43 protein-coding genes and 1 tRNA gene (2 of these 44 only partly in view) are annotated in these 57,671 nt (G+C 69.2%); 29 read left to right on the top strand and 15 right to left on the bottom strand.

Annotation, left to right across the window (positions count from 1 at the left end; all coding sequences use genetic code 11):
* The 3 genes in view from ASE10_RS17790 to ASE10_RS17780 are tightly spaced (each overlapping or abutting the next) and all read left to right on the top strand, a layout consistent with a single transcriptional unit that may run on beyond the window.
* Positions 1 to 459: the 3' portion of an SDR family oxidoreductase gene (locus tag ASE10_RS17790; protein WP_056306294.1), read on the top strand. It extends 246 nt beyond the left edge of the window; the window shows 459 of its 705 coding nt (coding positions 247–705); its start codon lies beyond the left edge, outside the window; its stop codon occupies positions 457 to 459.
* Positions 456 to 1,328: an oxidoreductase gene (locus tag ASE10_RS17785; RefSeq protein WP_055910397.1), complete on the top strand. Its 873-nt coding sequence runs from the start codon at positions 456 to 458 to the stop codon at positions 1,326 to 1,328. Before ASE10_RS17790 ends, ASE10_RS17785 begins: the two co-directional genes overlap by 4 nt.
* Entirely contained in the window at positions 1,325 to 2,326 is a 1,002-nt protein-coding gene (locus tag ASE10_RS17780) for an NADP-dependent oxidoreductase (RefSeq protein ID WP_055910393.1), read from the top strand. The genes ASE10_RS17785 and ASE10_RS17780 overlap by 4 nt, the downstream gene beginning before the upstream one ends.
* Positions 2,327 to 2,624: 298 nt before the next feature.
* Here ASE10_RS17780 and pgaD read toward each other — a convergent pair whose 3' ends face one another.
* From pgaD to pgaA, 4 genes are read right to left on the bottom strand one after another with little or no spacing between them, the layout of a single operon-like run.
* A complete protein-coding gene (gene pgaD, locus ASE10_RS17775) occupies positions 2,625 to 3,143 on the bottom strand; it encodes a poly-beta-1,6-N-acetyl-D-glucosamine biosynthesis protein PgaD (protein ID WP_055910390.1) in 519 nt (172 codons plus the stop codon).
* Positions 3,140 to 4,387: a poly-beta-1,6-N-acetyl-D-glucosamine synthase gene (pgaC, locus tag ASE10_RS17770; protein ID WP_156087896.1), complete on the bottom strand. Its 1,248-nt coding sequence runs from the start codon at positions 4,385 to 4,387 to the stop codon at positions 3,140 to 3,142. The genes pgaD and pgaC overlap by 4 nt, the downstream gene beginning before the upstream one ends.
* A gap of 10 nt (positions 4,388 to 4,397) precedes the next feature.
* A complete protein-coding gene (pgaB, locus tag ASE10_RS17765; protein ID WP_082559953.1) occupies positions 4,398 to 6,287 on the bottom strand; it encodes a poly-beta-1,6-N-acetyl-D-glucosamine N-deacetylase PgaB in 1,890 nt (629 codons plus the stop codon).
* Between the two features lies 1 nt (position 6,288).
* Entirely contained in the window at positions 6,289 to 8,220 is a 1,932-nt protein-coding gene (gene pgaA / locus ASE10_RS17760; RefSeq protein ID WP_055910383.1) for a poly-beta-1,6 N-acetyl-D-glucosamine export porin PgaA, read from the bottom strand.
* Positions 8,221 to 9,411: 1,191 nt separating this feature from the next.
* Between pgaA and ASE10_RS17755 the strand changes: the two genes are divergently transcribed.
* Both ASE10_RS17755 and ASE10_RS17750 read left to right on the top strand, forming a co-directional pair.
* Positions 9,412 to 10,110, top strand: a complete 699-nt coding sequence (locus tag ASE10_RS17755; protein WP_055910379.1) for a response regulator transcription factor — start codon at positions 9,412 to 9,414, stop codon at positions 10,108 to 10,110.
* Between the two features lie 41 nt (positions 10,111 to 10,151).
* The gene (locus tag ASE10_RS17750) at positions 10,152 to 12,524 is read left to right on the top strand and encodes a two-component regulator propeller domain-containing protein (RefSeq protein ID WP_162250484.1); all 2,373 of its coding nucleotides are present in this window, start codon (positions 10,152 to 10,154) and stop codon (positions 12,522 to 12,524) included.
* Between the two features lie 50 nt (positions 12,525 to 12,574).
* Here the strand turns inward: ASE10_RS17750 and ASE10_RS17745 are convergent, their stop codons facing one another.
* On the bottom strand, positions 12,575 to 13,966 hold the full coding sequence (locus ASE10_RS17745; protein ID WP_055910373.1) for an ATP-binding protein: 1,392 nt from the start codon (positions 13,964 to 13,966) through the stop codon (positions 12,575 to 12,577).
* A 774-nt stretch (positions 13,967 to 14,740) separates the two neighbouring features.
* Here ASE10_RS17745 and ASE10_RS20425 point away from each other — a divergent pair.
* From ASE10_RS20425 to ASE10_RS17700, 4 genes are all read left to right on the top strand, one after another.
* The gene (locus ASE10_RS20425; protein WP_157481161.1) at positions 14,741 to 15,247 is read left to right on the top strand and encodes a hypothetical protein; all 507 of its coding nucleotides are present in this window, start codon (positions 14,741 to 14,743) and stop codon (positions 15,245 to 15,247) included.
* A 3,507-nt stretch (positions 15,248 to 18,754) separates the two neighbouring features.
* Positions 18,755 to 23,926 (top strand): YadA-like family protein (locus ASE10_RS21210; protein ID WP_235567578.1); only part of this gene is annotated, 5,172 nt, incomplete at its 5' end.
* Positions 23,927 to 24,096: 170 nt separating this feature from the next.
* Positions 24,097 to 24,930: an OmpA family protein gene (locus ASE10_RS17705; protein ID WP_055910357.1), complete on the top strand. Its 834-nt coding sequence runs from the start codon at positions 24,097 to 24,099 to the stop codon at positions 24,928 to 24,930.
* Between the two features lie 55 nt (positions 24,931 to 24,985).
* Entirely contained in the window at positions 24,986 to 25,465 is a 480-nt protein-coding gene (locus tag ASE10_RS17700) for a DUF4019 domain-containing protein (RefSeq protein ID WP_055910355.1), read from the top strand.
* A 474-nt stretch (positions 25,466 to 25,939) separates the two neighbouring features.
* Here ASE10_RS17700 and ASE10_RS17695 read toward each other — a convergent pair.
* Positions 25,940 to 26,016: transfer RNA gene (locus tag ASE10_RS17695), tRNA-Pro, on the bottom strand.
* Between the two features lie 191 nt (positions 26,017 to 26,207).
* Between ASE10_RS17695 and hisS the strand changes: the two genes are divergently transcribed.
* The 3 genes from hisS to ASE10_RS17680 all read left to right on the top strand — a co-directional run bounded on the left by hisS (position 26,208) and on the right by ASE10_RS17680 (position 30,381).
* On the top strand, positions 26,208 to 27,608 hold the full coding sequence (gene hisS / locus ASE10_RS17690) for a histidine--tRNA ligase (RefSeq protein WP_082559947.1): 1,401 nt from the start codon (positions 26,208 to 26,210) through the stop codon (positions 27,606 to 27,608).
* Between the two features lie 300 nt (positions 27,609 to 27,908).
* Entirely contained in the window at positions 27,909 to 29,807 is a 1,899-nt protein-coding gene (locus ASE10_RS17685) for an aromatic amino acid ammonia-lyase (protein ID WP_055910348.1), read from the top strand.
* 28 nt (positions 29,808 to 29,835) lie between these two features.
* A complete protein-coding gene (locus ASE10_RS17680) occupies positions 29,836 to 30,381 on the top strand; it encodes a 2OG-Fe(II) oxygenase (protein WP_055910345.1) in 546 nt (181 codons plus the stop codon).
* A 48-nt stretch (positions 30,382 to 30,429) separates the two neighbouring features.
* Here the strand turns inward: ASE10_RS17680 and ASE10_RS17675 are convergent, their stop codons facing one another.
* Positions 30,430 to 32,199 carry a diguanylate cyclase gene (locus tag ASE10_RS17675; RefSeq protein ID WP_055910342.1) on the bottom strand — a complete coding sequence of 590 codons (1,770 nt, stop codon included), beginning with the start codon at positions 32,197 to 32,199 and terminating at the stop codon, positions 30,430 to 30,432.
* Between the two features lie 396 nt (positions 32,200 to 32,595).
* On the opposite strand from ASE10_RS17675, the gene ASE10_RS17670 reads away from it, so the two are divergent.
* From ASE10_RS17670 to ASE10_RS17610, 13 genes are all read left to right on the top strand, one after another.
* On the top strand, positions 32,596 to 32,907 hold the full coding sequence (locus ASE10_RS17670; RefSeq protein ID WP_055910338.1) for a YerC/YecD family TrpR-related protein: 312 nt from the start codon (positions 32,596 to 32,598) through the stop codon (positions 32,905 to 32,907).
* Between the two features lie 56 nt (positions 32,908 to 32,963).
* On the top strand, positions 32,964 to 33,878 hold the full coding sequence (hisG, locus tag ASE10_RS17665; protein ID WP_055910334.1) for an ATP phosphoribosyltransferase: 915 nt from the start codon (positions 32,964 to 32,966) through the stop codon (positions 33,876 to 33,878).
* 14 nt (positions 33,879 to 33,892) lie between these two features.
* The gene (gene hisD, locus ASE10_RS17660; protein ID WP_055910669.1) at positions 33,893 to 35,194 is read left to right on the top strand and encodes a histidinol dehydrogenase; all 1,302 of its coding nucleotides are present in this window, start codon (positions 33,893 to 33,895) and stop codon (positions 35,192 to 35,194) included.
* Positions 35,191 to 36,297, top strand: a complete 1,107-nt coding sequence (hisC, locus tag ASE10_RS17655; RefSeq protein ID WP_055910330.1) for a histidinol-phosphate transaminase — start codon at positions 35,191 to 35,193, stop codon at positions 36,295 to 36,297. The genes hisD and hisC overlap by 4 nt, the downstream gene beginning before the upstream one ends.
* Positions 36,298 to 36,319: 22 nt before the next feature.
* A complete protein-coding gene (gene hisB, locus ASE10_RS17650) occupies positions 36,320 to 37,399 on the top strand; it encodes a bifunctional histidinol-phosphatase/imidazoleglycerol-phosphate dehydratase HisB (RefSeq protein WP_055910327.1) in 1,080 nt (359 codons plus the stop codon).
* Between the two features lie 149 nt (positions 37,400 to 37,548).
* Positions 37,549 to 38,151, top strand: a complete 603-nt coding sequence (hisH, locus tag ASE10_RS17645; protein ID WP_055910325.1) for an imidazole glycerol phosphate synthase subunit HisH — start codon at positions 37,549 to 37,551, stop codon at positions 38,149 to 38,151.
* The gene (gene hisA / locus ASE10_RS17640; RefSeq protein ID WP_055910322.1) at positions 38,148 to 38,897 is read left to right on the top strand and encodes a 1-(5-phosphoribosyl)-5-[(5-phosphoribosylamino)methylideneamino]imidazole-4-carboxamide isomerase; all 750 of its coding nucleotides are present in this window, start codon (positions 38,148 to 38,150) and stop codon (positions 38,895 to 38,897) included. Before hisH ends, hisA begins: the two co-directional genes overlap by 4 nt.
* Positions 38,891 to 39,667 (top strand): imidazole glycerol phosphate synthase subunit HisF, encoded by a 777-nt coding sequence (gene hisF, locus ASE10_RS17635; RefSeq protein ID WP_055910319.1) that lies wholly within the window; start codon positions 38,891 to 38,893, stop codon positions 39,665 to 39,667. Before hisA ends, hisF begins: the two co-directional genes overlap by 7 nt.
* Positions 39,657 to 40,316, top strand: a complete 660-nt coding sequence (hisIE, locus tag ASE10_RS17630; protein WP_055910317.1) for a bifunctional phosphoribosyl-AMP cyclohydrolase/phosphoribosyl-ATP diphosphatase HisIE — start codon at positions 39,657 to 39,659, stop codon at positions 40,314 to 40,316. Before hisF ends, hisIE begins: the two co-directional genes overlap by 11 nt.
* Positions 40,317 to 40,854: 538 nt before the next feature.
* Positions 40,855 to 42,477: a calcineurin-like phosphoesterase C-terminal domain-containing protein gene (locus ASE10_RS17625; RefSeq protein ID WP_056306358.1), complete on the top strand. Its 1,623-nt coding sequence runs from the start codon at positions 40,855 to 40,857 to the stop codon at positions 42,475 to 42,477.
* Positions 42,478 to 42,481: 4 nt separating this feature from the next.
* The gene (locus ASE10_RS17620) at positions 42,482 to 43,066 is read left to right on the top strand and encodes a YdeI/OmpD-associated family protein (protein WP_055910314.1); all 585 of its coding nucleotides are present in this window, start codon (positions 42,482 to 42,484) and stop codon (positions 43,064 to 43,066) included.
* Positions 43,067 to 43,196: 130 nt separating this feature from the next.
* Entirely contained in the window at positions 43,197 to 43,640 is a 444-nt protein-coding gene (locus ASE10_RS17615) for a type II 3-dehydroquinate dehydratase (protein WP_055910663.1), read from the top strand.
* A gap of 29 nt (positions 43,641 to 43,669) precedes the next feature.
* On the top strand, positions 43,670 to 43,873 hold the full coding sequence (locus tag ASE10_RS17610) for a hypothetical protein (protein ID WP_055910311.1): 204 nt from the start codon (positions 43,670 to 43,672) through the stop codon (positions 43,871 to 43,873).
* A gap of 270 nt (positions 43,874 to 44,143) precedes the next feature.
* Here the strand turns inward: ASE10_RS17610 and mtnC are convergent, their stop codons facing one another.
* The 3 genes from mtnC to ASE10_RS19795 all read right to left on the bottom strand — a co-directional run bounded on the left by mtnC (position 44,144) and on the right by ASE10_RS19795 (position 48,238).
* Positions 44,144 to 44,839, bottom strand: a complete 696-nt coding sequence (mtnC, locus tag ASE10_RS17605; RefSeq protein ID WP_055910307.1) for an acireductone synthase — start codon at positions 44,837 to 44,839, stop codon at positions 44,144 to 44,146.
* A 289-nt stretch (positions 44,840 to 45,128) separates the two neighbouring features.
* The gene (locus tag ASE10_RS17600) at positions 45,129 to 46,952 is read right to left on the bottom strand and encodes a M14 family zinc carboxypeptidase (protein ID WP_082559945.1); all 1,824 of its coding nucleotides are present in this window, start codon (positions 46,950 to 46,952) and stop codon (positions 45,129 to 45,131) included.
* Entirely contained in the window at positions 46,949 to 48,238 is a 1,290-nt protein-coding gene (locus ASE10_RS19795) for an FAD-binding oxidoreductase (protein WP_157481155.1), read from the bottom strand. Before ASE10_RS19795 ends, ASE10_RS17600 begins: the two co-directional genes overlap by 4 nt.
* Positions 48,239 to 48,517: 279 nt before the next feature.
* Here ASE10_RS19795 and ASE10_RS17595 point away from each other — a divergent pair, with 279 nt between their 5' ends.
* Positions 48,518 to 49,420 (top strand): sulfite exporter TauE/SafE family protein, encoded by a 903-nt coding sequence (locus ASE10_RS17595; RefSeq protein ID WP_055910304.1) that lies wholly within the window; start codon positions 48,518 to 48,520, stop codon positions 49,418 to 49,420.
* Here the strand turns inward: ASE10_RS17595 and ASE10_RS17590 are convergent.
* Positions 49,365 to 50,099 (bottom strand): AraC family transcriptional regulator, encoded by a 735-nt coding sequence (locus ASE10_RS17590; RefSeq protein ID WP_055910302.1) that lies wholly within the window; start codon positions 50,097 to 50,099, stop codon positions 49,365 to 49,367. The genes ASE10_RS17595 and ASE10_RS17590 overlap by 56 nt on opposite strands.
* Before the next feature lie 82 nt (positions 50,100 to 50,181).
* On the opposite strand from ASE10_RS17590, the gene ASE10_RS17585 reads away from it, so the two are divergent.
* The 3 genes from ASE10_RS17585 to ASE10_RS17575 all read left to right on the top strand — a co-directional run bounded on the left by ASE10_RS17585 (position 50,182) and on the right by ASE10_RS17575 (position 53,782).
* Positions 50,182 to 51,174 (top strand): proline racemase family protein, encoded by a 993-nt coding sequence (locus ASE10_RS17585; RefSeq protein WP_055910660.1) that lies wholly within the window; start codon positions 50,182 to 50,184, stop codon positions 51,172 to 51,174.
* A 50-nt stretch (positions 51,175 to 51,224) separates the two neighbouring features.
* Complete coding sequence (locus ASE10_RS17580; protein WP_055910299.1) at positions 51,225 to 52,130, top strand: dihydrodipicolinate synthase family protein; 906 nt, start codon at positions 51,225 to 51,227, stop codon at positions 52,128 to 52,130.
* An 83-nt stretch (positions 52,131 to 52,213) separates the two neighbouring features.
* Positions 52,214 to 53,782 (top strand): aldehyde dehydrogenase family protein, encoded by a 1,569-nt coding sequence (locus ASE10_RS17575; protein ID WP_055910295.1) that lies wholly within the window; start codon positions 52,214 to 52,216, stop codon positions 53,780 to 53,782.
* 55 nt (positions 53,783 to 53,837) lie between these two features.
* Here ASE10_RS17575 and ASE10_RS17570 read toward each other — a convergent pair whose 3' ends face one another.
* The 4 genes from ASE10_RS17570 to ASE10_RS17555 form a co-directional block, all read right to left on the bottom strand.
* Positions 53,838 to 54,395 (bottom strand): acireductone dioxygenase, encoded by a 558-nt coding sequence (locus tag ASE10_RS17570; protein WP_055910292.1) that lies wholly within the window; start codon positions 54,393 to 54,395, stop codon positions 53,838 to 53,840.
* Positions 54,392 to 55,030 carry a methylthioribulose 1-phosphate dehydratase gene (locus ASE10_RS17565; RefSeq protein ID WP_055910288.1) on the bottom strand — a complete coding sequence of 213 codons (639 nt, stop codon included), beginning with the start codon at positions 55,028 to 55,030 and terminating at the stop codon, positions 54,392 to 54,394. Before ASE10_RS17565 ends, ASE10_RS17570 begins: the two co-directional genes overlap by 4 nt.
* 130 nt (positions 55,031 to 55,160) lie before the next feature.
* On the bottom strand, positions 55,161 to 56,594 hold the full coding sequence (locus ASE10_RS17560; RefSeq protein ID WP_055910285.1) for an amino acid permease: 1,434 nt from the start codon (positions 56,592 to 56,594) through the stop codon (positions 55,161 to 55,163).
* 128 nt (positions 56,595 to 56,722) lie between these two features.
* Positions 56,723 to 57,671, bottom strand: partial view of an amino acid permease gene (locus ASE10_RS17555; protein ID WP_055910282.1) — the 3' portion only. Its footprint extends 536 nt past the window's final position; 949 of the gene's 1,485 nt are visible here — the last part of the coding sequence; the start codon falls outside the window, past its right edge — the gene reads right to left on this strand; it ends in the stop codon at positions 56,723 to 56,725.

The raw sequence follows: 57,671 nt of genomic DNA, 5'->3' as shown, positions 1-57,671 counted from the left end.
TTCGGATCGTTGCTCGATCCGAATGCGCTCGACGCGCTGCATCGGCAATTCGAGACCAATGCGGTCGGGCCGCTGCGGCTGGTGCAGGCGTTCGCGCCCATCCTGGCCGGTAACGGCGGCGGCGCCGTTATCAATGTGTTGTCGGTGCTGAGCTGGCTGACGATGCCGGGCAGCGGCGGCTACAGCGCTTCCAAGGCCGCGGGCTGGGCGTTGGGCAACGCGCTCCGGCAAGAATTGAAGGCGCAGGACACCGAGCTGCTGGCGGTGCATTCCGCGGTCATCGACACCGATATGGGCCGCGGCGCGCCGGGAGAGAAGATCGCTCCCGAGGATCTGGTGCAGCAGGCTATCGCCGCGCTGCAGGCCGGGCAGCCCGAATTGCTGGCCGATCCGACGACTCACCACGTGCATGCCGGATTGGTTGCGCAGCCGCGCGTATACATCGGAGCATCGTCATGAACACCAAAAGATCGGTCGCGCTCGTCACCGGCGCCTCGTCGGGCATCGGCCTGGCCACTGCGGAGCGGCTGGCGAAAGCCGGCTATACGGTCTACGGCACCAGCAGGCGCGGCGCGCAGGCGGGCCAGCAAGCGTTCCGCATGCTTCCGCTCGACGTGACCAGCGACGAATCCGTCGAGGCCGCCGTCAGCCAGCTGATCCGCCTGGAAGGCCGCATCGACCTGCTGGTGAACAACGCCGGCTTCAGCGTGGCGCCGGCCGGGGCGGAAGAAAGCTCGATCGACCAGGCCCGTTCCATCTTCGATACGAACTTCTTCGGCATCGTGCGCATGACCCGCGCCGTCGTACCGCACATGCGCCGCAACGGCAGCGGCCGCATAATCAACATCGGTTCGATATTCGGCTTCCTGCCGATGCCGTACATGGCGCTCTATGCCGCGACGAAGCACGCGGTAGAGGGCTATTCCGAATCGCTGGACCACGAGCTGCGCAACCATGGCATCCGGGTCTCGATCATCGAACCGGCAAACACGAACACCCAGTTCGAGGCCAACCTGCTGGAGCCCGACGCGAAGCTCGATACGTACCGCGAGGTGCGCGCTGCCGTCGGCGCCAGGCTCAGGGAGCTGATCGAGACCGCCGATCAGCCGGGCATCGTGGCGGACACGGTGCTCAAGGCCGCCGTCGCCACGAAGCCCAAACTCCGCTACCCCGCCGGTGCTCGCGCGAGCCGTCTGCAGTGGCTCAGGCGATTCGCGCCCGCTGCCATCGTGGACGACGGGATCAGGAAAAACCTGCGGCTTGCCACGGTTGCCGCATCCAGCACGGCTGACTCGCCGCACCAGCGGACATCGGAGAAAGCCTCATGAAGGCCTACATCCTCGATCGCTACAAGAAGCAAGCCGCGTTGCGCCTGGGCGACATGCCGGAGCCGGAAGTGCGCGACCGGGATGTTCTGGTCGCCGTGCACGCGGCTAGTTTGAACCAGTTGGACGCCAAGATCCGGGACGGCGAGTTCAAGTTCATCCTGTCGTATCGCTTGCCGCTGATTCTGGGCAACGACGTTGCCGGCGTCGTGGTCCGGGTCGGGTCGAAGGTTCGCGGCTTCAAGCCCGGCGACGAGGTGTATGCGCGGCCGAGCCAGGACCGGATCGGGACGCTCGCGGAATTCATCGCCATCGACGAAGCCGACCTGGCGTTGAAGCCCACCAACCTCAGCATGGAAGCGGCCGCCTCGATCCCGCTGGTGGGCCTGACCGCGTGGCAGGTGCTGGTCGATCGCGCCGAGCTGAAGCCGGGGCAGAAGGTCCTGATCCACGCCGGTTCCGGCGGGGTCGGCACGTTCGCGATCCAGTTGGCCAAGCACCTCGGCGCGACGGTGGCGACGACCACCAGCACGGAGAACGTCGACTGGGTCAAAAGCCTCGGTGCGGACGTCGTCGTCGACTACAGGAAAGAGGACTACACGAAGGTCCTGAGCGGCTACGACGTGGTCCTGAACAGTCTGGGCAAGGACACGCTGGAGCAGTCGCTCAAGGTGCTGAAGCCAGGAGGCATGCTCATTTCCATCTCCGGCCCGCCCGATGTCGCGTTCGCCAGGGAAGCCGGCCTGAACGGGTTCCTGCGCCAGGTCATGCGCCTGCTGAGCTTCGGCATCCGCAGCAAAGCCAGGCGGCACGGCGTCGGCTATTCGTTCGTCTTCATGCGGGCGAACGGCGAGCAACTGGGCAAGATCAGCTCGCTGATCGAATCCGGCATCGTCCGCCCGATCGTGGATCGGGTCTTCCCGTTCCAGGCCACCAATGAGGCGATGGATTACCTCGCGACGGGGCGGGTCAAAGGCAAGGTGGTCGTCAAGGTGAAGTGAGCGGCACGAGCGCGTACGAACCATCGGGAATCGCCCGAACTCCATCGGCCAACGGAACAAGGAGCCGACGAATTCTTTTTTTCCATCAGCGGCCAGCGATCGTAAAAAACCGACCCTTGCCCACCGCTGCCGAGGCCTGTCTTCGCATCCTTGAACAGGATCGGTCCGGAGGCGCACGGCGCCGATGCGACGGTCGCGCAGGGGCCGGGAAAAAATCCGCAGGAGCGGCGCGTATCGCGGCCGCGCGCTGACGTCACGGGCCGTCGCGCGGGCGCGACGCGCGCCGCTCCTGCAAGACTCAGACGGGTGCTGCCGAAACGTCTGGAAGGGCGACGTTGCGGACCGCACGCGGGATCGCGTGCCCGTCCATGTTCAGCACCATCACGCGGCCGGCGTTGATCGCGGCGCCGAGTTCGGCGTTCGCGCCCAGCGCCAGCGCGATCTCGTCCAGCGAGGCGCTGGCCGGGGCGCCGCGGCGGTCCTTGCCGGCGAAGCGCCAGCGGTTGTACTCGGCCCACACGATCAGCAGCGTCGCCGCGCACACCGCCATGCTGGGCAGGGCGATCAGCAGGAAGGGTTCGACCCGGTGCTCGCGCAGGTACAGCTCGAAGTAGGCGTTGCGTATGCCGAGCAGCCACAGCACCAGGGTGATCACCGGCATCCACAGGTACACGTACATGCCCCAGAACACCGCGGTCACGAAACCCCAGGCGGTGCGGCGCAGGCGCGGTTGCGCGCGCCGCTTCTGGATCAGGCGCGAATCGAATCGGGCCGCGTTCAGGCGGGCCGTCTTGAGGCTCAGGTCGGTGGTGCTCATCGGATTCCCCTGTCAGGACTGACCCAGGTCGCGCGGGTGTCGCGGCGCTTGAGCAGCGCTTTGGGCACGGCGGTGACCGTGGTCAGGAAACTCAACAACCAGTACGCCATCGGGTACCAGATCATCCAGTAGTAGTTGCGGCCGACGCCGGTCTCGTAGCGGCGGTCGATCACGATGCTGGCGGCGAACTGCAGCAGGCAGACCATCGCCAGGATCATGCCGTGCCACGAGGGCAGCAGACTGCGGATGTACAGCTCCGGCGGCAGCGGTACGGCCAGGCCGACCAGCCACAGCAGCATGATCAAGGCCATGGTGTAGGCCCAGACCACGCTGAACAGGTATTCGGCCATCACCGCCCACATGCGGCGCTTGCGCCAAAGCAGCAGATCGCGGCTATGCCGCAGCAGCACCTCGACGCCGCCCTGCGCCCAGCGCAGACGCTGGCGCCACAGGCCCTTGAGCGTTTCCGGCATCAGGATGAAGCACAGCGCGTTGGGCTCGTAGCGGATGTCCCAATGGTCCATCTGCAGGCGCCAGCTGATGTCGATGTCCTCGGTCACCATGTTGTCGGCCCAGTAGCCGATCCGGTGCAGGGCGGTGCGGCGGAACGCGCAGATCACCCCGGACACGGTGAACAAACGTCCGTAGACGCGCTGGGCGCGCTTGATCATGCCGATGATCGAGGAGAACTCGCCGACCTGCAGGCGCCCGAGCAGGGTCGAGCGGTTGCGGATGCGCGGGTTGCCGGTGACCGCGCCGACGCGCTGGCCCGAGGACAGGTGCCAGACCATCCAATGGGTGGCGTACTCGTCGAGCAGGGCGTCGCCGTCGATGCAGACCAGGTATTCCGAACGCGCGGCCAGCGCGCCCATGCGCATCGCGTTGGCCTTGCCCAGGTTGCGGTCGAGGTGGATCACGCGCAGACGCTGGTACTGCTGGGCCAGGATGTTGAGCTTCTCGGCGGTGTCGTCGCTGCTGCCGTCGTTGATGGCGATGACTTCGAAATCCGGATAGCGCTGCGCCATCGCCGCGGCGATGGTTTCCTGGACGTTGTCGCCTTCGTTGTGGCACGGGATCAGGATCGACACCGGTGGGCTGTGCGCCAGCGGCGGCGGATCGGTGCGCGGGCGCGCGTGGCGTTCGCGGCGCAGGTAGTAGTAGAGCCCGCCGGAGATCCAGAAGAACGACATCACGATCGGGTAGAAGAACGCGAACTCGAACAGCAGGGTGAGGAAACGTTGCATGACCATCTCCTCACTTTTCCAGATAGGGGAACGAGCGCGCGGAGATCGCGGCGCGCGCATCGGCGGTGGCGGGGCGGTCGGCGACGAAATCGTCCGGGTACCAGCCGACGTGGCGTACGCCCTGGGCGAGCAGGCGCCGCACCTGGGCCTGCAAGCGCTCGGCCGGGATCGGCCGGCGCGTGCGCCAGTCCACGGTCTGCAGTTCGAACAGGGTCTGGGTCAGCTGCGGGTCGTGCGTGCGCGCGGCCACGACCAGGCGGTCGAGCCAGGGTTCGGGTTCGCGGCTGCCTTCCATCCACGGCATCGCCATCAGCGCGGTGTAGTCGTAGGCGCGGTTGAAGCTGTCCAGGCGCTGGGCGAACCAGGCTTCGCTCCGCGGCTCCAGCACCGGACGCGCGTACAGGTTGCGCACGGTCTTGAGCTTGGGCCGCCAGCGTTCGGCGGCGCGCTTGAGTTCCAGGGTGAAGTCGATCAGCTCCTGGGTGCGCGCCTGCGACTCCACCGCTGCGCTGCCCTGGAGCTCGGTGTCGCGCAGGTAGGCGTCGTCGTGGAACAGCAGGCCTTCCAGGTAGGCGCCGGCGGCCAGGTCGGCGTAGATGCCGGCGACCAGGCGCCGCACTTCGGGCCGGGTGTAGTCGAGGCGGTAGACCTCGTCGGCGCGCGCGCCCGGGATCGCCAGCGCGGCGCGTTGCGCGGGGTCGGGCAGTTCGAAACCCAGCACCGGCAGCCAGGCGTATACGACCACGCCGGCACGCGACTTGAGTTGCCAGGCGACGCGGTTGAACAGGTCGGCGCGCATCGGCAGGGCGTGGTTGGGGAAGTACAGCGCGTCGGCCGAACCGTTGCCGTCCGGGTCGGCGAAGGCCTGCAGGAACACATGACTGGGCGCGATCTGCTTGACCCGTTCGACCAGGGCGTCGAGGTTGCGCTCGGTCTGGGCCGGGTCGGCGTCGTAGACCGAGTCCAGGTCGATCTGCAGCGCGCGCATGCCGGTGCGATCCTCGTCGTGGCGCAACTGGTAGGCCAGGTCGCCGACGGTGGCGTTGTTCATCACCAGCAGGCGCGCCATGCCGTGCAGGTCGGAGGGCATCGGCGTGCTGCGGCCTTCCAGATCGAAGGAGGCGCTCATGCCGAGCTGATCGGCGATGTCGTTGCTGGCGTGGTTGTAGGCCGCGTACGGCCACACCACCGCGCGCGGGGCGCGGCCGAGTTCGCGCTGCAGGCGCGACTTGCTGCGTTCCAGGTCGGCGCGGATGCGGGCCAGGTATTCGGCTTCGGTTTCGTAGCGGCCGCTGGCGGCGTCGTAGCGGCGGGTGACCGCGGCCGGGGTCGAGTTGCCCTGCGGGTTGGAGACGATGCCATGGTGCAGGTCGTCGCTGTGGCTGGCGACTTCGATCAGGCCGCTGGCCTGCATCTCGCGCAGCTGCGCCCAGGTCACGAAGTCGTCGGCGGTAAACGGACGCGGACCGTAGTCCACGCGCTCGCCGGCCGGCAGTTCGACCCAGTGCGTGACCACCGCGGCCAGGGCCGGGTAGTCGTACGCGCGCAGCAGCGGGAAGGCGTGCGTGTACAGGCTGCGCAGGCCGTCGTCGAAGGTGATCAGCACCGGCTTGGACGGCAGCGCGGCGCCGCCGCGGTTGGCGTCGATCACCTGCGACAGCGAGACCGGGTGGTAGCCGTGGCCGGACAGCCAATCGAGGTGGGCGGCGAAGTTCTGGGTGCTGACGGCATAGGCGTCGGCGTCGCCCTTGCGCGCGACGTCGTCGCGCACATCGTGATAGCTCAGCACCAGCAGCGGTTCGGCGGCCTGTGCGGCGACCGGCAGCAGCAGGCAGAACACCAGCGCGTACAGCACCAGCACGAACAGGACCAGTCGCGAGGGGCGGTGTGGACGGGTCATCTCATTCTCCCCAGCGGAATTCGGCGTCGAAGCCCAGGCGCTGTTCGCGCTGGCCGTCGTAGACCGGGCGCGACCAGTTCAGGCCGTAGCTCAGCACCCGCCCCGTGGCGAACTGCCACTCGTGTTCGTAACGCAGCGACGGCACCCAGGCCGTGCCGTAGTCCTGTTGCCAGTACGCGCCCGAAGACAGGGTCAGGCGCTGGCGGAAGTGGCGGTCGTAGCGGCGCCAGGTCAGGTGATCGAAGCGGACCCCGAACTCGACCGAGGCGTCGCGCGAAGGATTGAAGTAGGGCGCGTCGTCGCGGCTGCCGCGGCCGCTGCCGATGCTGGCCAGGCCGTCGATCAGCAGGTGCGGGCGGCTGAGCACGCGCTGGTCGAGCGCCAGGCTCAGCTGGTCGCGATCGTTGCCGTCGTCGTAGCGCCAGTGCTGCGCGGTGGCGGCCAGCGAGGTGCGTTCGCTGGGGTGGTAGTCGGCGCCGAACTCGTACAGGTCGGCGGTGATGCCGGAGGCGCGGGCCTGCAGCGAGGCCGCGGCGTCGTTGCGGCTGACGCGCGCGCGCAGCGCGAAGCGGTCGTCGATGCGCCAGCCGGCGTCGATGGCGACGGCGGTGCCGCCCAGATCGTCGCGGTCGCGGCCGACGCGGAGCTTGGCGTCGAAGCGATCGTAGGCATAGCTCAGGCCGAGCTCGTTGCGTTGCGCGACGCTGCGGCCGCCCTGGAGTTGCGCACCTTTGAAATCGGCCCAGCGCCGGCCGCTGCGCGCGAGCAGACGCCAGCGGTCGCCGATCAGCGGGGTCGCCGCTTCGACGCCGTACTCGCGGTCGCGGTTGCCCAAGGGCGAGGCGCCGCCGCCGTCGCGGTTGCGTCCGCCGGCGGCGTAGACGCGTGCCTGCCAGCCACGGCGCATGTCCCAGTTGCTGTCCATCGCGCGCACGTGCGGCTCGTTCGGGTAGCGCGCCAGCAGCTGGTCGTGGATCGGTCGCGCCTGCTCGTAGCGCTGCAGGCTGGACAGGGTTTCGACCTGGCCGATGCGCGCTTCGACGTTGCGTTCGTCCAGGGTGCTGGCAATCGAGAAACGTTCCAGCGCGCGCTCCTGCCAGCCGCGGAACCTGTAGATGGAGCCGAGCGTGGTCTGCAGGTCGGCGTTGTTGGGACCGATCGCGGCCAGCGGTTCGATCATGGCCTGGACGCCGGGCAGGTCTTCGCCGAAGGCGCGGGCCATGGCGTAGTCGGTTTCGGCGTCGTAGCGCTGCCAGTTCTCGAAGCCGCGGCGTGCGCCCGGCGCGCGCGGCCAGGGCGTGCGCGCTTCGACCAGCCCGCGCAGCAGCGGCAGGGCCAGGTCGTAGCGTTCGCGTTCCAACTGGGCGTAGCCGAGCTGGATCGGCAGGTCGGGGTCGTCGGGATCGGCCTGCATCGCACGTTCCAGTACCGGCGCGGCCTCGTCCGGACGGCGCAGCGCGAGCAGGGAATCGCCGACCGCGCCCAGGGCATAGCCCGGCACCGGACGGCCGCCGGCTTCCAGGCGCAGGTAGTCGTCGGCGACTTCCTGATGGCGGCCGAGGCGGTTGAGCACGATCAGGCGGTCGTAGGCCAGGCTGGCCGGTTCCGGCGTGCCGCTGCGCGCGAGTTGGGCGCGGTAGGCCTCGATCGCGGCCTCGGCGGCACGCGCTTCTTCCAGGCGAGTGGCTTCGTCGACCGCATAGAGCTTGCTCCAGACGATGCGCCGGGCCAGGCCGGCGGCGTCGAGGCTGGCGGCTTCTTCGGCGCCGAACACTTCGGGGCGGGCCAGGTACAGCTTGCGCGCGCGGTCGCGGGCGCCGATGTCGGCCAGGGTCAGCACGCGCAGGCGGTACAGGCGCGCGTCGGCGGGCTGCGTGGCGAGGTGCCGCTCGATCAGGGACAGCGCGCCCAGCCAGTCGCGGTCTGCGCGCAACTGTTCGATGCGGACGTAGGGAATCGCGGCCGCGGCCTGACTCGCAGCGGCAGCTACTGACGCGACGGGGAAAGTTCCACCGGCCAATGCCAAAGCCAGGGACAGCGAAAGTGGATGGAAAGCCTGCATGGATAGTCCGTATCCCGTGTGACCTAGCGGGGGCGAGCGGCCCCCGGGTAGTGGCTCAAAAAATGTGAGCTAAGTCACAGGTTGTAGATGCAAAGTCCGTGCCATTTGGCTCCTTGGACGCCGTTTTGTTCAGTTAGGACGGGCACTTACGCGCTTGAGGCGCCCTAGGCGGGCTTGAGCGGCCTGGGCCCCGGCCGGCGGGGTCGGCACGCGGGCAAAAAAAACCGGCGCGGGGCCGGTTTGGGGGACAGGAGCAGAACCTGTCGAAGCCTCGGCCGCGGCCACCGGTGCTGCCCGGCGGTGCGGCCTGTGTAGTTAGGGATGATCGGCGTGCCCGATCCGTTGCAAAGGCGTTCGGTCGCCGGCCGGGTGGTGCAGGGCGGTGGATTGCGGCCGACGGTTCCGCGGCGACAGCGGCCGGCAGGCGGAGCATTCCCAGTCCGAAGTCATCGGCGTCCCTTGCGGGCCATGACCGTGCGTATCGCGCCCAGCAACCCGACGCTCGCTTGAGCGCCCACGACGATATCCAGACTCACAACAAGGAGACGGGCAGGAGACCAACGACTAGCGCGTCGGTCGATCTTGCATCGCTACGAATGCGAAACGACAGACTCGGCAAAGTGAGCGCCGAGCGGCGCCAGCGTTCATGTCCTATCGCACGCCCGCGTGCTGCGACGATGCGCGCCTTGCAGAGCGCTTTCTTGCAATGGATGGATGAGCAACAACACGCGAACCTGCGCTCTCGATGCCCGCGTCCGACGCGTCATGCGAAGCATCCGTCGATCGCCGAACCCCAGCATCGAACTTCGGCAATAGGACGAAAGTCGTAGGGAGAATCACTCAAGCAACGGCTGCTATACGGCATCGGCGATCCGTCGCCAACATCGCGCGCTTGCGCGCACGCGGGATCGCTGTGACTTCGATCACGGAAGCAAATTCGCCGTCGTTGCGGCGAATAACGCCATGCTACTTTGATCGCGCGCGAAAACAGGGAGGGGACTCGCGTGGTTCCAGGGAGCTGGATATGGTTTGCGCAGGGGGAATGCGATGAGCGCTAGCTTGATGGAGGCCGTGCACCGGCTGCCCACGCTCGCGGTGGTGGAAGACGATCGGACATTCAGAGAAGAGATCCTGATGCCCGTGCTGAGCCACTCCGGATTCTCCGTCGTGGGTATGGGCGGGGCGCTGGAACTCTACCGTTCGATGACCCTTCGTTCCTACGATCTCGTGCTGCTCGACGTCGACCTGCCCGACGAGGACGGCTTCAGCATCGCAACGCATCTGCGCGGTCTGTCGCCGCGCGTCGGGATCGTGATGTTGACCGGATACGATTCCAACCAGGACCGGCTGCGCGGACTGCGCGCGGGCGCGGACGCCTATCTGCCCAAGCCGGTCGACATGGAAGAGGTCGTGACGACCTTGCGCAACCTGGCCCGATGGGTGGTTCCGGACGCGAACCCTGCACCGACGCATGCGAAGTGGCGCCTGGACGAACGAGGGTGGTGCATCCTGAGCCCGAGGGGCGCCCAGATCGAGATGAACCTGGCCGAGCGGCAAGTCATGGAGATTCTGGCCGAGGCGGCCGGGATGCCGGTGCAACGCGAGGCGCTGATCGCGCGTCTGGTCAAGAACGCCCACGACTTCGACCCGCATCGGTTGGAGATGCTGATCCACCGCCTGCGCAAGAAATGCCAGCAGCTGGCGGAAGAAGAACTTCCTCTGCGCGCCGTGCGCAGCGTCGGCTATGTATTGAACTGGTAGTCGATCGGGTCGGCATAAGGCTGACGGTGGGGAAGAACGGCGTGAGCAACATCGGGGTCTGGTTGCGGTTGATATGGCTGCGGTCGATGGCCTTGGCCGCAGGATTGCTCGTTATCTGCGGTCCCGCTTCGGCCTTGCCCGCAGGCGCGTTCGACTACCGGATGGGTTCGCGGGTTTTCACCAGCGACGACGGGCTTCCGCAGTCGGGCGCCAATACCGTGCTCCAGACCCGCGACGGTTATCTCTGGGTCGGCACGTTCGGCGGCCTGGCGCGTTTCGACGGCCTGGCGTTCACGATATTCCGCGGAAAGCCTGCGTTCGATACGTCCGTCTCGGAGGGCACGCCGCAAACGGGGCCGGCCAGCGATCGCGTCCTGACGCTGTATCAGGACGACAGGGATTGGCTCTGGGTCGGCACCCAGGATGCCGGGCTGAGCGTGCGCAGGCAGGGCATGTTCCATCATCTGCCGGTCTGCGGCGGCATCTGTCAGATCAACGACATCCTGCAGACCCCCGACCGCAGCTTATGGATAGCCACCAGCGTAGGGGTGCTGAATCTGGATCCCGTGCATGGGCGCGAGACCTGGATCGGTCGTGGAAGCATCGGTTACAGCCGTCTGGCGCGCGACAGCCAGGGCCGCATCTACGTGGCCGGAAACGAAGATTTCTTCGTCCTCGTCGATCGGCAGTTGCGACGCATCCCGTTGCCCGACGGCGAGCGGCGGGTACCGTTGCTGAAAGCCAGCGGCAGCGGCCTGCTGGTCGGCACGGAGCGCGCGCTCTATCGCTACGATCCCGCGCACGGGCAATGGCAGCCGCTGGGCGTGGCCGGTCCCAAGGCCGCCGCGACGGACGCGGACGGCCGATGGTGGGTCGCTACGGTATCCGGACATCTGTTTCGGGAGACCGACTCGGGACAATGGCGCGACGTGCCCGAACTGTTCGGCCTGGGCATCACCGACTTGGCCTGGGACAACGAAGGCAATCTGTGGATAGGCACCGGCAGCAAGGGCTTGTCGCGCGTGCGCAAGCCGCTGTTCGGGCTGGTGTCGACACTGGGATGGGGCATGAACATGGCCGGCCGCGCGGTGATCGGCGACGGCCGCGGCGGGCTGTGGCTGGGATCGGCTTGCGCAGGGCTGTGGCATCGGACGCCCGACGGCAACATGCGGCGCCATCCGATCCAGTCGGGCCAGGGCAACGGCTGCGTGGCCAGCTTGGCCCTGGATCGCGAGGGCACGCTCTGGGTCGGAACGGCAGAGGGGCGGTTGGTACGCGTGGTCCACGGCAAGGCCAAAGCGGTCGGGGCCTGGTCGATCGGCAACCCGATCAATGTCTGGCTGCGCGGCGACCGGCGTTTTCTCGTCAGCTCCGAGCGCTCCATGTTCGATGTCCGGACCGACGGCGAGGGGCGCATCGTCGGGCAGCAGCGCATCGCCGCGCTCGAGGGCATGAACGTCAACAACATCGTTCCTGCCGCGCGCGGGGGCGACTGGTTCGTCGGCGACCGCGGCGTGTGGCGAGTGGTCGATAACCGGGTCGTCGAGCGATGGACGCCTCGGGAGGGATTGTCCTCCCGTTTTGCGCGTGCCCTGTACGAAGACAAAGAGACCGCCACGCTCTGGGTGGGGCTCTACGGTGGCGGCCTGAACCGCATCCGCAACGGCCGGGTGTCCCGCTACGACAGCCGCAACGGCCTGTTCGACGATGCGGTGTCGTGCATCCTGAGCGACGGGCGCGGACGTTTGTGGCTGGGCGGCAATCGTGGCATCACCCTGTTGCCGGCGCCACGGCAAGCCGCAACCGAGATCGAATCCATCGGCTACGCGGCCAGCGATGGCCTGATCCCCTCCGAAATCAACGGCGGGTACTCGACTGCCTGCCATCGCGATACGCAGGGCATGCTCTGGTTTTCCCTGGTCGAGGGCTTCGCCGTACTCGATCCCGCGGATTTCCCCGACGTCCAGCCCGCGCGGCTCAGGCCACGCATCGAAGGGGTCGCGGTTTCCGGGCGCATGCAGAAGATCGTCGGATCGTCGCTGGCCCTGGAGCCGTTCGCGCGCAGCGTCGAAATCCACTACACCGCCGTCAATCTGAGCCGGCCCCGGGAAACCAATTTCCGCTTCCGTCTGCGCGGTTTCGACCCCGATTGGGTGGATGCGGGGCAGAACCGCAGCATTCTCTACCCTTCGATTCCATGGGGAGAGCATGTATTCGAAGTCCAGGCCCGCACCCAAGGCGGGCAATGGTCGCCGCTTTCGGCCCGCCTGAAGATCCTCAATCCGCAGCCCTGGTATCTGCGGACCTGGATCCTGATCCTGGCGACAGCGTTGAGCCTGTTGGCCTTGGTCGGCGGAACCCAATTCGGCGCGAGCCAGATAGGTTTGGGGCGCGGGGAAACTCCGGACAAGTAATGGCGCGTTCGAGATCGCGTTCGAAATAGCGTTCGGGGAAGCCGACGCAATTACCGATCGGCCGCTCCGCGAGCGGCAGGCGACGGACGTTGGTGACCGGCCTCGACCGCAGGCGCCCGCTGAAGCGCCAGGCCGGCATCGCCCCCGTCGCCCACTTCGTCGCCGCGTTGCGACAGCGGCAACCGGATGCGAATGCGGGTGCCTCCCCCGGGGCTGCTATCGGCGGTTATTTCGCCGCCATGCTCGAGCACGAAGCGGTGCACGGTCGCCATGCCGATGCCAGTTCCTTTGTCCTTGGGCTTGGTCGTGAAGAACGGTTCGAACATGCGCGCGAGTACCTCCGGTGTCATTCCGGTCCCGGTGTCCTCCATGCGCAGGGCGGCGTGAGTCCCTTCGGCTTCGACGGACAATAGGAAGCGGCCGCCCTGCGGCATGGCATCGCAGGCGTTGCTGGCGATGTTGAGCAGCGCGAGGACCAATTCGTCGCGGTCCGCCTCGATCCGCAGGCCGGAGACGGACGTGTCCAGGGTCGCCTGGATCCCGCGATGGAACATCGGCAGGATCAACGGCCGCACTTCGTCGATCGCTTCGGCGAGGTCGAACACCGAGACCTGCCTGATATGCGGGCGGCTGAAGCTGAGCAGGCGCCGGGTGAGCGTGGCGCCACGCCGTGCCGCCTGGCGGATCCCCGGAAGGATGGCGTCGGCGGAGTCGCCGCGCATGTTCACCGAGGTCGCATGCCCCAGGATGACGCTGAGGATGGCGTTGAAGTCGTGGGCGATGCCGGTCGAAAGCCGGCCTATGGTTTCCATCTTCTGGGTTTGCAGCAGGCGCTCGTAGGCACGCTCCTTTTCTTGCACCTGGCGCTCGAGTTCCTGGCAGGCCGCATCCAGTTCCTCGCTGCGCTTGATCGCCTGCTGCGTCGACAGGATCAGGCGGTCGAGGATGGTCGCCAGGACCAGGAAATTCATGCCGGCCAGCAGCAGGTTGGCCAAGGCCTCCGAGACCTGGTTGGAGCCCGTCGCCAGCCGCAGGTCGGTGTGCGTGCCCAAGGCCAGCACGGCCGCGTAGGCCACGGCGGTCCACCAGACGGCGGTCCGCCCCAGCAGCAGGCCCGAGAACAGCAGCGGCAGCAGGTGAGTGATCTGCAGGCCGGACTGCGCGCGCAAGCCATACGCCTGATAGCTCATGCCCATCAGGATCAGGCCGCCGATGACGGTGAGACTGGCCGACAGCCGGTACAGCCCGTTGCGCAGCAGGCAAAGGCAGGACCATGCGTAGGCGCCGATGACCAGCGTCAGCCAGTTCTCGGTGATCCCCGTCATGTCCTCCGCCGCCGCGCATGAGCCGATGGTTGCGAGCAGCGCTGTCGCGATGGCGACGACCAGCAGCGCCTGCAGGGTCAGCGCGTTGCGCTTGTCGTGGGTCGAGCGGGTGGGCACACGCCTGATCCAGGCGAGGAGGCGATGCCGAAAAGAGGGCTGCGATACGCGGAGGGTCATCGGTGGCATGGGCGCAGGGGAGGGCAGTCGATGGCCGGGGAGCGGTTGGACCACCCCATGCACCGCTCGCGCGCTCGACGGAGCGGGCGCGACTGGTTGCGGTCCCCTGTCCGAATGACCACCGGTGGCCAGGGTAGCAGCGTGGTTCGGCCATGCAATGCGAAGTTGGCAGTGCCAGCGGAAAACCGTAATGGCGGTCACTCTTTGCGCAGCCGGTATCGCCGGACGTCGCTCGAATCCTTTTCGATTTCTCACTGCTGGTGAGCGTGAGGAAGCCTCGTCCGTATGCGCCGCATGGCATTGGCGGTGCTTGGGCCGGGAGCCGTCGTCGCGATGCCGAACCTAGTTCGGCCACGATCGATGCACCGAATGAGCGCGGCGCCGGCGGCATTCGCGAGCTGCAGGTCGCGGCAGGCGATTCGATGGGCCGACCCATCGGAATGTTCGCGTGCATGGACGCTGCGAACGACGCAAGACGGCTCCCATCCGCGATCGATCTCACCGAGCGGATGTCGACCCCATGGGCAGGTGCGCTGGGTCGACGCGACGATCGCCCCATGCCGCGAACGCAACGCGCGACGACAAGAATTTTTCGTGAGCAAGCGTGCGTGTAATCGCTGTTTTCAATCGCTAACGTTCGTCACGCAAGACCAGTAGCGCAGCTCCGGACAGCGGAGACAGCGCGCTTCGGACCGCCATCAGGATGGGCAGTGCATGAAGCGGACAATCGACGAGCGTAGCGGCGGTGCGACAGCATGGATCAGGCCTGTCGGCGCATGCCAAGACCTGTTGCGATACGCGGCGTCGCTGCTGCGGTCGGCGTTTTGGACGCCGCTGGTGTTCGCGTTCAAGGCTCTCGATAGACCTGCTGCCTACTCGCCGCGGCCGGTCCGCGCGACTTTTGCCGACGCCGCAGCCGACAGAGTCGGCATGCGCTCCATCGAAGAGCGCGCCTTCCAGGACGGTGGCCCGCGCCACCGCACGCTTGCCGATCCCGCCACCGCCTCGCGTCCCGACGCGCGCAAGCGCGGGCGGACAACGGACGGCGGCGCCGCGTCGAAGCCGCAGATCGAACGAGAGAGGGAACGCGGCATGGACCGCTATGGGCGGTGGAGCCGAGACGGAACCTGGCCACCGTACTCCGGTGTGCGATCTCGACCTCCCGCCGCCGACCGCAGACCCGATCGCTTCGCTTCGCAGACCGCCGCACTGGCTCGATAACTGGGAAAACACTGATGAACAAGATCTATAGCGTGGTATGGAGCCCTTCCCTCAATCAGCTGGTGGTCGTTTCCGAGTTGGCCTCGCCGCGCGGCAAGGCATCCGGCGGAAAGACGGCTTCGCGCCCGGCGGGCACGGTGCGCGCGGGCGTACTGACCGCGCTGATGGCCATCGGGTGGATCGGATGGACGCCATCGGCGCAGGCGCAGGCGGTGAACTGCGATACCGCGCCCTGGGACGAGTACAACGGCACCGCCTCGTGCATGGGCCTGAACGCCGTAGCTTCGGGCATCGGCGCGACCGCGCTGGGCTCTCTCGCGCGCGTCGATGTCCTGGGCGGGCTTGCGGTCGGCTACAACTCCCGTAGCGCCGCGCAGAATTCCATTTCCTTGGGGTTCCAGGCTTACTCGGCCGGCGTCAACTCCATCTATTTGGGTGCCCGTACCGGCCCGACGACTGGCGCGTTGGCCAACAGCACCGTTGCCATTGGACAGGACGTGACCGCGAGCGGAACCAGTGCCGTTGCCATCGGCACTCTATCCGTCTCAAGCGCCAATCTGGCCGTCGCCATAGGGTCGGGCACGCGCGCGACCAACATCAACACTATCGCGCTCGGTGCCGACGCGCTGGCCACCGGCGCCGGCGCCAGCGCCTTGGGCACCTTCTCCAACGCCACGGGAGGGAACGCCACGGCAGTCGGTGTCAGCTCCTTGGCCAGCGGCAATACCTCGTTCGCCGGAGGCTGGGCGTCCGTTGCCAGCGGAGCCAATACCGTCGCGATAGGAAGCCAGGCAACGGCCAACATCGCCGCGGCCACCGCTGTCGGCAACAGCGCTCAGGCGCTAGGCAATAGTTCGCTTGCGCTCGGAGCGCAGGCTGTCGCCGTTGGCGGCAGTACGGTGGCCGTCGGTCAGGGCGCCGGCGCCGGATCGACCACCGGCAACGCCAGTTCCGTTGCGGTGGGCATTGCGGCTGGCACGCTCGTCAGCGGTGGCCAGAACAACGCAGTCGGCGGCGGCATCGCAAGCGTCTTGAGAGGCGCCGGCTCCGGCGTTACGGGTGCGCGCAATGTCGCCTTCGGCACAGGCGACGGCAGCGTCACCTATGACGGCACTCTGAGCGCTTCCGCGGGCAACCTGGTCACCGGTAGCGACAATATCGCCATCGGTACAAACGCAGGTATCGGCGTCGGGGCCAACGCAACGACGTCGATCGGCCTGAACGCGAATGCGAGCGTGGGCAATGCGATCGCCATCGGTTCGCGGTCGAGCGCCTCCGCACTGGATGCCATCGGGCAAGGCAGCAGCGCCAACGCAAGCGGCCGCAACGCCATCGCCATCGGCTTCCAGTCGGTCGCGAGCCATATCAATTCCATCAATCTGGGTGCGCGCACGCTTGTGGGAGGGGGCGCCACTGCGGCGGGCGCTATCGCCATCGGTACGGATGTGATGGCATCGCAGGATCGCGCGGTCGCAGTGGGCATCGCAAGCCGGGCAACCGGCCTGGATGCGCTGGCGGCCGGTACTCGGGCCAATGCGGCTGCCGACAACGCGACGGCGCTCGGCTCGGGCGGTAACAGCGCAGCAACGGCCGTGCGCGCTACCGGCATCGGTTCGGTCGCCATCGGCGGCAATGCCACCCTCGGTGCCCTTGCATCGGGCGCCAATGCCATCGCCATCGGCGGTGAATCCGTCGCCGATGCCGATGAGGCGGTCGCCATCGGTCGCGGCTCCACCGCCACCGGCGGCCGCGCGGTCGCGATCGGCGCGGGCAACTTCGCCAGCGGCAATGGCGCGGTGGCTATCGGCGATCCGAATACCGCGACCGGCAACGGCGCGGTCGCGCAAGGCCTGGACAACACCGCCACCGGTAACGGTTCGGTGGCGATGGGCAATACCAATATGGTCGGCGGCGGCGGCCAGGCGGTGGGCGTGGCCGGCACGGCGGCGCAGGGCGCGGTCGGCATCGGCTATCAGAACACCGTGGTCGGCCAGGGCAGCGTCGCGCTGGGCAGCACCAGCAGCGCGCTGGCGGCGGGCGCGGTCGCGCTGGGCGATACGGCCGTGGCCAACAACGCCCGCGATGTGGCGCTGGGCTCGGGCTCGGTCACGGCAACCGCCGTGGCGACCTCCAGCACNGCGCTGGGCAGCACCAGCAGCGCGCTGGCGGCGGGCGCGGTCGCGCTGGGCGATACGGCCGTGGCCAACAACGCCCGCGATGTGGCGCTGGGCTCGGGCTCGGTCACGACGACGGCGGTCGGTACGGCCAGCACGACCATCGGCGGTACGACTTACAACTTCGCCGGCATCGCACCGACCAGCACGGTCAGCGTGGGCAATCTGGGCACCGAGCGCACCATCACCAACGTCGCGGCCGGCCGGATTTCCGGCAGCTCGACCGATGCGATCAACGGCTCGCAGCTGTTCGCCACCAACCAGGCGATCGCGGCCATCGCGGCCAGCACGCCCGTTCACTACTTCAGCGTGAACGATGGCGGCGCGCCGCAGGCGAACTATCTCAACGACGGTGCGACGGCACCTTTCGCCATAGCGATCGGGCGCAATGCCACCGCGACAGGGTCCTATGGGACCGCGGTCGGCGAAGGCGCGAGAGCCATCGGCGATTGGGCGACCGCTTACGGCAACGGCGCCAATGCGAGCACCACTACGGCCATTGCTGTCGGCGCAGGCACCAACGCCACCGCCACGTTCGCATTGGGAACGGGCTATCAGGCCAATGCGGGTGGCGTGGCATCCACGGCCATGGGCCTGCACGCCAACGCTGCCGGTGAGAGCGGTATCGCGATAGGCACGGACGCCGGGTCCTCGGGAACCTACGCCATCGCAATCGGCCGCAATTCCAGCGCGACCGGGTCTTACGGAACCGCGGTCGGCGAAGGCGCGAGAGCCATCGGCGATTGGGCGACGGCCTACGGCAACGGTGCGAATGCGGGCACCACCACGGCCACCGCCATCGGCGGGGGCACGAACGCCACCGCCACGTTCTCATTCGGCGCGGGTTACCAGGCCACTGCAGGCGGGATAGCGTCTACGGCCGTGGGCCTGCACGCCATTGCAACGGGTCAGAACAGTATCGCGGTAGGCACGGACGCCAACGCGAACTCCGCCGACGCAGTGGCCATCGGCACGGCTTCCACCGCCACCGGCGGCCGCGCGGTCGCGATCGGCGCGGGCAACTTCGCCAGCGGCAATGGCGCCGTGGCCATCGGCGATCCCAACACTGCCACCGGCAACGGCGCGGTCGCGCAGGGCCTGGACAACACCGCCACCGGCAACGGTTCGGTGGCGATGGGCAATACCAATATGGTCGGCGGCGGAGGTCAGGCCGTGGGCGTGGCCGGCACGGCGGCGCAGGGCGCGGTCGGCATCGGCTATCAGAACACCGTGATCGGCCAGGGCAGCGTCGCGCTGGGCAGCACCAGCAGCGCGCTGGCGGCGGGCGCGGTCGCGCTGGGCGATACGGCCGTGGCCAACAACGCCCGCGATNATCGGCCAGGGCAGCGTCGCGCTGGGCAGCACCAGCAGCGCGCTGGCGGCGGGCGCGGTCGCGCTGGGCGATACGGCCGTGGCCAACAACGCCCGCGATGTGGCGCTGGGCTCGGGTTCGGTCACGGCAACCGCCGTGGCGACCTCCAGCACCACCATCGACGGCGTGACCTACAACTTCGCCGGCACCACGCCGACCAGCACGGTCAGCGTGGGCAACCTGGGCTCGGAACGCACCATCACCAACGTCGCGGCCGGCCGGATCTCCGGCAGCTCGACCGATGCGATCAACGGTTCGCAGCTGTTCGCCACGAACCAGTCGATCGAGAACCTCAGCAACGTCGTCGAAGCCGGCGCGACCCATTACTACAGCGTCAACGACAACGGCGTGCAGGGCGGCAACTACGCCAACGACGGTGCGACCGGTCTGAATGCGCTGGCGGCCGGCGTGAACGCAACGGCGGCTGGGGACGGCGGCGTGGCCATCGGTTTCGGCGCGACCGCGGCGAATGCCGGCGGCGTCGCTCTGGGTTCGGGCTCGGCGACGGCCGCTGCGGTGGCGACGTCCAGCACGACCATCGACGGGGTGACCTACAACTTCGCTGGCACTACGCCGAACAGCACGGTCAGCGTGGGCACCGTCGGCGGCGAACGCACCATCACCAACGTCGCGGCCGGCCGGATTTCGGGCAGCTCGACGGATGCGATCAACGGCTCGCAGCTGTTCGCCACGAACCAGGCCATCGAAGCGGTGGCCACCACCGCCAATGCGGGTTGGAACATCAGCGACGGCACCAACACCGGCAACATCGCTCCGGATGAAACGCTAACGGTGACGGCCGGCAGCAACGCGACAGTGAACTACAACGATGGCACCGGCACGCTGACCGTGGGCGTAGTGGCCGACCCGAGCTTCAACTCGGTCACCGTCGGCGATACCGTCATCAACGACGGCAGCATCAGCTTCATCAGCGGCGGTCCCAGCATCACCAACATCGGCATCGATGCCGGCAATACCACCATCACCAATGTGGCTCCGGCGGTCAATGGCGGCGACGCGGTCAATCTGGACCAGGTGACCAATCTGGTGGACGGGGTAGCGACGCATTACTACAGCGTCAACGACAACGGCGTGCAGGGCGGCAACTACGCCAACGACGGCGCCACCGGTCTGAATGCGCTGGCGGCGGGCGTCAACGCGACGGCGGCCGGGGACGGCGGCGTGGCCATCGGCTCCGGCGCGACCGCGGCCGATGCCGGCGGCGTCGCCCTGGGTTCGGGCTCGGCGACGGCTGCTGCGGTGGCGACGTCCAGCACCACCATCGACGGCGTGACCTACAACTTCGCCGGCACCACGCCGACCAGCACAGTCAGTGTGGGCACCGTCGGCGGCGAACGCACCATCACCAACGTCGCGGCCGGCCGGATCTCCGGAAGCTCGACAGACGCGATCAACGGCTCGCAGCTGTTCGCGACCAACCAGTCGATCGAGAACCTGAGCAATGTGGTCGAAGCCGGCGCGACGCACTACTACAGCGTCAACGACAACGGCGTGCAGGGCGGCAACTACGCCAACGACGGCGCCACCGGTCTGAATGCGCTGGCGGCCGGCGTCAACGCGACGGCGGCCGGGGACGGCGGCGTGGCCATCGGTTTCGGCGCGACCGCGGCGAATGCCGGCGGCGTCGCCCTGGGTTCGGGCTCGGCGACGGCCGCTGCGGTGGCGACGTCCAGCACGACCATCGACGGGGTGACCTACAACTTCGCCGGCACCACACCGAACAGCACGGTCAGCGTGGGCAACCTGGGCTCGGAACGCACCATCACCAACGTCGCGGCCGGCCGGATCTCCGGCAGTTCGACGGATGCGATCAACGGCTCGCAGCTGTTCGCGACCAACCAGTCGATCGAGAACCTCAGCAACGAGGTCGAAGCCGGCGCGACGCACTACTACAGCGTCAACGACAACGGCGTGCAGGGTGGCAACTACGCCAACGACGGTGCGACCGGTCTGAATGCGCTGGCGGCCGGCGTGAATGCCAGCGCCAGCGGCAACCTGTCGGTGGCGGTCGGATTCAATTCCTCCGCCGCCGATCAGGGCGCGGTGGCGGTGGGCGTTAACTCCGATGCGGCCGCGGGCTGGACGACCGCGGTCGGCGACACGGCGACCGCGAGCGGGCAGTTCGCGACGGCCGTGGGCAACAACGCCCAGGCTGGCGATCAGTTCTCGAGCGCATTCGGCACGAACGCGAACGCCTCGGGACGCGCGGCCACCGCCATCGGTCCCAACGCCGGCGCCTCCGGCGTCAGCGCCGTCGCCGTGGGCGACACTTCGCAGGCGTCGGGAGCCTCGTCGGCCGCGTTCGGCGGCGGCGCCAACGCCAGCGCCTTGGGCGCGCTGGCATTGGGGCCGGCCTCGGCGGCCAGCGGGCGCAGCGCCGTCGCGCTGGGCGACAGTTCCGCCGCCAGCGGCCAATACGCCAGTGCCCTGGGTGCGGGCTCGATCGCCAGCGCTCCTCAGGGCGTCGCCTTGGGTTCGTTCTCGGTGGCCAATACGGCGGCCGGCGCGGCGGGCTACGACCCGGTCACCGGCCTGCCTTCCACCGATACCAGCAGCACCTGGGTCAGCCGCCTGGGCGCGGTGAGCGTGGGCAGCAGCGGTCAGACCCGCCAGATCACCAACGTGGCGGCGGGCTCCACCGATACCGACGCGGTCAACGTCGCTCAGTTGCGCGCGCTGTCGCAGGAAGTGACGGCGGGGCAGACGCACTACTACAGCGTCAACGACGGCGGCGTGCAGGGCGGCAACTACGCCAACGACGGCGCCACCGGTCTGAATTCTCTGGCGGCGGGCGTGAACGCAACGGCGGGCGGTGCCGGCTCCGTGGCCATCGGTTCCGGCGCGACGGCGGCCGATGCCAACAGCGTGGCGCTGGGCGCGGGCTCGGCGACGACGGCTGCCGTCGGAACCGCCAATACCACGATCGACGGCGTGACCTACAACTTCGCCGGCACCACGCCGACCGGCACGGTGAGCGTGGGCAGCCTGGGCGCCGAACGCACCATCACCAACGTCGCGGCGGGCCGGATCTCGGGCAGCTCGACGGATGCGATCAACGGCTCGCAGCTGTTCGCGACCAATCAGTCGATCGAGAACCTCAGCAACGTGGTCGAAGCCGGCGCGACGCATTACTACAGCGTCAACGACGGCGGCGTGCAGGGCGGCAACTACGCCAACGACGGCGCCACCGGCCTCAACTCGCTGGCCGCAGGCGTGAACGCGGCGGCCGGCGGTGCCGGCTCCGTGGCCATCGGCTTCGGCGCGACGGCGGCGGACGCCAACAGCGTGGCGCTGGGTTCGAACGCCTCGACGGCGGTCGCGGTGGGTACCTCCAGCGTCGTCATCGCCGGCACCAGCTACAACTTCGCCGGCACCACGCCGATCGGTACCGTCAGCGTGGGCAGTCTCGGCGCCGAGCGCACCATCACCAACGTCGCGGCCGGCCGGATTTCCGGCAGCTCGACCGATGCGATCAACGGCTCGCAGCTGTTCGCCACGAACCAGTCGATCGAGAACCTCAGCAACGAGGTCGATGCCAGCGCGACGCATTACTACAGCGTCAACGACGGCGGCGTGCAGGGCGGCAACCATGCCAACGACGGCGCCACCGGCTTGAACGCGCTGGCAGCGGGCGTGAACGCGGCGGCGGGCGGAGACAGCGCCGTGGCCATCGGCTTCAACGCGACGGCGACCGACGCCAACAGCGTGGCGCTGGGATCGAACGCGTCGACGGCGGCGGCGGTGGGGACGGCGGGCGTGGTCATCGGCGGAACCAGCTACAGCTTCGCCGGCACCGCGCCGGTCGGCACCGTGAGCGTGGGCAGCCTGGGCGCCGAGCGCACCATCACCAACGTCGCGGCCGGTCGCATCTCGGGCACCAGCACGGATGCGATCAACGGCTCGCAGCTGTATGCGACCAACCAGGCGATCGCCAACCTGAGCAACGTGGTCAATGCGTCCACGGCGCACTACTACAGCGTCAACGACGGCGGCACGCACGGCGGCAACTACAACAACGACGGCGCCAGCGGCGTGAATTCGGTGGCGGCCGGCGTCAACGCCTCGGCCAGCGGCCAGGGCGGCGTCGCGGTGGGCGTCAACAGCAACGCGGCCGGCACCGGTTCGGTGGCGGTGGGCTCGGGTTCGCAATCCACGGTGGCGGGCGGCGTCGCCTTGGGCGCGAATTCGGTCTCCAACACGGCCGCCGGTGTCGCCGGCTACGTGCCTCCGGGGGCGACCGCCGGCCAGACCGCGGCCATTGCGGCCACCACCAGCACCGCCGGTGCGGTCAGCGTCGGCGACGCCAGCAACGGCCTGTACCGCCAGATCACCGGCGTGGCCGCCGGCACCGCGCCCAGCGATGCCGTCAACGTCGCCCAGCTGCAGGCGGTGCAGAACCACGTCAACGCCACCGCGACCCACTACTACAGCGTCAACGACGGCGGCGTGCAGGGCGGCAACTACGCCAACAACGGCGCCACCGGCAACAACGCCATGGCCGGCGGCGTCAATTCCAGCGCCAGCGGCAACAACAGCGTCGCGATCGGCGCGAACACCAGCGCCACGGCGAACAACTCCGCGGCCCTGGGTGCCGGTTCGACGGCCACCCACGTCAACAGCGTCGCCGTCGGCAACGGCTCGGCCACCACCGTCGGCGCGCAGAGCAACTACAACGCCGCCTACGTGGGCAACAGCACCTCGACCGGCGAGATGAACATCGGCGGCCGCACGATCACCGGCGTGGCGCCGGGCATCGCCGGCACCGACGCGGTCAACGTCAACCAGTTGAGCTCGGGCGTGAACTACGCGATCAACCAGGCCAACCAGTACACCGACGCCCGCCTGGCCCAGCTGGACAACGATGTGTGGACGATGGAACGCGGTTACCGCGGCGCGACATCCTCGGCGATGGCCATGGCCGGCCTGCCGCAGGCCTACCTGCCGGGCAAGAGCATGTTGGCGGTGGGCTTCGGCGGCTACCAGGGCGAGTACGGCATGGCCCTGGGCCTGTCGGGCATCACCGACAACGGCCGCTTCGTCTACAAGGCCCAGGCCAGCGGCAACACCACTCGCGATTGGGGCTTCTCGGTGGGCGCCGGAATTCAATGGTAGTTGCCGAAGCGGCAGGCCGGCGCAAGCGCCCACCCCGGCATGGCCTGCCGCTTCCTTTTACCAAGCGGATACCGGCCAGCGGCGGCGGACATCTCGGGTTGGCAGCCGTCGCCAGGGGCATCCGACCGACCACCGAAGTCATGAGACGACATACAAGAGGCGATACAGGCATGGTCATCACGAACAACTCGACGCGAATCGCACGGTTCGCACTATGCGCCCTCATCGCGACCGCCACGCTGACGGCGTGCACGCGCCATGTCAGCCGCGATATCGCGCCGGACGGCCGGGCGGGCGAGGTCGTCTTTCCGTCCGTCGACCGGATCGTGCTGAAGGAAGGCACCTTCCCGAATGTGGACAACCTGCGCCAGATCGGCGCCGGCGTCACCAAGGATCAGCTGTACTACCTGATCGGCAGGCCGCATTTCCGTGAAGGCTACGCCGCCCGCGAGTGGGACTACCTGTTTCATTTCCGCCAGGACGACACCGTCGTCACCTGTCAGTACAAGGTGCTCTTCGACCAGGACTACCACGGCCAGAGTTTCCATTGGTCGCCGGCCGGATGCGCGGACCTGTTGAAGACGCAGGCTCCGGCCGTTGCGGCGGCCGCGCCCGCGGCCGGGCCGAAGCGTTTCGAACTGTCCGCCGATGCGATGTTCGCGTTCGCGCGCTCCGGGCCGCAGGACATCCTGCCGCAAGGCCGCGCGGAACTGGCGTCCATCGCCAGCCAGCTCAAGGGCTCGAAAGCGACGATCGTCCAGGTGATCGGCCATACCGACCGGATCGGCGACGAGGCCGCCAACCAGGTCCTGTCGCAGGCGCGCGCGCAGACCGTGCGCGAACTGCTGATCGAGAACGGCGTGGCGGCGGACAGCCTGAAGGCACAAGGGGTAGGGGAGTCGGAGCCGGTGAAGGAGTGCTCCGATTCGCTGCCGAAAGACGAACTGGTGGCCTGCCTGCAACCCAACCGCCGCGTCGAGGTGGTGGTGTGGGGGCTTCAATAACACCGCGGCGCTGCTCTTGGTGCACGCGGCATAGAACTTCGATCGAGGTATTCGGATGAACAAGCTAATTTCTGCAATCGGTGTCGTCCTGCTGCTGACCACGGGCGTGGTGGCGGCGCAACAGCCGCAGGCCGCCCGCCCGGGCGCGTCTCAGGCCGCGGCCCGTGCGACCCCGGGGGCGGTCGATCCCAATGCGATACGCGATGCGGCCCTGCGCGTGGCCAGCTCGGTGGACGCGGGCCAGGCGGCGAAGCTGTGGGACGAGGCCTCGGTGGTCACCAAGAAGTCGTTGACCCGCGATGCGTTCGTCGCCGGCATCACCAAGTCGCGCCAGCCGCTGGGCAAAACCCCCAGCCGCAGCTGGCTGTCGGTGCGCCGCCAGTCCGGCGACGGCAGCGCCTTGCCGCCGGGCCTGTATGCCTCGACCGAGTTCCTGGCCGAATTCGCCGGCAAGCCGCCGGTGCGCGAACTGGTGTCGTTCCGGTTGGACGAAGACGGCATCTGGCGCTTTGCCGGATACGCCGTGCAGCCGTAACGACAGGAAGGGATTTGCCTGGTGGGGTCCGGGGTCGCCTCCGTGGGGGGACGCCCGGACCCGGCTGCGGTGCGTGCGGCTGAGCCGCCGCTCCCGCAAGGCTCGGGCTTCGTGGTCCGGGCTGCCTGCTCCAGACGGCGCGGTCCGGCCGGCGGCGTGATCCGCGAGCGCCCGATCTTCATTCCGCGCCCATCGCGCGTGCCTTCTATTTAATAGTCGACGGAGTGGGCGACGGCTCTTTGCCGAGGGCCCTGGCCGCCGCATGGGCGGCTGGGCGCTACGTCAGGGTCAACGCTTCCTGAAGCGCTCGACCCGGCTCATGGAAGGCTGATGGCTGCCAGGCCAGGGCCTGAGCGCGACGCGGATCCGGCGCCAGCGGGCGGCAGGGCAGGCTCCTCGCCGGACCCCGCCAACAAAGCTGCGCCCACAAAAAAGCCCGGAAACGTGAGTTTCCAGGCTTTTCCGGTTTCAGATTGGTCGGGGAGACAGGATTCGAACCTGCGACCTCTACGTCCCGAACGTAGCGCTCTACCAGACTGAGCTACACCCCGACAGCTGAGCCGACAATTCTAGCGACACCCCAGGGGCCGAGGCAAGGGGTTGGAGCCAATCGATTTCGCGAGCCCGCGTTCACGGCATTCCGGGTGCGGGTGCGCCGTACGGTCGGAACGTTAAACTACGGCTCTTGCGCCGACGGCGCGCGCCTCGCGCCGTCCGCCGCGTCTTACCTCCGGAGTCCCGCTTGATCAAGCCACGCACCCCGCCCGGCGTCATGGAGCTGCTGCCGCCCGACCAGATCGCCTTTCAGCGCATGCTCGACACGATCCGCCGCAACTTCGAGCGCTTCGGCTTCCTGCCGGTGGAAACGCCGGTGATGGAGCTGTCGGAGGTGCTGCTGACCAAGTCCGGCGGCGAGACCGAGCGCCAGGTGTATTTCGTCCAGTCCACCGGCAACTTGAACAAGGCCGCCGAGGGCGGCGGCGAAGGCGTGCCCGAGCTGGCGCTGCGCTTCGATCTGACCGTGCCGCTGGCGCGCTACGTGGCCGAGCACGAGCACGAGCTGGCGTTCCCGTTCCGCCGCTACCAGATGCAGCGCGTCTACCGCGGCGAGCGCCAGCAGCGCGGCCGCTTCCGCGAGTTCTACCAGTGCGACATCGACGTGATCGGCAAGGACTCGCTGAGCGTGCGCCACGACGCCGAGATGCCGGCCGCGATCCACGCCGTGTTCTCCGAGCTCGACATCGGCAAGTTCACCATCCAGCTCAACAACCGCAAGCTGCTGCGCGGCTTCTTCGAGGCCCAGGGCGTGGCCGACGGCGAGCTGCAGGCGCGGGTGCTGCGCGAGGTCGACAAGCTCGACAAGCGCGGCGAGGACTACGTGCGCGAGACCCTGACCGGTCCCGAATTCGGCCTGAGCGCGCAGGGCACCGCGACCATCCTCGACTTCGTCAAGATCCGTTCGACCTCGCACGCCGACGCGATGACGCATCTGGACGCGCTGGGCGAGGGCAACGAGTCGCTGCGCGTGGGCGTGGCCGAACTGCGCGAGGTGCTGGAACTGGTGCGCGCGCTGGGCGTGCCCGAAGCCAACTACGCGCTGAACTTCTCGATCGCGCGCGGCCTGGACTACTACACCGGCACCGTCTACGAGACCACCCTGGACGACTACCCGCAGATCGGTTCGATCTGCTCCGGCGGCCGTTACGAAGACCTGGCCAGCCACTACACCAAGTCGCGCCTGCCCGGCGTGGGCATCTCGATCGGCCTGACCCGCTTGTTCTGGCAGCTGCGCGAGGCCGGCCTGGTCGACACCGCCGCCAGCACCGTGCAGGTGCTGGTCACGCAGATGGACGGGGCGCACATGCCGCACTGCCTGGCGGTGGCCAACGAGCTGCGCCACGGCGGTCTCAACACCGAAGTGGTGATGGAGCCGTCCAAGCTCGCCAAGCAGTTCAAATACGCCGACCGCGCCGGCATCCGCTTCGTGGTGGTGCTGGGCGAGAACGAGATCGCCAAGGGCACCGCGACGGTCAAGGACCTGCGCCGCGAAGACCAGTTCGAGGTGGCGCGCGGCGATCTGGCGCGCACCCTGCGGGTCGAACTGGAGCAGGCGCGGGTCATGCCGCGGACCGTCTCCGAATGAGTTGCAGCGGCGCGGATGGCATCGGGGTTGCGGATCGCGCAGCTCCGACGGCGTTGTGCGCCGATGAATCGCGGTGCCGGGCGCGCGGGTTCGCGTCCGGATTCCGCTCCACGGTTCGCTGCGCGCCGGATCGGAATCCGGCGCCGTGGCGGGCTGAATCATCCCGCGGCGCGCATCCGCCGTCGCGGTTCACCATGTGTCATTGACGCACCGACTCCCGAGTACGCTCGGTCGGGCTGAGCCGTTCGCGGCGAAGGCCCGCCGTTCAGATGATCGCCAGGGTGCGAGGCGAGGTTGCAAATGAACAAGATCCAACTCGATGGCCGTTCGCTGACGCGGGCGCAGCTGGTTGCGGTGGCTTATGGCGCGCAGGTCGAACTGGCCGCGGCGCAACTCCCGGCGGTGCAACGCGCGGCCGACTTCCTGGCCGAACAGGTGCGCCGCGAAGAACCGATCTACGGTGTTTCCACCGGTTTCGGCAGCAACGCCGACCGCCTGCTCGGCGCGCACCACCTGCGCGACCAACTGCCGGGCGCGCAGCCCTCGGGCGAGACCCTGCACGAGGAACTGCAACGCAATCTGATCGTCACCCATGCGGTCTGCGTCGGCGAGGCGTTCGCTCCCGAGATCGTGCGCGCGATGCTGTGCATCCGCATCAACACCCTGATGCGCGGCCACTCCGGCATCCGCGTGCAGACCCTGCAGGCGCTGGCGGCGATGCTCAACGCCGGGATCGTGCCGGTGGTGCCGCAGTTGGGTTCGGTCGGCGCCAGCGGCGATCTGGCGCCGCTGTCGCATCTGGCCATCGTGCTGCTGGGCGGCGGCGAAGCCTTCTACGAGGGCGAGCGCATGCCCGGCGGCCAGGCGCTGCAGCGCGCCGGCCTGAAGCCGGTGACGCTGTCGTACAAGGAAGGCCTGGCGCTCAACAACGGCACCGCGCAGATGCTCGCCTGCGGCGTGCTCGCGCTGGAGAAGCTCGAGGACCTGGCCGACACCGCCGACCTCGCCGCGGCCATGACCATCGACGCCTTCGCCGGCCGCCTGGGCGCGTTCGCCGAGGAAGTGCACGCGCTGCGTCCGCATCCGGGCCAGGTCGAAGTCGCCGCGCACCTGCGCCGGCTGCTCGAAGGTTCGACCCTGTCGGACATTCCCTATCACCTGGTGCCGCGCTTCCGCGCCTGGCAGCCGCACAGCTGGAGCACGCCGGAATCGCAGGCGCTGCGCTTCGACATCGGCTGGGATTGGGTGCCGTTCGGCCAGCGCCACGGCCGCGAGAAGTTCTACCTGCGTTTCCGTCCGTTCCGCGGCGGCAAGAAGCACCAGCCGCAGGACAGCTATTCGCTGCGCTGCATCCCGCAGGTGCACGGCGCGGTGCGCGACGCGCTGGCCCAGGCCGCGCGCGTGCTCGAGGTCGAGCTCAACTCGCTCACCGACAATCCGATCGTGTTCCCGGACGCGCAGGCCGAGCACGTCGAGCAGCAGGTGATTTCGGCCGGCCACTTCCATGGCATGCCGCTGGCGCTGGCGATGAGCTACGTCAAGGCCGCGATCCCGGTGCTGGCGAGCATTTCCGAGCGTCGCCTCAACAAGCTGGTCGATCCGGCCACCAACGACGGCCTGCCGGCGTTCCTGATCGGCAACGAGGATTCGACCGAGTCCGGCCACATGATCGTGCAGTACACCGCCGCGGCGATCGTCAACGACCTGGCCAGCCGCGCGCATCCGGCTTCGGTGTATTCGATCCCGACCAGCGCCAACGCCGAGGACCACGTCTCGATGGGCGCCAACGAGGCCCGCCACGTGCTGGCCATGGCCGACGACCTGGGCAAGGTGCTGGCGCTGGAGCTGTACACCGCCGCGCAAGCGCTGGATCTACGTCGCGACATGATCAACGCCGCACGCGATCTGGCCGATCGCGCGGACGCGCTCGGGCTGGCCGCCAAGGTCGCCGGCGGTCCCGCCGCGGGCGAGGGCGACCACGCCGGCTTCCTGGCCGAGGTCGAAGGCCTGCGCGCCGAGCTCGCGGCCGCCGACGAGTTCCGTCCCGGCCGTGCGGTCGCGGCTGCGCACGCCGCGATCCGCGAACGCATCGCCTTCCTGCCGCGCGATCGCGCCCTGGACGGCGAAGTGGCGACCGCGCTGCGCATGGTGTCCGACGGCAGCGTGCTCGCGGCCGCGCGTGCGGTCGTGCGCGAATGAACCAGGCGGTCGGGTCTGCGGGATCGGCATGCAGCTGATCGCGCATTCGGAGCGTGCGTTCACCGTCGGCGGCCTGTTCGGCGCCGACGAGTGCGCGCAGTTGATCGCATTGGCCGAAGAGCACGGTTTCGAGGCCGCAGGCGTGCGCACCACGGCCGGTCAGCAGGCGATGCCGCACGTGCGCAACAACGAGCGCGTGGTGTTCGAGTCGCCGGACTGGGTCGGCTTGCTGTGGCGGCGCCTGTCCGGCGTCGCGTTGCCGGCGCTGGACGGTCAGGTCGCGCGGGGATTGCCGAAATCCCTGCGCTTCTACAAATACGGTCCTGGCCAGCGCTTCCGCATGCACAAGGACGGCCCCTGGACCGAGGACGGCTTGAGCAGCAAGCTGACCCTGCTGGTTTATCTCAATGAAGGCTTCGTCGGCGGCGATACCGACTTCCGCGATTTCCGCATCGCGCCGGCGACCGGCGAGGCCCTGCTGTTCGTGCACGACACCTGGCACGAAGGCGCGGCGGTCGAGCAGGGCGTCAAGTACGTGCTGCGTTCCGACGTGCTCTACGGGCGTCCGGGCTGAGCGCACGCGGCCGGTCGCCGCGCGGCTGATCGACCCGCAGCTGATCGGCTAGCCGCGGCGGTCGCCGGTCTCCGGCATCGAGGTGCGCACGCAGTCGCGGCCGTCGGCCTTGGCCTGGTACAGGGCCTGGTCGGCGTCCTGCAGGGCCGGGTCGATCGCGTTGTCGCTATCGCTGTCGTTGTCGGCTTCGCGCTGGATCGCGTGCACGCCGATGCTGGCGGTGATGGTGATCGCGTGCTCGCCGCTGCGGCAGGGCTGCTCGCGCAGGTGCTGGCGCACGTCCTCGGCGACCCGCGAGGCCGCCTGCAGGTCCAGGCCGGGCAGGGCGACGATGAACTCCTCGCCGCCGAAGCGCGCCAGCAGCGCGCGATGCGGCTGCAGCGCATGGCCGAGCGTGCGCGCGGCCCAACACAGGCATTCGTCGCCGACCAGATGGCCGTAACGGTCGTTGATCTGCTTGAAGTGGTCCAGGTCGATCATCAGCAGCGACAGCGGCCGCCCGCTCTGCTGCGATTTCTCCAGCAGGTCCTGGAACACGTTGCGGAAGTGGGTGCGGTTGTGCAGGCCGGTCAGGCCGTCGCGCTGGCTGCTCTCGCGCAGCCGCTCGTGCGCGTCTTCCAGTTGCGCCAGCGCGCTGCGCAGTTCGACCGTGCGCTGCTCGACCTTGTGCTCGAGCTGGGTCTTGGCCTCGTGCACGATGCGTTCGTTCTCGCTGCGCAGCGAGGCGTAGCGATAACCCAGGGCCACCGACAGCAGCAGCATCTCCAGGGCCGAGCCGATCTGCACCCCGTACTCGGTGATGAATACCTTGGGCAGCAGGCCGAAGGCGATCGCGGTGAACATGCCGGTGCCGAACAGGAACATCGACCAGGCCAGCAGGAACAACTGCGCCGGCTTGTAGCCGCTGCGCAGCACCACCAGGGTCGCGACCGCGATCCAGGCGATGCTGAAGAACACCGCCGCCGAGGCGATCGGGGTGGCGACGTTGTAGGGCAGGCGGGTCGCGGCCACGCCGAGCAGGACGAAGAAGCCGATCATCGCCAGACCGACCCGGTCGCCCAGTCGCCAGCGCTGCTTGAGACTGAGGAAGGTGCGGGCGAACTGCTGCATGCCGACCTGGGCCAGGCAGATCGACAGCGGCACCGATTTGTCGGCCAGCCAGGTCGAGCGCGGCCACAGGTATTCGAAGCCCAGGCCGTTGAGGGTCAGCAGCACCAGGCCGAAGGCCGAGATATGCAGCAGGTACCAGAAATAGCTGGCGTCGCGCAGGCTCAGCCACAGCACCAGGTTGTAGATGAACAAGGCCAGCAGGATGCCGTAGTACAGGCCGATGCCGAACTGCGCGTCGCGCGAGACCTCGGTGAACGCGGTCGGCGTGAATAACGTCAGCGGCACCTGCATCGAACTCTGGCTCTGCACCCGCACGTACAGATCCGCGGGCTGGCCCGCAGGCAGGTTCAACCAGAAATTCGGGTGCCGGTAGCGGATGCTGCGCGAGGAGAACGGCAGGCTGTCGCCGCCGGCGAGATGCTCGACGCGGCCGTCGGCATGGCGGGTGTAGACGTCGATGCGATCGCTGAGCGCGTACTGCTGCACCAGCAGCCAGCGCCGCTCGTCGCGGTCGCGGTTGAGCAGGCGCACATGGAACCAGTAGGCGCCGGGCTGGAAGCCGAATGCGGCGTTGCCGTTGGGCAGCGGAGCGTAGCGGCCGTCGCGCAGGGCCTGCTCGGCGCCGGCCAGGCTCTGGCGGCCGTCGACGTCGTGGTAATAGGCGATGTACGGTTCCAGCGGAACGCCGCTATGGGTGGCGTCCAGCACCAGCGTCGAGTTTCCGGTTGCGGCCCACGACGCAGCGGCGAGGCAGAGCCCGAACGCGAGCAGCCAAAGCTGTAGGCCTCTCCAACCACGCCCCATGCGCACCCTCTCTCCATTGTCCGGCCGGCGGCAGGTCTCGGCGGCGCGGGCTCGGAGGCAGTCTACGCTCCGGCACCGCCCTAGTTTGCGGCTGGCGCGGCCACAGGCGTAGCGCCAGCGACCGCCGATCGGCCTGTCTTAGTGTGATGAACGGCGGCTTTCGCCGATGCCGGCCGCCCGCGGGGCGGGGCCGTGGCCGGCTTGACGGGCGGTTGGCGGATCGTTTAATGTATTAACGCATTAGTACATTATCGATCGCGAACCCGAAGCAGACCCGAGCTGGACCCGAAGCGAACCCCCATGAAGCGCCGCGCCATAGACATCGACGACAGCGAAGACCCGATCGCCAGCCTGGCGGGCGCGCTGGTGGGGCTGCGCAATCCGGAGCAGATGCGGGCCTTCCTCGAAGACCTGTGCACGCCGGCCGAGCTCGAGGCCATGACCGACCGCTGGCGCGTGGTGCCGTTGCTGCGCGACGGCGTGCCCTACCGCGAAATCCACGACCGCACCGGCGTCAGCGTGACCACGATCGGGCGTGTCGCACGGACCCTGGAGCGCGGTGCCGGCGGCTACGCCGCGGCGCTCCATCGACGCCCCACGCGCGTCCGCTGAACCGTTCCGCCGGGCCTGTGCGCCCTTCGCTTCCCGCCTCTTCGAGATCCCCCGCCATGAGTCCTACCGCCAGTCCGGCCGCGCGCGACCGGTTGCGCATCGCCATCCAGAAGTCGGGCCGCCTGGCCGAGCCGGCGCGCGCGCTGTTGGCCTCGTGCGGGCTGAGCTGGCGCGAGAGCCGCGACCGCCTGTTCTGCTACGGCGAAACCCTGCCGGTGGACCTGCTGCTGGTGCGCGACGACGACATCCCCGGGCTGATCGCCGACGGCGTCTGCGACCTCGGCGTGGTCGGCCGCAACGTGCTGCTGGAACAGGACGGCGACCGTCGCGGCAACGGCCGCGCCGCCGCCTTCCGCGAATGGCGCGCGCTGGGTTTCGGCGCCTGCCGGCTGGACCTGGCCGTGCCCGAGGCTTGGGACTGGCAGGGCCCGGCGCAACTGGCGGGCAAGCGCATCGCCACCAGCTACCCGGCGCTGCTGTCGGCCTGGCTGGCCGAGCAGGGCGTGGACGCGCAGGTCGTGCTGCTGTCGGGTTCGGTCGAGATCGCGCCGCGCCTGGGCCAGGCCGAGGCGATCTGCGATCTGGTCTCCAGCGGCGCCACGCTCGCCGCCAATCAGCTCAAGGCGGTCACCACCCTGATCCAGAGCGAAGCCGTGCTGGCCGGGCCGATCCATCCTTTCGACGACGTGCGCGGCGAACTGGCCGACCTGCTGCTGCGCCGCCTCGACGGCGCGCTGCGCATCCGTCACAGCAAGCTGTTGCTGTTCCAGGCCCCGCGCCAGCTGCTGGCCGAGCTGCTGCCGCTGCTGCCCGATGCGGAAACGCCGACGGTGATGCAACTGGACGGCGGCGACGGCGTCGCCCTGCAGGCCTTGTGCCACGGCGCGGTGACCTGGCAACGACTGGAAGAGCTCAAGCGCGCCGGCGCGCGCGGGCTGATGGTGCTGCCGGTCGAGGGCATGCTGGCATGAACGGCGAAAGCATCATGCAGCGGCTGGACTGGAACGCCTTGGACGAGAACCAGCGCGAGGCCGCGCTGCGCCGTCCGGCCCAGCAGACCCGCCGCGATACCGCCGAGTCGGTCGCGGCCATCATCGAGCAGGTTCGTGCGGACGGCGACGCCGCGCTGCGCGCCCTGAGCGCGCGCTACGACGGCGTGGCGCTGGACGAGTTCGTGGTCGGTATCGACGAGTTCGATGCCGCCGAACGCGAGATCTCCGCGCCGTTGCGCGCCGCCATCGACCAAGCCGCGCGCCGCATCGAGGCCTTCCACGCCGCCGGCATGACCCAGCCCTACGCCCTGGACAGCGGCGACGGCGTGCGCTGCGAACGCATCCTGCGCCCGATCCAGCGCGTCGGCCTGTACGTGCCGGCCGGTTCGGCGCCGCTGCCTTCGACCGCGCTGATGCTGTGCATGCCGGCGCGCCTGGCTGCCTGCCCTGAGATCGTGCTGTGCACGCCGCCGCGTCGCGACGGCCGTGCCGATCCGGCGGTGCTGTATGCCGCACGCCGCTGCGGAGTGAGCCGGGTCTACAAGCTCGGCGGCGCCCAGGCGATCGCGGCGATGGCCTTCGGCACCGCTAGCGTCGGCAAGTGCGACAAACTGTTCGGGCCGGGCAACGCCTATGTCACCGAGGCCAAGCGCCAGGTCGCGCTGCTCGAAGGCGGCGCGGCCATCGATCTGCCGGCCGGGCCGTCGGAAGTGCTGGTGATCGCCGACGCCGGCGCCAATCCGGCCTTCGTCGCCGCCGACCTGCTGTCGCAGGCCGAACACGGCCCGGACTCGCAGGTGATCCTGCTCAGCGACGACGCGGCGCTGCTGGAGGCGGTCGACGCCAAGATCGACTCCCAGCTGGCCGCGCTGCCGCGCGCCGAGACCGCGCGCGCCGCCTTGCGCGCGTCGCGTTCGATCGCGGTGACGTCGATCGCCGACGCGCTCGCGGTCAGCAATCGCTACGCGCCCGAGCACCTGATCCTGGCCCTGCGCGACGCCCGCGCGTGGCTGCCGCAGGTGCTCGCGGCCGGTTCGGTGTTCCTGGGCGACTGGGCCCCGGAAGCCCTGGGCGACTACTGCAGCGGCACCAACCACGTGCTGCCGACCAGCGGCGCGGCGCGCTACGCCGGCGGGGTCAGTGTGGCCAGCTTCCAGGTCGCGATCACGGTCCAGGAAGTGCAGCCGCGCGGGATCGCCGCGATCGGCCCCTGCGCGGTCGAGCTGGCCGCCGCCGAAGGCCTGGACGCGCACCGGATCGCGGTCGCGCTGCGCTTGCAGCAGGTGGCGGCATGAACGCGCCGCTGTCGCTGCTGCGCGAGGACCTGCGCGATTTCGCCGGCTACAAGTCGGCGCGCAGCGAAGCCCTCAACGGTTCGATCTGGCTCAATGCCAACGAGTCGGCCTGGGCCAACGCCGCCGACATCGACGGCGCGCTGCGCCGCTACCCCGATCCGCAGCCGCCGCCGCTGCGCGCGGCGCTGGCAGCGCTGTACGGCTGCGAGCCGGCGCAATTGCTGGCCGGGCGCGGCAGCGACGAAGGCATCGACCTGCTGCTGCGCGCGTTCTGCCGCCCAGGCGGCGACGCCATCGTGACCACGCCGCCGACCTTCGGCATGTACGCGGTCTGCGCACGCCTGCACGGCACGCGCGTGGTCGAGGTCGCGCTGCGCGATACGCCCGAAGGCTTCGTCTGCGATTTCGACGCGGTCGCCACGGCGGCCGAGGACTCAGGCGCCAAGCTGGTGTTCCTGTGCTCGCCGGGCAATCCCTCGGGCACGCTGCTGCCGCTGCCGGCGATCTCGGCGCTGGCGCGGCGCTTGCGCGAACGCGCGCTGGTGGTGGTCGACGAGGCCTACCTCGAATACGCGCAGGCACCGTCGGCGATCCGCCTGATCGCCGACCAGCCCAACGTGGTCGTTCTGCGCACCTTGTCCAAGGCGCACGCGCTGGCGGCGGCGCGCATCGGCAGCACCATCGCCGACGCGGAGCTGATCGCTGCGCTACAGCGCTGCCAGGCGCCGTATCCCTTGGCCGAACCCTGCGTCGCGCTGGCCTTGCGCGCGCTCGACGCCGGCGCACGCGCGCTCAGCGGGGACCACGCCGCCGCCTGCGTGCTCGAACGTGAACGCCTGTATGCGGCGCTGCCGGCCGTGCCTGGCGTGCGCCAGGTCTACCCCTCGCGGGCGAACTTCCTGCTCGCGCGCTTCGAGCGGCCGCAGGCGGCGTTCGAGGCGCTGCTCGCCGCCGGCGTGGTGGTGCGCGACCTGCGCGCGGCGCCGCAACTGGGCGACGCGCTGCGCATCAGCCTGGGCACCGCAGAACAAAACGCACGCGTGCTCGACGCCCTGGCGCCGCACGCGGCGACACAGCGCGACTCCGCCGAACGCGCCGCATGAACCTGTCGGACCACCGGAACCTATGAGCCAGACCCCACTCCTGTTCGTCGATCGCGACGGCACCCTGATCGCCGAGCCCGACGACTACCAGATCGACAGCTACGCCAAGCTGCGCTTCGTCGAAGGCGTGATTCCGGCGATGCTGCGCCTGCGCGATGCCGGCTACCAGTTCGTGATGATCAGCAATCAGGACGGCCTGGGCACCCCGGCGTTCCCGCGCGAAGACTTCGAAGGCCCGCATGCGCTGATGCTGCAGGTGTTCGCCAGCCAGGGCATCGAGTTCCGCGACGTCCTGATCGACAGCAGCCTGCCGGCCGACAACGCGCCCACCCGCAAGCCGGCGATCGGCCTGGCGCTGCCCCTGCTCAAGGACCGCGGCATCGACTGGACGCGTTCGGCCATGGTCGGCGACCGCGACACCGACATCGCGTTCGCGCGCAATCTGGGCATCCGCGGTTTCCAGCTGCGCACCGTCGATTTCGGCGGCGAGTGGGACTGGTCGGGGATCGCGCACGCGCTGGCCGATGCGCCGCGCACCGCGCGCATCCAGCGCAACACGCGCGAGACCCGGATCGAGGTCGGCGTCGACCTGGACCGCGAGGCCGAGCCGCGCGTGAGCACCGGGCTGGGCTTCTTCGACCACATGCTCGAGCAGCTCGGCAAGCACGGCGGTTTCGCCCTGGAGCTGGAGTGCAAGGGCGACCTGCACATCGACGAGCACCACACCATCGAGGACAGCGCGCTGGCCCTGGGCCAGGCCCTGCGCGCGGCGCTCGGCGACAAGCGCGGCATCGGCCGCTACGGCTTCGTGCTGCCGATGGACGAAAGCCTGGCGACCGCGGCGCTGGACTTCTCCGGGCGCCCGTACTTCGTGTTCGAAGGCGGATTCGCGCGCGAACGCGTGGGCGATGTGCCGACCGAGCTGGTCCCGCATTTTTTCCGCTCGCTGTGCGAGTCGGCGGGCCTGAACCTGAACCTGAACGTGCGCGGCGACAACGACCATCACAAGGTCGAGGCCTGCTTCAAGGCGGTCGCGCGCGCCCTGCGCCAGGCGATCCGGCGCGAGGGCCATGGCCTGCCCAGCACCAAGGGCAGCCTCTGAGGCCGCGGGCAGGGGGCAGGCCGTGGGTGGCCCGTGCCCAGCCGTTCAGGCAGGCCACGTGCGGCCGGCCGGGGCCGGTTTGGGACCGGTCCCGCGATTAACTGAATAAGCACCATCGCGAGGGACCGCGATACGGTTGAGAGGTTTCCGTGACGAACGTCGTACTGATCGATATGGGGGGGGGGAACATCGGCTCCGTGCGTTATGCACTGGAGCGGTTGGGTGCGCACGCGGTTTTGAGCGCCGACCCCGCCACGATCGGTTCGGCAGAGCGCGTGATCCTGCCGGGGGTCGGGGCGGCGGCGCCAGCGATGGCGCGGCTGCGCGAGCTCGGTTTGGTCGACACCATCCGGGCGCTGCGTCAGCCGCTGCTCGGGATCTGCCTGGGTATGCAGCTGCTGTTCGAGTCGTCCGAGGAGGGCGACGTGGAGTGTCTCGGCCTGTTGCCGGGACGCATCGGCAAACTGCAACCGCGCCCGGGAGTTCGCGTGCCGCATATGGGATGGAATGCTTTGGAACGGCGACGCACGTCGCCCTTGCTGGACGGCATCGCCGACGGCGACCGCGCCTATTTCGTGCACAGCTACGCGGTGCCGGTAGGCCCCGACACGCTGGCCGCGAGCGAACACGGCGCGCCGTTCTCGGCCGTGGTCGGCCGCGACAACCGCTACGGCGCGCAATTCCACCCCGAGCGTTCGGCGGCGGTGGGCGCGCGTCTGCTGCGCAACTTCCTCGACGGGGTGCCGGCATGAACAACTGCACGCTGTACCCGGCCATCGACGTGCGCGCCGGCCGCGTGGTGCGCCTGCACCAGGGCGACTACGAGCGGGAAACCGCCTACGAGGAAGAGCCGCTGACCATGGCCAAGCGCTACGCCGACACCGGCGCGCGCTGGCTGCACCTGGTCGACCTGGACGCCGCGCGCTACGGCGGCTACACCCTGGCGCCGCTGCTGCGCGCGATCACCACCACCAGCTGGATGCGGGTGCAGACCGGCGGCGGCGTGCGCAGCGAAGCCGACATCGAGGCCATCCTCGACGCCGGCGCCGACCGCGTCGTGGTCGGCTCGCTGGCGGTGCGCGAACCCGACCGCGTCGGCGACTGGCTGCAGCGCTACGGCGCCGACCGCATCACCGTCGCCCTGGACGCGCGCCAGTCCAGCACCGGCCACTGGCGGCTGCCCGTGGCCGGCTGGACCGAGGACAGCGGCGCCCAGCTGGAGCCGATGCTGGAGCATTTCGCCGACGTCGGCGTGCGCCACCTGCTCTGCACCGACGTGTCCCGCGACGGCACCATGCAGGGACCGAACCTGGACCTGTACCGGCACGTGCGCGAGATCGCCCCGGAGATGCAGGTGCAGGCCTCCGGCGGCATCCGCGACATCGCCGACATCGTCGCCGCGCACGACGCCGGCTGCCGCGGCGCAGTTCTGGGCAAGGCCCTGATCGAAGGCCGTTTCGGCCTCGGCGAAGCCCTGCACAAGGCACAGCGATGCTGAGCCGGCGCATCGTCCCCTGCCTCGACGTCCGCGACGGCCGCGTGGTCAAGGGCGTGCGCTTCCGCGATCACGTCGATATGGGCGACATCGTCGAACTCGCGCTGCGTTACCGCGACGAGGGCGCCGACGAGCTGGTGTTCTACGACATCACCGCCAGCCCGCAGGGCCGCAGCGTCGACCGCGACTGGGTCGAACGGGTGGCGCGCAGCATCGACATCCCGTTCTGCGTCGCCGGCGGCATCCGCAGCGTCGACGACGCGCGCGCGGTGCTCAGCGCCGGCGCCGACAAGATCTCGATCAACACCCCGGCGCTGGAGCGGCCCGAGCTGATCGGCGAGATCGCCGATGCCTTCGGCGTGCAATGCGTGGTGGTCGGCATCGACAGCCTGCGCGACGAGGACGGGCAGTGGCGCGTGCGCCAGTACACCGGCGATCCCGAGCGTACCCGCGCGCTGGCGCGACGCACCCTGGACTGGGTGGTCGAGGCCCAGGAACGCGGCGCCGGCGAGATCGTGCTCAACTGCATGGGCAGCGACGGCGTGCGCGACGGCTACGACCTGGAGCAGCTCGGCGAGGTGCGCGCGCGCTGCGAGGTGCCGCTGGTCGCGTCCGGCGGCGCCGGCGCGATCGAGCATTTCACCCAGGTGTTCCGCGACGCCGACGCCGATGCCGCGCTCGCCGCCAGCGTGTTCCACTCCGGCGCGATCCGTATTCCCGAACTTAAGCGCGAACTGCGCGCGCAAGGCATAGAAATCCGCGATGTCCACTGAACCGGCAGCATGGCCGACCTTGGCGCCCGAAGCCATCGATGGCTTGTCCTGGGACAAGCAGGGCGGCCTGTTGCCCGCGGTCGTGCAGGACGCGGCGACCCTGCGCGTGCTGATGCTGGGCTACATGGACCGCGAAGCGCTGGCGCGTACGCTGGCCAGCGGACACGTCACCTTCTACAGCCGCAGCCGGCAACGCCTGTGGACCAAGGGCGAGACCTCCGGCAACGTGCTGCAGCTGGTCGCGATCGAAGCCGACTGCGACGGCGACACCCTGCTGGTGCAGGCGCGCCCGCAGGGACCGACCTGCCACCTCGGCCGCGCCAGCTGCTTCGAGCACGCGCCCGACGATTTCCTGGTCGAACTCGACGGCCTGGTCGCGCGCCGCGAACGCGAGCGTCCGCCCGGCAGCTACACCACCCGCCTGTTCGAACAGGGCCGCCGCAGCATCGCCCAGAAGGTGGGCGAGGAGGGCGTGGAAACCGCCCTGGCCGGCGTGGTCGAGGACGATGCCGCCTTGTGCGGCGAGGCCGCCGACCTGCTTTACCACCTGCTGGTGCTGCTGCGCGCGCGCGGCCTGTCGCTGGCCGACGCGGTCGCGGTGCTGAAGTCGCGCCACGGCCAGCCGCATCGCGGCTCCGAGCCGGCCTAGCCCCGAATCTCTCGGCTGTCCTCGCGCATGCCGTCTGTGGGAGCGGCGTGAGCCGCGATTAGAATTCCACTGTCCGACGAAATACGCAGACAGGAGCGATCCGCCTGCGACCGGCCTGGCGCCGCCCCGCGCATTGCCGCGTATCGCGGCTCACGCCGCTCCCACAGAAGGCATGTGTCTGCGCGCGTACTCGTGCTCCCGGGCACATGGATCGGTAAGCGGGCGCCGCATAGTGAGCGCCCGCCCGGAGTCGGCTTTGCGCCGCCCCGCGTATTGCCGCGTATCGCGGCTCACGCCGCTCCCACAGTAGGCACGGTGTCCGCGCGCGTACTCGTGCTCCCGGGCACATGGATCGGCAACCGGGCGCCGCATAATGAGCGTCCGCCCGGAGTCGGCTTTGCGTCGGCCAGCGTGTTGTCGCATATCGCGGCTCACGCCGCTCCCACAGTAGGCACGGTGTCCGCGCGCGTACTTGTGTTCCCGGGCACATGGATCGGTAGTCGGGCGCCGCATAATGGGCGCCCGCCCGGAGTTCGCCATGCGCCCATCCGTCACCGCCTGCTTCTTGTCGCTCGCCCTGATCGCCCCGGCCACCGCGCTCGCGCTGCCGCCGCCGTGCAACAGCGGTACCGTGTACGAGGACCGCAACGGCAACGGCCGCCGCGACGACGGCGAACCGGGTCTGCCCGGCATCCGGGTCTCCGACGGCGTCGATCTGGTGGTCAGCGACGCCCACGGCAGCTACCACCTGCCGGCGATCGACGGCCGCACCAGCTTCGTGATCAAACCGCCGGGCTACCGGGTCGGACGCCGCGACAATGGACTGCCGGATTTCAGCTTCAACGTGCAGCGCGAGCCCGGGCCCAAGCTCAAGTACGGCGGCATCCCGGCCTCCTTCCCGAGCTGCCGCGACTACGGCCTGATCCCGCAGCCAGCGCGCGCGCGCCCGCAGCTGGACGTGCTGGTGTTCGCCGATCCGCAGCCCAAGACCGCCACCGACGTCGACTACTACCGCCGCGACATCGTCGAACCCTTGCTGGCGCAGTCGCGCGGTCGCGGCACGGTCGCCGACCTGGGCCTGAGCCTGGGCGACATCGTCCACGACGACCTGTCGCTGTACCCCGCGCTGAACCGCGCCACCGCCCTGCTCGATGTGCCCTGGCTGCACGCGCCGGGCAATCACGATCTCGACTTCGATGCCGGCCGCGACGAGGATTCGTTGCTCAGCTACCGGCATGTGTTCGGCCCGGACACCTATGCCTGGGAAGAGCCCGAGGCCTCGTTCGTGATGCTCGACGACGTGATCTACCGGCCCGGCCAGCGCCCGGCCTACATCGGCGGCCTGCGCGAGGAGCAGTTCGGCTTCCTCGAGCGCTACCTGGCGACGGCGCGCAAGGACCGGCTGCTGGTGATCGGCGTGCATATCCCGTTCTTCGACGCCGCGCCCGGCCGCGAGACCTTCCGCCACGCCGACCGCGAGCGCTTGTTCGCGCTGCTGGGCGATTTCCCGCAGGTGCTGCTGCTCAGCGGCCACGGCCATGTCCAGCGCCATGTCTATCACGGCGCCAAGGACGGCTGGCACGGCGCTGCGCCGCTGCACGAGTACAACGTCGGCGCCGCCTGCGGCGCGTTCTGGTCCGGAGTCAAGGACGGGCAGGGCATCCCCGACGCGACCATGGCCGACGGCACCCCCAACGGCTACGCGCGCCTGGCGGTGGACCTAGCCGGCAGCTATCGATTGAGCTGGCATCCCGCGCGCCTGGCCGTCGCGGCCGCGTCGACGCCGGCGATGTCGCTGCACGCGCCGCGCGTGCTGCGGCGCGGCGCCTATCCGGCGTTCGCCGTATTCGCCAACGTCTACATGGGCCAGGACGACAGCCGGGTCGAGTTCCGCATCGACGACGGCGCCTGGGCGCCGATGCAGCGCAGCGAACAGGCCGATCCGAACCTGCTGGCCGAGAACGCGCGCGACGACCAGGCCGCCGCGCTGCGCGGCTACGATCGCTCGCCCGAAGCCGAACCCTCCGCGCACCTGTGGCGCGGCACCTTGCCGACCGATCTGGCCGCGGGCGAACACCGCATCGAAGTGCGCACGCTCGATCCCTGGCAGGGCGAGCAACGCGCGCAGACCGTCTACCGATTGCAGGACGCCAAGGAATAAGGCCATGAGCGCCGAACTGCCGACCGATGTGCCGATCCAGCTGTTCCGCGACGCCGCGGCCTGGGAGGCCTGGCTGATCGCGCACGCCGATGCGCCCGGGCTGTGGCTGAAGATCGCCAAGAAGGACCAGGGCGTGGTTTCGGTGACGTATGCCGAGGCGCTGGACGTGGCCCTGTGCCACGGTTGGATCGACGGCCTCAAGCGCAGCTGCGACACACAGCACTTTCTGCAGCGCTTCACTCCGCGGCGGTCGCGCAGCGTCTGGTCCAAGATCAATATCGGCAAGGTCGAGGCCCTGATCGCCGCTGGCCGCATGCGTCCGGGCGGTTTGCGCGAGGTCGAGGCGGCCCAGGCCGACGGACGCTGGCAGGCCGCCTACGATTCGGCGCGCAACATCGAAGTGCCCGACGACCTGACCGCGGCGTTCAAGAAGAACGCCAAAGCACGCAAATTCTTCGAGCAGATCGACCGCACCAATCGCTACGCGGTGCTGTGGCGGATCCAGACCGCGAAGAAGCCCGAGACCCGCGCGGCCCGGATCGAGAAGCTGGTGGCGATGCTGGAACGCGGCGAGAAGATCCACGGCTGAGCCGTCGCCGACGCCGCATCGGAATTTACGCCGCGGTTACGCCGCGCCGCGCGCGCGGCATGGAGGCTTTACGTCGGCCGCGCCTACAGTGCCGCATGCGCGCCGCCCCGAGCGCGCAGCGAGCAAGAACGTGTCCATCGTGATTCTGCGTGGTCCCGAAGCCCACTACGCCCAAGCCGCACGCGTGCCCGACGCGGTGCGCGCGCGCCTGGCCGAATGCGCGGCCGACGCCGGCAAGACAATCGCTCTGCGCAGCTGCCGCAGCGAAGCCGAGCTGGTCGACGGCCTGTGCGGCCTGCGCGCCAGCGGCGTGGAGCTGCTGTTGTTCGACCCCGGCGCCTGCGCTCCGGCCAGCGAACGCCTGCGTCGCGCCCTGAACGCGCTCGACACGCCCTACATCGAAGTCCACGACGACGACATGGACGCGCCGGAGCCCTCGCTGGCGCCGCGCGACGGCGCCTGCCTGGCGCAGGTGCACGGCTACGCCGCGCAGAGCTACACCCTGGCGCTGGCGATCGCACTGGAACATCTGGGCTGCGCCGAGTGCGGGCACGGCGTGCACGTGGGTACCTGAGCCGAGAGCTTATGACCCGAGCGCCAAACATGAGCGCGCATTACTACTACTTCGCCGACTACGAGATCCTGGTTGGCGGCCGCTACGTCGTGTGGGGCCAGAGCACGCTGGACTACGCGCCGGCCGGCGCCTTCGATCCGGCCCAGGTGCTGGAGCGCCTCCGCCGCCAGGCGGCGGAGGCGCACGGTGTGGATTGCGCGGAGGTGCGGGTGCGCAGCGTCAGTCGCCTATAGTGTTCGCCTGGCCTGGGGTAGGAGCGGCGTAAGCCGCGGCCTCTCAGCGTCTAGGCATCAGCTGTCGCACCGACGCATGTAGCCCGTTGCGGGCAACTTGCTTGGTCGGCGCGGCTGCTCGCGCCGACGGTCGCGGCTTACGCCGCTCCTACCCCAAAGCTAAGGTGCGTCAGCGTCAGCGTCTGCGTCTGTGGGAGCGGCGTGAGCCGCGATTGACGCCTCAAACTTCTGCTCGGGCCGCCTACGACGACCGCAACTCCCGGTGTCGCGTCAAACCTCGACTTGATCGAACGCAGTCGCGCGCGCATGCCCGTGCGCGGCCTCGCCTACGCGCGGCTGCGGGTAGTCGTCCAGACGATCGATCAGCACCGTGGTCAGGCCGGCCTCGCGCGCGGCGTCGGATTCTTCGACCACGTCGGACAGGAACAGGATCTCACCCGGAGGAAGGCCGATCGCCTCGGCGATACGGGCGTAGCTGGCGGCCTCGCGCTTGCCGCCGATCTCGGTGTCGAACCAGCCCGAGATCAGCCCGGTCAGGTCGCCGTCGTCGCTGTGGCCGAAGAACAGCCGCTGCGCCGGCACGCTGCCGGAGGAATACACGTACAGCGGCAGCCCGGCCGCGTGCCAGGCGCGCAGCGCGGCGGCGGCGTCGGGGTAGATGTGCGCGGTGAAGTCGGCGCCCTTGTAGCCGTCGGCCCAGACCATGCCCTGCAGCGCCTTGAGCGCGGTGTGCTTGCGGTCCTCGTCGATCCAGCCCTGCAGCACCTCGACGATCATCGCGTCCTCGCAGACGCCGCCGTTCTCGGTCGCGACCGCGTCCAGCCATTTGCGCACCGCCGGCTCGCGCCCGCGCGCGGCGACGAAACCGGGCAGGGCGCGGCGCGCGTACGGGAACAGCACGTCCTTCACGAACGAGATGCTGCTGGTGGTGCCTTCGATGTCGGTGAGGATGGCGCGGATGGGCATGGCGGGAAATCGCGTAGGGATGGCGGATTGTCGCCCGTGGGGCGCGCGCTAGGCAAAAAAAGCCGCCGTAGGCGCCGCTGGGCCCGGCAATGCGAGCGCGTACCGTGCAGGGTCGGGTGGCGGCGGAGCCGGATGCGCCGCTGCCGGCCGCCGAGGCGGGCGTGCGCCGAAGCAGGCGTGGATAGGGCGGCCGCTCTCGCAGCGAAGGCGAGAGCGCGGCAGGCGCGGCGAAACCCGCGCCGGGATCGGATTGCGAAGCCGATATGCGGCGACTGGCTGCCGGCGGGACTCAGGCCTCCGCCGGCACGCTGTCGCTGCGGTAGATCGGGTACATGTTGAAGCGCGCATCCCAGGAGGCGTGCAATCTCTGGAAGAACTCGCGCCGTGCGTCGGGGCTGGCGGCGAAGGCCGCGTCCTCCTTCAGGCGGCGCCGGAATTCGGCCGCCAGCACCGCGTCTTCGTCGAGCATCCGCAGCGCGAAGATCTCGGTCACGTAGGCCTCGACGTATTCCTTGGGCTCGAAGTGAGCGTTGAAGCCGCCCCAGGCCGCGTACGAGTCCGGCGCCTGCGGTTCCAGCAGCGCCATCAGCAGGCGCGCACGGGTTTGCGCGATCGGTACGAACAAGGTGCCGGCAGGTAGCGGTTGCGGCTCCGGCCGCCAGGCGCCCTGCAAGCTCAGCCGCATGCGTCCCTCGAACGGCGTCGGGGAGAAACGGGCGCGCGTCGCCCGGAACGCTTCGACCTCCAGCGTTCCGGCGTCCCGATCCAGGCGTCGCGAACTCAGTCCGTGCAGCGCGAGCTTGCGTTCGATGGCCTGCGCGTAGGCGGGCGGCACCAGGTAGCCGCCGCGCGGCGCCCGCACGACCAAGGAGGGAGCGACGTTGCGGCGGAACGGCACGCGCCAGATCTGCGGCGTGCGCGGATCGTAGACGGTGACGGGTTCGCCGGAAATCGGCGAGGGATCGCGGGTGTAGGCGTAGCCGCGAAACTCGATGGTCTCGACGGTTTCGATGGTCCCGATCGACGCATCGCCCTGCATGGCCTCCGGCGCCGCGTCGTCGGCGTCCGCCGTCGGCTCGCGCCAGCCGGCTGCGTAGTCGAGCACCACGTTCTCGCCGCCGAGCGGGGTCGCGTCGGCGCGCAGCGCTGCCTCGCGCCATTGCGCACCGTGCTCGGCGGTCAGTTCGGCTAGGCCGACGATGGTGTTGCGCGTGACCCGGACGCGGGTCGCGTAGTCCTTCCACGAATGGGTTTCCACCAGCACCGTGTAGCGGTTGCGCGCCGGGAAGTAGCCGGTCGAGAAGCGCGGCGAGTAGACGGTGAGCTGGAAGCCGGACGCCGGATCGTCCGCCACCGCCAGATCGGGATAGAACGGCAGCGCCAGCGAACCCTGCGCGACCAGCCTTTCGATCAGCGCATCGCGCAGTTGCATGCCGCTGGCGTACAGCTGCGGGTCGCCCTGATGGATCGGTTCGATCTGGATCGACACGTCTGGCTCGAAATCGGCGCCGTTGGTCACGTGCATGTCGGCGCAGACCAGCGGATCCCAGTCGCACAGCAGTTGCAGCATGGCCTGCATTTCCGGTGCATCGGCCTTGGTGTAGTCGCGGTTGAGATTGAGGTTGTGCGCGGTGGCGCGCCAGCCGGTCTCCTCCGGTCCGCTCTGATTCGGCCGGTTCCAACGTCCGACGCGTTCGTGGCCGTCGGCGTTGAACGCGGGCACGAACAGCAGCGCGATGCGCTCCAGCACGTCCGCCGCCGGCGCATGCATGGCGATCTTGCCCGGATGGCTGGGTTCGGTCATCGGTTCGCCGCCCAGCAACTCGCGCAGGGCGGCGAAGCCGGCGTCCTTGCCGTCGCTCTCGCCGGGATGGATGCCGGCCTGGATCATCAGCAAGGGGATGCCGCGTTCGCGCAGCGCCGTGGCGGTCAGCGCGCCGCTGCGCGAGACCAGCAACGCGCGCAAGGGACGGCCCTCGCCCGAATAGCCGTAGACGAAGCTGCGCACCGCCTCGGGCCAGCGTTCGGCGTAGCCTGCGCACAGGGCTTCGACTTCCTCCAGGCGACCGGTTCGGTGGAAGTCCGATTGTTCGGCGATGGTATGCAGAGTCATGGCGTTGCTCGGATCGAAGGTCGTTGGCGGCTCGGCGACCCGAACCGCGACAGATCGAAGGGTTTCAGGTCCTGGCGCGGCGTGCGTGCGGCGACCAGGTCGGCGATCAGGTCGGCCGTCGCCGGCGCCAGGGTCAGGCCCAGGTGCTGGTGGCCGACGGCGTAGTACAGCGGGGCGGCCCCCGGTGCGCGGCCGATGCCGGGCAGGTAGTCGGGCAGCACCGGTCGCGGCCCGCGCCAACTCGGGCCATCGGCCGCGCAGCGATAACCCAGCGCGGCGAGTTGGCTGCGCAAGCGCGCGGGCTTGCGCGGATCCGCAGCGCCGTCCAATCCGCCGAACTCCATGTAGCCGGAGGCGCGCAGGCGTCCGCGCATCGGCGTCACCAGGATTTTCTGATCCGCGTACAGCGCCGGCGCGTCGACATAGGCCGCTTCGTCGGGCAGTTCGACGTGGTAGCCGTAGGCGGCTTCCAGCGGCGCGTGCAGGCCGAACGGCGCCAGCAGCGGCGCCGACCAGGCGCCTGCGCAGACGACGGCCGCGGGCACGCTGAAGCGTTCGTCTGCGGTGGTGATCGCGATGCGATCGCCTTCGGGTTCGAGCGAGCGCACCGTGAGCTGCCGCAGCTGCGCGCCGCGCGCCGCGGCCGCATGCGCGAGCGCCTGGCATACGGCTTGCGGATCGAGCATATGCCCGCTCTCGGGAAACCAGAGGCCGGCGGCATGCTGCGCGCCGGCCGCCGTACGCACATTCGCCAGCACGTCCGGCGCCACCGGCGCGGTCGGAATGCCCAGCGCCTGCATGTGCCGCGCCTCGGCCGTGGCCTGGGCCGCGCCCTTCGCGCTCAGCCAGAATTGGTAGTGGCCGTTGCGTCGCAGCAGATCCTCGCGACCGATTTCCGCAAGCAGCTGCGCATAGGCCGCGCCGGCCGGTCGCACCAGCGGCGCCAGATGCTGGGTGTGGGCGCGGCGCCGGAACGCGGCCATCGCGAAACGCCGCGCCCAGGGCGCGAACGCGCCCAGCCGCCGCACCGGCACGTCCAACGGCCCGCCCAGCGCGTACAGCTCGCGCCAGAAGCCGAACAACAGCCCGGGCGAGGGCAGGGGTTCGACCAGTTCCGTGGCCAGGTGCCCGACATTGCCGTAGGACGCGCCGGCCTCGCCGGGCGCGGCCCGGTCGATCAGCAGCACTGGTCGGCCCTCGCGCGCCAGCGCATACGCGACGGCGCAACCGATGACGCCGGCGCCGATCACTGCGATGGGGCCGTCGTGACTGTCCGGGGTGCTCATGCGCAGCGCCACGGGCAGCGAAGAGGCGATGGTGCGCGGTGCATCGACGTCGCGCCCGCCGTGGGCGATGGGTGGATCAAGGGCGGTCCTGGGCAGCGGATTCGAGCCACCATCCTAGGCACCGCGGCCGCTCGCCGACTACGCAAAAATCCGCATCCCTGGCGCGGAAGCGGGCCAATCCAGGCCTGCGCCCTGCACCGAAGATGCGTGAATGGGGGTTTGGGAGGATGCGATGGCAACAGCTGCACAGGCGATATCCGGATTCGCGGACTGCGCGCCATGAGCGTCGGGCCCCTGGTCCTGCTGTCGGCGCTCGCGGCCCTGGCCTTGGCCTACGCTGCGCGCTGGTGGACGATCGAGCGCCGCCGAAGCGTCGCGGCCGGCGCATCGCCACGCCCCAGCCTAGGCGACTGGCTGACGGGGTCTGCGGCCAACTTCTTCGACACCCTCGGCATCGGCTCGTTCGCCACCACCACCGCGATCTTCAAGCTGCGCGGCCGGGTCGCCGACGAGGACATTCCCGGCACCTTGAACGCAGGCCACGCGCTGCCCACGGTCGCGCAGGCGCTGATCTTCATCGCGGTGGTGACGGTGGATTTCGTCACCTTGGCCAGCATGATCGCGGCCGCGGTCGCGGGCGCCTGGATCGGCGTGGGCGTGGTGACGCGGTTGCCGCGGCGCGCGATCCAGATCGGCATGGGCGTGGCCTTGCTGGCCGCGGCGGCATTGTTCCTGGCGACCAACCTGGAGTGGCTGCCCGGCGGCGGCGATGCGCAGGGCCTGCAGGGTGCGACGCTGGCGTTCGCGGTCGCGGCGAGTTTCGTGCTGGGCGCGTTGATGATGCTCGGGATCGGGCTGTACGCGCCCTGCCTGATCCTGGTGAGCCTGCTCGGCATGAGTCCGCTGGCGGCGTTCCCGATCATGATGGGCGCCTGCGCTTTCCTGATGCCGGTAGGCGGCGGCGCCTTCGTTCGCGCCGGACGCTACGACCTGCGTGCGGCGCTGGGCCTGGCCCTGGGCGGCATTCCGGGCGTGTTGATCGCTGCGTTCGTGGTCAAGTCGCTGCCGGTGATCTGGCTGCGCTGGCTGGTGCTGGTGGTGGTGCTGATCGCGGCGGCGCAGATGCTCATGTCGGCTCGACGGAGCCGAGCGGGTGCAGCTTCCGATAGTTCCGCGGAGTGATGCCCACGGTCGCCTTGAACTGACGTGCGAACGCGCTCTGGTCGGTGAAGCCGCAGGCATGGCCGATGGCGGCGATGGTGTCGGGCCCGCGCAGGCGCTGCATCGCGGCCTCGATGCGCAAGCGGGTGAGCCACTGCTGCGGACTGAGCTGGAACACGCGGCGGAACTGCCGCTCCAACTGCGACAAAGACAATCCGGCCAGATCGGCCAGCGCCTGCATCCGCACCGGTTCGTCGAAATGGCTTTCCAGATGGTCGAGCACGTTGCGCAGGCGGTCGTAGCCCGGATGGCGGCCGTCGGGCTTGGCGAGGTCGCGCGAAATTCCGATGAGGCCCACGATCCGCTCGTCGCTGATCAGCGGACGCTTGCTGGTCAGGCACCAACCGGCCACGCGGTTCGGGAAGATGTGCATCTCGAGCTGGTCGTGAATGCGCTGCCCGGCCAGCACGCGACGGTCCTGCGCGGCGTAACGGCTGCCGAGCTTGGGCGGAAACACTTCGTCCACGCTGCGGCCGACGACGTCCGCGCGCTTGGCCAATCCCAGCCGCCGCACCAAGGTGAGATTGGCATGGGTGTAGCGTCCGGAATGGTCCTTGACGAAGAAAACGATGTCCGGCACTGCGTCGAGCAGGGCCTGCAATTCGTCGGCGTCGATCAAGGTGGGCGGGCTGTCGTGCATGGACCGATTATGCTGATTTCCGCATCGGTCGGCTGGGATGCCGGCTAGACCCGGCGGTCCCGCGCGACGGACGATGAGCGCCATGCAGACCATAGCCTTCATCGACTCCCATACCGGCGGCGAACCGACCCGGGTGGTGCTTTCCGGCGCGCCCGACCTGGGCGACGGCACCCTGGCCGAACGTCGCGCGCTGTTCGGCAGCGCCCACGACCATTGGCGTCGCGCGGTGGCCTGCGAGCCGCGCGGATCCGACACCATGGTCGGCGCATTGCTGCTGCCGCCGGTGGAAACCGGCTCGGTGGCTTCGGTGATCTTCTTCAACAATGTCGGCTGCCTGGGCATGTGCGGTCACGGCACCATCGGCCTGGTGCGGACGCTGGCGCACCTGGGCCGGATCGCGCCCGGACGGCATGCGATCGACACACCCGTAGGCACCGTGGTCGCGGAACTGCACGAAGACGGTCGCGTGTCGATCGACAACGTCGAGAGCTACCGCCTCGCCCAGGACGTCGTGGTCGAGGTGCCGGAATTCGGCCGCGTACGCGGCGATGTGGCCTGGGGCGGCAACTGGTTCTTCATCAGCAAGGACAGCCCGCTCCCGCTGGATCTGCCGCATTGGCGCGAGCTGACCCGCTACACCGAAGCGATCCGCAAGGCGCTGATCGCGGCCGACGTGCGCGGCGCGGACGGCGCCGAAATCGACCATATCGAGCTCAACGGCCCGGCGCTGAGCGCCGATGTCGCGCTGCGCAATTTCGTGCTGTGTCCGGGCCTGGCCTACGACCGCTCTCCCTGCGGCACCGGCTTCTCCGCCAAGCTCGCCTGCATGGCCGCCGACGGTGCGTTGGCACCGGACGCGGTAATCCGCATCGAGAGCGTGCTCGGCAGCGTGTTCGAAGGCAGCTATACGCTGGCCGAAAACGGGCGCGCCAACGGCGGCGCCGATCAGATGGGCGCAGGCCAGCGCCTGATCGAGCGCATCCGCCCACGCATCAGCGGCCGCGCGCACCTGATGGGCGAAGGCCGGCTGCTGATCGAGGACGACGATCCCTTCGCCTGGGGCATCCAGGCCTGACGTTTCTGCTTCACCGGTTTTCCATTCCCATCGCAACGGACCTAGATCGCATGAGCAACGCTACTTTCTGGCGCGGCGTCGTACCCGCCATCACCACGCCCTTCACCGCCAGCGGCGAAGTCGATCACGCCTTCCTGGCCTCGCACGCCCGCCGCCTGATCGACGCCGGCTGCACCGGCGTCGTGCCGCTGGGTTCGCTGGGCGAAGGCGCCACGCTCGCGTACGACGAGAAGCTCGCGATCATCCAGACCCTGGTGGAAGCGCTCGGCGATCGCGCGCCGGTGATTCCCGGCATCGCCGCGCTGTCCACCGCCGAGGCCGTGCGCCTGGCCCAGGATGCGCAGCGGCTCGGCTGCGGCGGCCTGATGGCGCTGCCGCCTTACGTGTACTCCACCGACTGGCGCGAGATGGGCGCGCACATGCGCGCGATCATCGAGGCCACCCAGCTGCCTGTGCTGCTGTACAACAATCCGGTCGCCTACAAGACCGACTTCACGCCGGAACACATCGCCGAGCTGGCCGCGGCCTATCCGCAGCTGCAGGCGGTGAAGGAATCGTCCTGCGACATCCGCCGCTTCGCCGCGATCCAGGCCCTGGTCGGCGATCGCCTGGAGCTGATGGTGGGCATGGACGACGCGATCGTCGAAGGCGTGTCGATGGGCGCGGTGGGCTGGATCGCCGGTGTGGTCAACGCCTTCCCCGAGGAATCGGTGCGCGTGTTCGAACTCGCGCGCGACAGCGGCTCCAAGGCGGCGCTGGAACTGTATGCCTGGCTGTTGCCGCTGCTGCGCATGGATACCGTCCCCAAGTTCGTGCAGCTGATCAAGCTGATGCAGCAGCGCGTGGACATGGGCAACGAACGCGTGCGCGCACCGCGGCTGGTGGTCGAGGGCACCGAGCGCGACGCCGCGTTGAAGGTGATCGATGCGGCCATCGCCTCGCGGCCGAAGCTTTGATTCCGGTCGCGTCGGGATTCAGCATGCGCGCAACAGGCCCGTCGTCGCGCGAGCGGCGCTGCGCGATCCAGGTGAGGTGAGGAATGGAACAGATCCTGATAGCGGGCAAGTGGCAGGCCAGTCTGGAGAGCACCGGCAGTTTCCGCGCGCACGATCCCACCACGGGCGATGCGATCGGGCCGGAGTTTCCGCGCTCGGGCCGCCAGGACCTCGATCTTGCGGTCTCGGCCGCCGCTGCCGTCGCCGCTGCGCTGGCGGCGGCACCGGTCGAACGCATCGCCGATTTCCTCGAGCGCTACGCGGCCGGCATCGAGGCGGCTGCGGAGCAGCTGGTGGCCACCGCGCATGCGGAAACCGCGCTGCCGGCCACGCCGCGCCTGGCCGGAGTGGAACTGCCGCGTACCACCGGACAACTGCGCCAGGCCGCGCAGGCGGTGCGCAGCCATGCCTGGACTCATCCAGTCATCGACACCCAGGCCGGCTTGCGCGCGCACTACGCGCCGCTGCGCAAGCCGGTGCTGGTGTTCGGGCCGAACAATTTCCCGTTCGCGTTCAACGCCGTCGCGGGCAGCGATTTCGCCTCCGCCATCGCCGCACGCAACCCGGTGATCGCCAAGGCGCATCCCGCGCATCCGACCACCAGCCAGTGTCTGGCGCGTATCGCGCACAAAGCCTTGCTCGAAGCCGGCCTGCCCGGCGCCGCGGTGCAGTTGCTCTACGACTTCGACAGCTCGCTCGGCTTGGCCCTGGCCGGTGACAGCCGCATCGGCGCGATCGGCTTCACCGGCAGCCGGGGCGGCGGCATGGCCTTGAAGGCCGCCGCTGACGCTGCCGGCATCCCGATCTATGCGGAGATGTCGAGCGTGAACCCGGTGTTCGTGCTACCCGGCGCCGTCGCGGAGCGCGGGGTGGCGTTGGCGCAGGAGTTCTTCGCGTCCTGCACCCTGGGCAGCGGCCAGTTCTGCACCAATCCCGGCGTGGTGGTGGTGCCGACGGGTGATGCGGGCGACGCGTTCGTCGCGGCGGCCAGCGCGCACTTCGCCGCGGCCTCGCCGATGGTGCTGTTTTCCAGCAGCGGGCAGCGGCATCTGGCGGATTCGGTCGAGGCCTTGCGCGGCGCCGGCGCGCAGGTGCTGGCGGGCGCGGCCGCTGCCTCCGGTCCGGGTTACCGCTACGCGCCGAGCCTGCTCGGCGTGGATGCGTCGACCTTCATGCGCAACGCCCAGGCGCTGCAGAGCGAGGCCTTCGGGCCGGTGGCCTTGCTGGTGCGTGCCGACGGCGACGACGCGATGGTCGCGGTGGCGGCCGTGTTCGAGGGCAACCTCACCGGCACCCTGCATGCCGCGCAGGACGGTAGCGACGATGCCCTGTGGTCGCGGATCGCGCAGGTGCTGCGTCCGCGCGTGGGGCGCTTGATCGCCGACAAGTGGCCCACCGGTGTGGCGGTCAGCGCGGCGATGCAGCACGGCGGTCCCTATCCGAGCACCGGCCACGCCGGTTTCACCTCGGTGGGCATGCCTGCTTCGATCCGGCGTTTCGCCGCGCTGCAGTGCTACGACCAGGTCCGCGACGACCGTCTGCCGCCGGAATTGCGCGACGCCAATCCGGGCGGCGTGTGGCGGCAGGTCGACGGGACGTGGACGCAGGCCTGAGCAGGCCTGCGTCGGTAAGCGGCGGGGCGCGATCGGATCGCGCCCGCGGGTCGGCTCAGGCCGCCTGGCCCTTCTCGTAGCGCGGAAAGCGCTGGGCGATGTCGGTGCCGGTGAAATGGCCGACCCAGCCGTCCGGCTCGGTGAAGAAGCGGATCGCGACGAAGCTGGGCTCCGGGCCCATGTCGAACCAGTGCAGGGTGCTGTCCGGCACCGAGATCAGGTCGCCTTGCTCGCACTTGATCTCGTACACGCCGGCGTCGACGTGCAGGGTGAACAGGCCGGAGCCGGCGACGAAGAACCGGACCTCGTCTTCCTTGTGGTAGTGCTCGTCGAGGAACTTGTGGCGCATGGTCTCGCGCTGCGGGTTGTCCGGCGCGATGCTGACCACGTCGACGGTCTTGAACCCGCGCTCGGCGACGATGCGGTCGATGTCGGCGCGGTAGGCGTCCATGATCGTTTCCGGCGCGTCGCCGGGCACGACCGGCCGGTTGGCCTGCCATTGCTCGAAACCGACGCCGATGCGGCTCAGTTCGCGCGCGATCTCGGTGCGGTCGGCAGTGCTGACGCGCGGGGTGCCGGCGTCGTCTTCGTCGAATATGCGCAGACGGCTCATCGCTGCAGTCTCCTCAGTTCCAGTTCGCATCCGAGCAGGAACTCGAACGCCTCCAGGTGGCGCCTCGCCTCGGGCATGTCGCGGCCCCAGGCGTACAAGCCGTGGCCGTCGATCAGATAGCCCCACATCTCCTGACGGTCGAGCAGGGCGTCGACCTGGGCGGCGAGGGTGTGCATGTCCTGCGTGTTCGGCAGCACCGGCAGCTCCACGACCATTTCGTGGGTGGTGTTGCCGGAAAAGGCTTTCAACAGTTCGTAGCCTTCCAGGTGCACGTGGCCCATGCCGGCGTACAGGCGCGAGGCCACGGTCTGGGTCTGCGAATGGGTGTGCAGGACGCAGCCGATCTCGGGGAAGCGCTTGTACAGCTGGGTATGCAGCAGGGTCTCGGCCGAGGGCCGGTGACTGGTCGCGACCGGCTCGCCCTCCAGGTCCACGACCATGATGTCGGACTCGGTCAGGCGGCCCTTGTCGCGGCCGGAGACGGTGATCGCCGCATGGCGTTCGTCGATCCGGCGCGAGAAGTTGCTGCTGGTGGCGGGCGTCCAGCCGCGCGCGGACAGCTCGCGGACGTTGACGATGATCTCGCCGGCGCAGTGGGCCAGGCGTTGCGGGTCGTAGGGCAGGGCGGCGCTCATGCCGCCAGTTTACAAACTCTGCGCGCCGGCGGCGTGTCCGCGGGCGGCGATGCGGCGATCCAGCGGTCGGCGGGCCGCTGGGGGCGGCCCGCCGGGGATCGCGCTACGCGGGCCGGCGGCCCGCCCGGGCTCAGCGCCCCGACGCCGCGCGCAGGCGGCTGTGGCGGATGCCGTACAGGAAGTAGATCGCGAAGCCGATCGCGGTCCAGACCACCATCAGGAACCAGTTGTGCGCGGTCATGGTCGACAGCAGCGCCAGGCAGCTGAAGATGCCGGCCAGGCAGATCAGCCAGGCGAACGGGATCTTGAACGGCCGCGGCAGGTCGGGCTGGGTGCGGCGCAGGATCAGCACGCCGGCGCAGACCGCGGCGAAGGCGATCAGGGTGCCCATCGAGGTCAACTCGCCCAGCACGTCCAGCGGGAACAGCGCCGCCAGCAGGGCGATGCCGATGCCGGTGATGACGGTGTTGATGTGCGGGGTGCGGTAGACCGGGTGGATCTTGGTGAACACCGGCGGCAGCAGGCCGTCGCGGCCCATGATCATGAAGATGCGCGGCTGGCCGATGATCATCACCAGCACCACCGAGGACAGGCCGATCAGGGCGCCGATCTCGACCACCACGCGCAGCCAGCCCAGTTGCGGATGCGCCGCGACCGCGGTCACCACCGGCTCGTCGGTGCCCAGTTGGGTGTAGGGCACCAGGCCGGTCATGATCGCGGCCATGGCGATGTAGAGCACGGTGCAGATCGCCAGCGACAGCAGCATGCCGATCGGCAGGTCGCGCTGCGGCTTGTGCGATTCCTGCGCCGCCACCGACACCGCCTCGAAGCCGATGTAGGCGAAGAACACCAGCGCCGCGCCGCGCAGCACGCCTTCGAAGCCGTACTTGCCCGGGCCCTGGTTCTCGGGAATGAAAGGCTGCCAGTTGGCCGGATCGACGTACTTCCAGCCGGCGAAGATCACCAGCACGATCAGGCCGGTCTTGAGCGCCACCATCGCCATGTTCATCGCCGACGACTTGCGGATGCCGACGTAGCACAGCCAGGTCAGCAGCAGCACGATCGCGGCCGCGGGCAGGTTGGCGATCGCGCCGGTCGGGCGCAGTTGCGCGTCCAGCGGCGCGCTGACCAGGGCCTGCGGCAGGTGTATGCCGAAATGGTCGAGCAGGCTGAGGAAGTAGCCGGTCCAACTGACCGCCACCGCCGAGGCCGAGACGCCATATTCCAGCACCAGCATCCAGCCGATGAACCAGGCCGCCAGTTCGCCCAGGGTGGCGTAGGTGTAGGAGTAGGCGCTGCCGGACACCGGCACCATCGCCGCGAACTCGGCGTAGGCCAGAGCGCAGAAGGTGCAGCAGATCGCCGCCAGCACGAACGACAGCATGATCGCCGGGCCGGCGTGGTTGGCCGCGGCCTGGCCGGTGATCACGAAGATGCCGCCGCCGATCACCGCGCCGATGCCCAGCGCGGTCAGGCCCCAGGGGCCGAGCGTGCGGTGCAGGCTCAGGCCTTCGGCATCGGCGTGCGCGGCGTGCGGGTGTTTGGTTGCCCAGAGTTGTTTCATCGGTTCTTCCTGGCGCCGGGCTGTGGCCGGTCCGGTGCGATCGAGCAGGCCCGCGTGGGGCCGGAAACGGTCAAGGCCGGCGGGAGCACTGGTTAGGAGCCCCCGCCGGCCTTGCGAATCGCACCAGGTCAGGCCGCCTTGCGCAGCTTGCTGTTGCGGTAGCCGTAGATCATGTAGATCACCATGCCGATCGCGGTCCAGCCGACCATCAGGCGCCAATGCTCGGAGAAGGCCTGCCAGAACAGGAACAGGCAGGCGAGCGCGCCCAGCGGGCAGACGATGATCGCCAGCGGCACCTTGAACGGGCGCTGTAGGTCCGGACGGGTGTAGCGCAGCACGAGCACGCCGACGCAGACCGTGGCGAAGGCCAGCAGGGTGCCCATCGAGACCAGCTCGCCGAGCACGTCGATCGGGAACAGGCCGGCCAGGGTGCAGGCGAAGATGCCGACGATGATGGTGCCGACATACGGCGTCTGGTGCTTCGGGTGGACCTTGGCGAACATCTTCGGGATCAGGCCGTCCTGCGACATCGTGAAGAAGATGCGCGGCTGGCCCATCAGCATCACCAGGATCACCGAGGACAGGCCGGCGAGCGCGCCGATCACCACGATGAAGCGCAGCCAGTTCAAGGCCGGGTAGTTGCTGAGCGCGGTCGCGACCGGTTCCGGGGTGTTGAGGGTGCGGAAGTCGGCGATGCCGGTCAGGGTCAGCGACACCAGGATGTACAGGATGGTGCAGATGAACAGCGAACCCAGGATGCCGATCGGCATGTCGCGCTGCGGGTTTTTGGCCTCGCCGGCGGCGGTGGAGACCGCGTCGAAACCGATGTAGGAGAAGAACACGATCGCCGAGGCGCGCGCGATGCCTTCCCAGCCGAACTTGCCGGGGCCCTCGTTTTCGGGGATGAACGGGGTCCAGTTGTCGGCGCTGATGTACTTCACCGCGAAGGCCAGGAACAGCAGGATCACCACCAGCTTGATGGTCACGATGATCGAGTTGACGAAGGCCGACTGGGTCACGCCGACGTAGCACAGGCCGCTGAGCGCGGCGACGATGCAGACCGCGGGCAGGTTGATG

The organism is Lysobacter sp. Root76 (assembly GCF_001428685.1).
Classification (GTDB): Bacteria; Pseudomonadota; Gammaproteobacteria; order Xanthomonadales; family Xanthomonadaceae; genus Lysobacter.
Note: the sequence above shows the minus strand (reverse complement) of the source record. Positions and strands in the feature narration are given on the sequence as shown.

Excerpts from the sequence above, each read along its gene's own strand:
- ASE10_RS17785 (WP_055910397.1), top strand. The coding sequence starts at position 456 with ATGAACACCAAAAGATCGGTCGCGCTCGTCACCGGCGCCTCGTCGGGC.
- ASE10_RS17780 (WP_055910393.1), top strand. The coding sequence starts at position 1,325 with ATGAAGGCCTACATCCTCGATCGCTACAAGAAGCAAGCCGCGTTGCGC.
- pgaD (WP_055910390.1), bottom strand. The coding sequence starts at position 3,143 with ATGAGCACCACCGACCTGAGCCTCAAGACGGCCCGCCTGAACGCGGCC.
- pgaC (WP_156087896.1), bottom strand. The coding sequence starts at position 4,387 with ATGCAACGTTTCCTCACCCTGCTGTTCGAGTTCGCGTTCTTCTACCCG.
- pgaB (WP_082559953.1), bottom strand. The coding sequence starts at position 6,287 with ATGACCCGTCCACACCGCCCCTCGCGACTGGTCCTGTTCGTGCTGGTG.
- ASE10_RS17755 (WP_055910379.1), top strand. The coding sequence starts at position 9,412 with ATGGAGGCCGTGCACCGGCTGCCCACGCTCGCGGTGGTGGAAGACGAT.
- ASE10_RS20425 (WP_157481161.1), top strand. The coding sequence starts at position 14,741 with ATGAAGCGGACAATCGACGAGCGTAGCGGCGGTGCGACAGCATGGATC.
- ASE10_RS17705 (WP_055910357.1), top strand. The coding sequence starts at position 24,097 with ATGGTCATCACGAACAACTCGACGCGAATCGCACGGTTCGCACTATGC.
- ASE10_RS17700 (WP_055910355.1), top strand. The coding sequence starts at position 24,986 with ATGAACAAGCTAATTTCTGCAATCGGTGTCGTCCTGCTGCTGACCACG.
- ASE10_RS17685 (WP_055910348.1), top strand. The coding sequence starts at position 27,909 with ATGAACAAGATCCAACTCGATGGCCGTTCGCTGACGCGGGCGCAGCTG.
- ASE10_RS17680 (WP_055910345.1), top strand. The coding sequence starts at position 29,836 with ATGCAGCTGATCGCGCATTCGGAGCGTGCGTTCACCGTCGGCGGCCTG.
- ASE10_RS17670 (WP_055910338.1), top strand. The coding sequence starts at position 32,596 with ATGAAGCGCCGCGCCATAGACATCGACGACAGCGAAGACCCGATCGCC.
- hisG (WP_055910334.1), top strand. The coding sequence starts at position 32,964 with ATGAGTCCTACCGCCAGTCCGGCCGCGCGCGACCGGTTGCGCATCGCC.
- hisD (WP_055910669.1), top strand. The coding sequence starts at position 33,893 with ATGCAGCGGCTGGACTGGAACGCCTTGGACGAGAACCAGCGCGAGGCC.
- hisC (WP_055910330.1), top strand. The coding sequence starts at position 35,191 with ATGAACGCGCCGCTGTCGCTGCTGCGCGAGGACCTGCGCGATTTCGCC.
- hisB (WP_055910327.1), top strand. The coding sequence starts at position 36,320 with ATGAGCCAGACCCCACTCCTGTTCGTCGATCGCGACGGCACCCTGATC.
- hisA (WP_055910322.1), top strand. The coding sequence starts at position 38,148 with ATGAACAACTGCACGCTGTACCCGGCCATCGACGTGCGCGCCGGCCGC.
- hisF (WP_055910319.1), top strand. The coding sequence starts at position 38,891 with ATGCTGAGCCGGCGCATCGTCCCCTGCCTCGACGTCCGCGACGGCCGC.
- hisIE (WP_055910317.1), top strand. The coding sequence starts at position 39,657 with ATGTCCACTGAACCGGCAGCATGGCCGACCTTGGCGCCCGAAGCCATC.
- ASE10_RS17625 (WP_056306358.1), top strand. The coding sequence starts at position 40,855 with ATGCGCCCATCCGTCACCGCCTGCTTCTTGTCGCTCGCCCTGATCGCC.
- ASE10_RS17620 (WP_055910314.1), top strand. The coding sequence starts at position 42,482 with ATGAGCGCCGAACTGCCGACCGATGTGCCGATCCAGCTGTTCCGCGAC.
- ASE10_RS17610 (WP_055910311.1), top strand. The coding sequence starts at position 43,670 with ATGAGCGCGCATTACTACTACTTCGCCGACTACGAGATCCTGGTTGGC.
- mtnC (WP_055910307.1), bottom strand. The coding sequence starts at position 44,839 with ATGCCCATCCGCGCCATCCTCACCGACATCGAAGGCACCACCAGCAGC.
- ASE10_RS17600 (WP_082559945.1), bottom strand. The coding sequence starts at position 46,952 with ATGACTCTGCATACCATCGCCGAACAATCGGACTTCCACCGAACCGGT.
- ASE10_RS19795 (WP_157481155.1), bottom strand. The coding sequence starts at position 48,238 with ATGAGCACCCCGGACAGTCACGACGGCCCCATCGCAGTGATCGGCGCC.
- ASE10_RS17595 (WP_055910304.1), top strand. The coding sequence starts at position 48,518 with ATGAGCGTCGGGCCCCTGGTCCTGCTGTCGGCGCTCGCGGCCCTGGCC.
- ASE10_RS17590 (WP_055910302.1), bottom strand. The coding sequence starts at position 50,099 with ATGCACGACAGCCCGCCCACCTTGATCGACGCCGACGAATTGCAGGCC.
- ASE10_RS17585 (WP_055910660.1), top strand. The coding sequence starts at position 50,182 with ATGCAGACCATAGCCTTCATCGACTCCCATACCGGCGGCGAACCGACC.
- ASE10_RS17580 (WP_055910299.1), top strand. The coding sequence starts at position 51,225 with ATGAGCAACGCTACTTTCTGGCGCGGCGTCGTACCCGCCATCACCACG.
- ASE10_RS17575 (WP_055910295.1), top strand. The coding sequence starts at position 52,214 with ATGGAACAGATCCTGATAGCGGGCAAGTGGCAGGCCAGTCTGGAGAGC.
- ASE10_RS17570 (WP_055910292.1), bottom strand. The coding sequence starts at position 54,395 with ATGAGCCGTCTGCGCATATTCGACGAAGACGACGCCGGCACCCCGCGC.
- ASE10_RS17565 (WP_055910288.1), bottom strand. The coding sequence starts at position 55,030 with ATGAGCGCCGCCCTGCCCTACGACCCGCAACGCCTGGCCCACTGCGCC.
- ASE10_RS17560 (WP_055910285.1), bottom strand. The coding sequence starts at position 56,594 with ATGAAACAACTCTGGGCAACCAAACACCCGCACGCCGCGCACGCCGAT.